Annotated in this window: 39 protein-coding genes (2 of these 39 cut by a window edge); 22 read left to right on the top strand and 17 right to left on the bottom strand. The window is 39.5% G+C overall.

Going from position 1 to position 57,671, the window contains the following annotated elements; all coding sequences use genetic code 11:
- From AC0VZ4_RS24685 to AC0VZ4_RS24670, 4 genes are all read right to left on the bottom strand, one after another.
- A protein-coding gene (locus AC0VZ4_RS24685) for an AAA family ATPase (protein WP_475441929.1) crosses the window boundary here: on the bottom strand, positions 1-2,557 show its 5' portion. It extends 1,094 nt beyond the left edge of the window; 2,557 of the gene's 3,651 nt are visible here — the first part of the coding sequence; its start codon is at positions 2,555-2,557; the stop codon falls past the left edge of the window.
- Positions 2,554-3,801, bottom strand: coding sequence for an exonuclease SbcCD subunit D C-terminal domain-containing protein (locus AC0VZ4_RS24680; RefSeq protein WP_475441928.1), 1,248 nt, complete (start codon positions 3,799-3,801; stop codon positions 2,554-2,556). Before AC0VZ4_RS24680 ends, AC0VZ4_RS24685 begins: the two co-directional genes overlap by 4 nt.
- Before the next feature lie 79 nt (positions 3,802-3,880).
- A complete protein-coding gene (locus AC0VZ4_RS24675) occupies positions 3,881-4,117 on the bottom strand; it encodes a hypothetical protein (protein ID WP_007376681.1) in 237 nt (78 codons plus the stop codon).
- Positions 4,118-4,538: 421 nt separating this feature from the next.
- Entirely contained in the window at positions 4,539-6,158 is a 1,620-nt protein-coding gene (locus tag AC0VZ4_RS24670) for an IS1634 family transposase (RefSeq protein WP_475439728.1), read from the bottom strand.
- Between the two features lie 792 nt (positions 6,159-6,950).
- Between AC0VZ4_RS24670 and AC0VZ4_RS24665 the strand changes: the two genes are divergently transcribed.
- From AC0VZ4_RS24665 to AC0VZ4_RS24650, 4 genes are all read left to right on the top strand, one after another.
- A complete protein-coding gene (locus AC0VZ4_RS24665) occupies positions 6,951-9,398 on the top strand; it encodes a M1 family metallopeptidase (protein WP_475441927.1) in 2,448 nt (815 codons plus the stop codon).
- Entirely contained in the window at positions 9,398-9,892 is a 495-nt protein-coding gene (locus tag AC0VZ4_RS24660; protein WP_475441926.1) for a DUF6702 family protein, read from the top strand. Before AC0VZ4_RS24665 ends, AC0VZ4_RS24660 begins: the two co-directional genes overlap by 1 nt.
- 336 nt (positions 9,893-10,228) lie before the next feature.
- Complete coding sequence (locus tag AC0VZ4_RS24655; RefSeq protein ID WP_475441925.1) at positions 10,229-10,834, top strand: HAD family hydrolase; 606 nt, start codon at positions 10,229-10,231, stop codon at positions 10,832-10,834.
- 132 nt (positions 10,835-10,966) lie between these two features.
- Positions 10,967-11,692, top strand: a complete 726-nt coding sequence (locus tag AC0VZ4_RS24650; RefSeq protein WP_475441924.1) for a YebC/PmpR family DNA-binding transcriptional regulator — start codon at positions 10,967-10,969, stop codon at positions 11,690-11,692.
- A gap of 90 nt (positions 11,693-11,782) precedes the next feature.
- On the opposite strand, the gene AC0VZ4_RS24645 is transcribed toward AC0VZ4_RS24650, so the two are convergent.
- The gene (locus tag AC0VZ4_RS24645) at positions 11,783-12,751 is read right to left on the bottom strand and encodes an IS30 family transposase (protein WP_475439697.1); all 969 of its coding nucleotides are present in this window, start codon (positions 12,749-12,751) and stop codon (positions 11,783-11,785) included.
- A 251-nt stretch (positions 12,752-13,002) separates the two neighbouring features.
- Positions 13,003-15,183: a malate synthase G gene (locus AC0VZ4_RS24640; RefSeq protein ID WP_475441923.1), complete on the bottom strand. Its 2,181-nt coding sequence runs from the start codon at positions 15,181-15,183 to the stop codon at positions 13,003-13,005.
- 242 nt (positions 15,184-15,425) lie between these two features.
- Between AC0VZ4_RS24640 and AC0VZ4_RS24635 the strand changes: the two genes are divergently transcribed.
- Positions 15,426-17,027 carry an isocitrate lyase gene (locus AC0VZ4_RS24635; RefSeq protein ID WP_475441922.1) on the top strand — a complete coding sequence of 534 codons (1,602 nt, stop codon included), beginning with the start codon at positions 15,426-15,428 and terminating at the stop codon, positions 17,025-17,027.
- A gap of 519 nt (positions 17,028-17,546) precedes the next feature.
- Here AC0VZ4_RS24635 and AC0VZ4_RS24630 read toward each other — a convergent pair.
- The 3 genes from AC0VZ4_RS24630 to AC0VZ4_RS24620 form a co-directional block, all read right to left on the bottom strand.
- A complete protein-coding gene (locus tag AC0VZ4_RS24630; protein WP_475441921.1) occupies positions 17,547-19,571 on the bottom strand; it encodes a S9 family peptidase in 2,025 nt (674 codons plus the stop codon).
- Positions 19,572-19,698: 127 nt separating this feature from the next.
- Positions 19,699-21,009 (bottom strand): lysine N(6)-hydroxylase/L-ornithine N(5)-oxygenase family protein, encoded by a 1,311-nt coding sequence (locus AC0VZ4_RS24625; RefSeq protein ID WP_475441920.1) that lies wholly within the window; start codon positions 21,007-21,009, stop codon positions 19,699-19,701.
- Positions 21,010-21,139: 130 nt separating this feature from the next.
- Positions 21,140-22,477, bottom strand: coding sequence for a salicylate synthase (locus AC0VZ4_RS24620; protein WP_475441919.1), 1,338 nt, complete (start codon positions 22,475-22,477; stop codon positions 21,140-21,142).
- Between the two features lie 130 nt (positions 22,478-22,607).
- Between AC0VZ4_RS24620 and AC0VZ4_RS24615 the strand changes: the two genes are divergently transcribed.
- The 9 genes from AC0VZ4_RS24615 to AC0VZ4_RS24575 all read left to right on the top strand — a co-directional run bounded on the left by AC0VZ4_RS24615 (position 22,608) and on the right by AC0VZ4_RS24575 (position 38,830).
- On the top strand, positions 22,608-28,814 hold the full coding sequence (locus AC0VZ4_RS24615) for an amino acid adenylation domain-containing protein (RefSeq protein ID WP_475441918.1): 6,207 nt from the start codon (positions 22,608-22,610) through the stop codon (positions 28,812-28,814).
- On the top strand, positions 28,807-29,019 hold the full coding sequence (locus tag AC0VZ4_RS24610; RefSeq protein ID WP_008139329.1) for an MbtH family protein: 213 nt from the start codon (positions 28,807-28,809) through the stop codon (positions 29,017-29,019). Before AC0VZ4_RS24615 ends, AC0VZ4_RS24610 begins: the two co-directional genes overlap by 8 nt.
- A 1-nt stretch (position 29,020) precedes the next feature.
- On the top strand, positions 29,021-30,691 hold the full coding sequence (locus AC0VZ4_RS24605) for an amino acid adenylation domain-containing protein (RefSeq protein WP_475441917.1): 1,671 nt from the start codon (positions 29,021-29,023) through the stop codon (positions 30,689-30,691).
- A 38-nt stretch (positions 30,692-30,729) separates the two neighbouring features.
- The gene (locus AC0VZ4_RS24600) at positions 30,730-32,766 is read left to right on the top strand and encodes a condensation domain-containing protein (RefSeq protein WP_475441916.1); all 2,037 of its coding nucleotides are present in this window, start codon (positions 30,730-30,732) and stop codon (positions 32,764-32,766) included.
- Positions 32,763-34,475, top strand: coding sequence for a (2,3-dihydroxybenzoyl)adenylate synthase (locus AC0VZ4_RS24595; RefSeq protein WP_007376665.1), 1,713 nt, complete (start codon positions 32,763-32,765; stop codon positions 34,473-34,475). The genes AC0VZ4_RS24600 and AC0VZ4_RS24595 overlap by 4 nt, the downstream gene beginning before the upstream one ends.
- A gap of 195 nt (positions 34,476-34,670) precedes the next feature.
- Positions 34,671-35,885 carry a succinyl-diaminopimelate desuccinylase gene (dapE, locus tag AC0VZ4_RS24590; RefSeq protein ID WP_475441915.1) on the top strand — a complete coding sequence of 405 codons (1,215 nt, stop codon included), beginning with the start codon at positions 34,671-34,673 and terminating at the stop codon, positions 35,883-35,885.
- A gap of 117 nt (positions 35,886-36,002) precedes the next feature.
- Positions 36,003-36,968, top strand: coding sequence for a heme/hemin ABC transporter substrate-binding protein (locus tag AC0VZ4_RS24585; RefSeq protein WP_475441914.1), 966 nt, complete (start codon positions 36,003-36,005; stop codon positions 36,966-36,968).
- A 2-nt stretch (positions 36,969-36,970) separates the two neighbouring features.
- Positions 36,971-38,023, top strand: a complete 1,053-nt coding sequence (locus tag AC0VZ4_RS24580) for a FecCD family ABC transporter permease (RefSeq protein WP_033023434.1) — start codon at positions 36,971-36,973, stop codon at positions 38,021-38,023.
- A 3-nt stretch (positions 38,024-38,026) separates the two neighbouring features.
- Positions 38,027-38,830 (top strand): heme ABC transporter ATP-binding protein, encoded by an 804-nt coding sequence (locus AC0VZ4_RS24575; protein WP_475441913.1) that lies wholly within the window; start codon positions 38,027-38,029, stop codon positions 38,828-38,830.
- Between the two features lie 536 nt (positions 38,831-39,366).
- On the opposite strand, the gene AC0VZ4_RS24570 is transcribed toward AC0VZ4_RS24575, so the two are convergent.
- From AC0VZ4_RS24570 to AC0VZ4_RS24550, 5 genes are all read right to left on the bottom strand, one after another.
- Positions 39,367-39,828 (bottom strand): hypothetical protein, encoded by a 462-nt coding sequence (locus tag AC0VZ4_RS24570; protein ID WP_475441912.1) that lies wholly within the window; start codon positions 39,826-39,828, stop codon positions 39,367-39,369.
- 80 nt (positions 39,829-39,908) lie between these two features.
- Positions 39,909-41,975, bottom strand: coding sequence for a TonB-dependent receptor (locus tag AC0VZ4_RS24565; RefSeq protein ID WP_475441911.1), 2,067 nt, complete (start codon positions 41,973-41,975; stop codon positions 39,909-39,911).
- 440 nt (positions 41,976-42,415) lie between these two features.
- Entirely contained in the window at positions 42,416-43,102 is a 687-nt protein-coding gene (locus tag AC0VZ4_RS24560) for a 4'-phosphopantetheinyl transferase family protein (protein WP_475441910.1), read from the bottom strand.
- A gap of 299 nt (positions 43,103-43,401) precedes the next feature.
- Complete coding sequence (locus tag AC0VZ4_RS24555) at positions 43,402-44,133, bottom strand: 5-oxoprolinase subunit PxpA (protein WP_475441909.1); 732 nt, start codon at positions 44,131-44,133, stop codon at positions 43,402-43,404.
- 1 nt (position 44,134) lies between these two features.
- Positions 44,135-45,946 (bottom strand): glycoside hydrolase family 3 protein, encoded by a 1,812-nt coding sequence (locus tag AC0VZ4_RS24550; protein ID WP_475441908.1) that lies wholly within the window; start codon positions 45,944-45,946, stop codon positions 44,135-44,137.
- A gap of 312 nt (positions 45,947-46,258) precedes the next feature.
- Here AC0VZ4_RS24550 and AC0VZ4_RS24545 point away from each other — a divergent pair, with 312 nt between their 5' ends.
- On the top strand, positions 46,259-46,888 hold the full coding sequence (locus AC0VZ4_RS24545; protein ID WP_475441907.1) for a PDC sensor domain-containing protein: 630 nt from the start codon (positions 46,259-46,261) through the stop codon (positions 46,886-46,888).
- On the opposite strand, the gene AC0VZ4_RS24540 is transcribed toward AC0VZ4_RS24545, so the two are convergent.
- Entirely contained in the window at positions 46,843-47,811 is a 969-nt protein-coding gene (locus tag AC0VZ4_RS24540; RefSeq protein WP_475441477.1) for an IS30 family transposase, read from the bottom strand. The genes AC0VZ4_RS24545 and AC0VZ4_RS24540 overlap by 46 nt on opposite strands.
- A gap of 107 nt (positions 47,812-47,918) precedes the next feature.
- On the opposite strand from AC0VZ4_RS24540, the gene AC0VZ4_RS24535 reads away from it, so the two are divergent.
- Entirely contained in the window at positions 47,919-48,368 is a 450-nt protein-coding gene (locus tag AC0VZ4_RS24535) for a hypothetical protein (protein ID WP_475441906.1), read from the top strand.
- A 30-nt stretch (positions 48,369-48,398) separates the two neighbouring features.
- Positions 48,399-48,929: a GGDEF domain-containing protein gene (locus AC0VZ4_RS24530; RefSeq protein ID WP_475441905.1), complete on the top strand. Its 531-nt coding sequence runs from the start codon at positions 48,399-48,401 to the stop codon at positions 48,927-48,929.
- A 22-nt stretch (positions 48,930-48,951) separates the two neighbouring features.
- Here AC0VZ4_RS24530 and AC0VZ4_RS24525 read toward each other — a convergent pair whose 3' ends face one another.
- Positions 48,952-49,452: a hypothetical protein gene (locus AC0VZ4_RS24525; RefSeq protein WP_475441904.1), complete on the bottom strand. Its 501-nt coding sequence runs from the start codon at positions 49,450-49,452 to the stop codon at positions 48,952-48,954.
- A gap of 160 nt (positions 49,453-49,612) precedes the next feature.
- Here AC0VZ4_RS24525 and AC0VZ4_RS24520 point away from each other — a divergent pair, with 160 nt between their 5' ends.
- Entirely contained in the window at positions 49,613-50,449 is an 837-nt protein-coding gene (locus AC0VZ4_RS24520; protein WP_475441903.1) for a hypothetical protein, read from the top strand.
- Here the strand turns inward: AC0VZ4_RS24520 and tnpC are convergent, their stop codons facing one another.
- A complete protein-coding gene (gene tnpC / locus AC0VZ4_RS24515) occupies positions 50,450-51,889 on the bottom strand; it encodes an IS66 family transposase (RefSeq protein WP_475439674.1) in 1,440 nt (479 codons plus the stop codon).
- A gap of 90 nt (positions 51,890-51,979) precedes the next feature.
- On the opposite strand from tnpC, the gene AC0VZ4_RS24510 reads away from it, so the two are divergent.
- The 4 genes from AC0VZ4_RS24510 to AC0VZ4_RS24495 form a co-directional block, all read left to right on the top strand.
- Entirely contained in the window at positions 51,980-55,159 is a 3,180-nt protein-coding gene (locus AC0VZ4_RS24510) for a M36 family metallopeptidase (protein WP_475441902.1), read from the top strand.
- A gap of 197 nt (positions 55,160-55,356) precedes the next feature.
- A complete protein-coding gene (locus AC0VZ4_RS24505) occupies positions 55,357-56,454 on the top strand; it encodes an ISAs1-like element ISPsesp1 family transposase (RefSeq protein WP_475439755.1) in 1,098 nt (365 codons plus the stop codon).
- Between the two features lie 251 nt (positions 56,455-56,705).
- Positions 56,706-57,359, top strand: a complete 654-nt coding sequence (locus AC0VZ4_RS24500) for a thermostable hemolysin (RefSeq protein ID WP_475441901.1) — start codon at positions 56,706-56,708, stop codon at positions 57,357-57,359.
- Positions 57,356-57,671 carry the 5' portion of an AMP-binding protein gene (locus tag AC0VZ4_RS24495; protein ID WP_475441900.1) on the top strand. 1,154 nt of this gene lie beyond the right edge of the window, so the window shows 316 of its 1,470 coding nt (coding positions 1-316); it begins with the start codon at positions 57,356-57,358; its stop codon lies off the right edge, out of view. Before AC0VZ4_RS24500 ends, AC0VZ4_RS24495 begins: the two co-directional genes overlap by 4 nt.

Below are 57,671 nucleotides of genomic sequence, written 5' to 3'. Positions count from 1 at the left end.
CCGCGTTTAATAGCGCTTTAGCTTTTACAAGCTCTTCATTAAGTGCTTTTAACGATTGCTCGCTTTTACTAATAAGGGGGGTAAGCTGCTTTATTTGCTCATTAGCTGTGTCTTGGCGCTTTTGGCTTTGCTCAAGTTGCGTTTGAGTTTGCTGATACTGCGTAACTTGCTCGTGCAGCTCGCTAAGTTCAAGTGTATTGGCTTGTAGTTGCTGCCAAAAATCACTGTTTTCAAATTGGCTATTGAGCGTTGTACCAAGCTCGTTAATTTGTGCACTTAGCTCGCTACGCTTACTCGTTATTTGGTTTTGCTGGTGTGTAAGCTCAAGGTGTTTATTACTCAGTTGCTGCTGTATTTTCTGCTCTGCTTTAAGTGCTGCTTGTAGCTCATTTACTTTAGTTTGCAGTGTGCGTTGGCGTTTTTGCTGCTCAAAGTATTGCGCTTTTTGCTGCGTTAATTGCTTATAAGTTACTTCAAGCTGATCAGGCGTTAAGTCGTTAAGCTCACTACGTGCGCCTTGCATAGTATTTTTAATGTCGAGCTGTTTGGTTTTTGCCGTTTGAATTACTTGCTCAAGTTGTCCGTGTTCAGCAGTTAATACGGCATGTTGAGTTTGATGCTTATGCAGCTCGCTTTGTGCATGGTCAAATTGCTTTTTAGCGGCATTAAAAGCATTTTCAAAATCAGTAATTAAGTTGTTTAATTGCTGATTTTGATTTGCCGCGTACGGGTGCTCAGTGGCGCCGCACACTAAACAAGGCTCATTAGGGCGTAGCTCAGTCCGTAAATGCTCTACGTTTTCGCTGGCTCTTAAACGCGCTTGGTTAAGTGCGTACTCGCTACCTTTAAGCGCTTGTTCGCTGGTTATTAAATGCTGATTAAGTAAAGCATGGGCTTGCTGGCTTTTATTTAACTGCTGATTAAGTACTTGTTGGCGTTGAGTGCTTTGTTTTAGTTCTGCGTTAAATTGCTTATAGCGCTCTCGCTGCTCTTTTAAGTAATCAATACTTTTTAGCTGCGCGTCGCAGTGCTCTGCATTAAATTCATTAAGCTGAGTATTTAATGAATTTAATGCAGACTGCTCGCTCGTAAGTAACGCCTCGCACTGCTGTACTTTATTATTTTGCGTATTTAAAAGCTCGCTCTGACTTGCAAGCTCGCTATTAAGGGTTTGGCTTTGTGCAAGGTTTGCAGTTAATTGCTGTTGTGCATTTAAGTAGGTATTAAAGCTTTGCTGATAGTAGCTCCAGTCTTTTGCTAAAACGTGCAGCTGTGCATGCTCATTAAGCCATTGTTGGCTTTTAGTTGAGTTGGTATTAGCGAGTTCTAGCTCGTTATTGCTTTGTTTAAGCTGCTGTGTGATCTCATCAAACTGAGATTGTTCTTTGGTTATTTGCGACTCAGTACCTTTTACTGCTTGAGTTTGCAAGGCAATGTTGCTGTCGAGTTCTCGCGCTTTAGCTATAATAGGCGCTGCATTTTGTTTTTGCTTATTGGCGTTATTAAGTAGCTCGGTATGCTTAGCAAGCGCGGTGTTACGCTCGTTAATTACCGCTAAATGATCAACAATTTTAAGTGATGTTATTTGCTGATCCAACGCCGTATTTTGATCGGTTAATTGAGTGAAACGGCTGCGGTTATCTTTTATTTCAAGCGCCTGCTTGGCTTGTTTTGCCTGCTCGCTTTGTGAGGTAATACTTTCAAGCGCTGAGCTTGCTTGTTGCTGGGTTTGCTGTGCTTGAAGTAAATTTTTCTCAAGCACTGTAGCTTGCTGATACCAGTTAAGTGCTTTTTCGGTTTTGGTTAGCTCTTTTTTAGTATGTTCGGTTTGCGCTTTTAAATCGGTTAACTTGGTTTGTTGTAGCTCAAGTTCTTCTGGTGTTAGCAAAGTATAGCTTTTAAGGCCTGCTTTAAGCGCTTCAAGCTTTGCTACTTGCTCTTTATGGCGCTCAAAAATACGCACGCCAATACGGCTAAATTTATCGGTGCCTGTTAAACACTCTAAAAGCTGCGCTCGCTCATCGCCAGTGGCTTTTAAAAATGCAGCAAACTCATGTTGCGCTAAAAGTACGGCACGGGAGAACTGCTCAAAGTTAAGCCCTATTTTGCTCTCAACTTCTTTTATTGTGTGGCTTTTGTCAGCTATTAAGGTTTCGTCTGGCAGGGTTACTAAGGTGTGCTCTGCTACTTTAAGTTTGCCTGTTACTTTTTTATGGGTGCGTGAAACTGTATAACGCGCTCGGTAAAGCTGTTTATCTTGCCCTAAAAAGTCAACCTCGGCGTAGCCTTCCCATGTACCTCTGCGTAGTAGGTTCCGCGCATCATTAAGCTTAATGCTGTCGCCATTAAACTCAATTAAGTTACCTTTATCGCCGCGTAGCCTCGCTGTTTTTGTATAAAGGGCTAAACATATCGCATCTAAAAAAGTACTTTTACCTGCACCGGTATCGCCTGTGATGGCAAATAAGCCTGCATCTTTTAATGGGGCCTGAGTAAAGTCTATTTCAGCATCAACTATTGAAGCTAAATTATGAATACGAACTGCGGTTATTTTCATAGTTGTTCTTGCTCCGTAAGCTCGTTTATGACATCACTTAAAAGTGCTTTTAGCTCATCGGGTACGCTTTGCCCTGCCATGTCTTTATCGTTTGCGAATGCTTGTTCTAATAGGTTTAGTGGGTTGAGCATTTCAACTTCGCTTAAATCTTCAAATACGGTGTCGTTGTCATTTTGCGCTGATTGTTCACGTACACGTTCAATACCACAAAATTTAATATGCTTACCTTCAAGTGCTTGTTCTATTTGTTCTCTGAAGGTGGTGTCGGTATCGCTTGATTTAAGCTTTACCCGTAAATAAGGCGCTATTGTATTTTGTGCGATGTCGAGCGCTTTAATTTGCTCGCATAGTTCGCTCAATGGTACACACTCCCCTTTTGGTAATATAATTACATCGGCAGAGCGCGGAATGTAAAGGGGGTTTACAGTTGTACTAATGTTTTGTTTTTCATCAGTAATAAACTCAACAACATTTACTTGGTGCGTGTAGTTACGCTCTGAAAACGACATAGGGATAGGTGTACCGCTGTAGCGAATAATATCGCTTTTAGCGACTTGTTGCGCTTTGTGTAAATGCCCAAGGGCAACGTAGTTGGCTTGTTTACCAAATACATTGGCTGAAATAGACTCCTCCCCACCGATTACTAAGTTACGCTCAGAATCACTTGAGATATCACCGCCTTTTGCGTGTAAATGGCCCATTACTATTAATGGTGAGTTTTGCTCGTTTATATTAGTAGCTTGTTCTAGTGCAAGCTCGTAAGCTTTTGTAACGCCTTGAGCATAACTAGGGCCGCTTTCAGTTTGGCTAAGTAAACTTACATCGCTTGCCCGTAAAAATGGCATAGCGACGATTACAGCGCGTTTGCCATTGGTATTTATGGTAATAACAGTTTCATCGGGTGTTGCGACATCAAAGCGCCCTACTACGTGAGTATCAAACTGTGCAAGTAATGGCTGAGCTGCCAAAATACGATTTGCAGAGTCGTGGTTACCCGCAATAATTACTACATGTAACTGTGGGCATGCCTTTTTGGCGTCTTTAATAAATTGGTAAAGCTGATTTTCGGCGCTAGCGCTTGGAGTCGCGGTATGATAAATATCGCCAGCAACTAAAAGTAAGTCTATTTGTTGTTCAACAAGAGAGGCTAATAACCATGTAAAAAAGGCTTGATGTTCAACACGGCGGTCGTGTTCATAAAATTGTTGGCCAAGGTGCCAATCTGAGGTGTGGAGGACTTTCATGTCGCGCTCTTAAAAAACCAGTAAGAGCGCTAATATACCCAAGGTAATTAAAGATGCAAGCCTAAGGACCATTTTAAGGTTAGGTTAAACTATACCAGCCTACAAAAATAATCGGTAATGCTAGCAATGCCATAATTAGTGGGTACTTTAGTGTTTTAGTTTGTTTAGTTTGTAGCACTTTTAAAGCATTAACTTCGTTACATGCTGCTACTTTATCAATGTAAAAATAACCAGAATCGAGATACTGTTTACAGTTGTTCTCATTTGCCGGGATAGCAATTAGTTCTTGTTGTTTTTTTAGGATATAAAAATCCATGAGTCCACCGCATTTATTGCTACTAATCTATATTTATTTGAGGATAAATGTGACGAATTTATTTGCCTCAAATAAAAGGGTGGGCGATTTTAAATACAAACAGCATTAAAGATCAATAAAAATATTAACTATTTTTAATTTATCGTATAAATAGCCAATATTATTGAGATTGCAGCAATATTTACGCCAATAATAATGCGTTTCTTATTACTTTTTTGTATGGATGGGAACCTTTTTAGCGCATCTTGTTTATCGCACGCATATATCACATTTACAAATTTGTAGTTATACCAATTGCATTAAATTAGTGATCTATTATAGCGATAAGAAAATAGCTCAATAACAAGGCTAAAATTATGATACATAGTTGTTCTATATAAATAATTTTTAACGTAGTTAGTGACAGGCATTGATCAGACCCCTAGGCAACTTTTTGGATTTTATATAAATGCAACGCATGTCCACCAATGAGCCTTATTATCTTTTCCCTGAACTCATCAAAACCATCCAAGCTGATTTTGTCGCCTTGCTGGAGTAGATTAATTCCCTCAAAACACTGAAAGACCCAACGTAATGTTGGGTTAGATATTTCTTTATTGATTTGATTCGCTATCGTGGCTTTTTCTTTTTTCATATTCGCTCTCATTCGTCTTTGCGCGATTGAATAAACTAACAATGAAAGTGTCATCACCATCAACAGAGCATCTATTCTACTTGGCTTTTTGATAAATAATGATGAAACAAAAAACAAGGGGTCTTTTAAAAACCTAAACCCTTTTTCTACTTCAGATTGTGCTTTGTAATGCTTAAGTAAACCTACTGGTGAAAGGGCTTCTTTATCAATATTCGTTGCTAATACGAAGCATGACTTTTGTTCTACAATCTGTTTTATTGCGCTTTCGTTTTCTTCAATTTCTGCCGTGATTTGCCATTCAATATTTTTTACTGGCGCATCTTTTTTAGGTCGCCCTTTACCTTCATAGACTTTATGCTTAATAAATTGCTGAGTCGCTATTTGATGATGCTTCATCTTTTTCGCTAATTTATCTAATGCGCGTTGTGCGTCAGTTTGACAAGCGAAACGTTGAGCTTGTAAATGGAAGAGGTCTTTTTTGATGCCTGTGTGTGCTCGCTCAACTTGTCGAACAATGCTTTTTTGTGCTCGGCTATTAGCTGCTTTTGAATAAATAATCATCCATCTTTGCTTTATCCCCATATGCTCAATCTCTTCAACAACATATTGATAGTTATCATCAATATTAACCCATTGGTTGGCTGCTATGGCTGTACTTATAGAGGATTTTTCAAGAGAAATTGTTGAAGGTACTAGCGTGAGAAATTGAATTTTGGTTAAAAACTCAGCATTACTTTTATGATAAAGTTTACAGTCTGCCACAAGGTATTTAGGAGCTTGGCTTTTTTTGAACTCGTCAACAAGCGCCTTACTTCGCGCTTTAAAAATAGCGGTGTCTGCGCTGTTACCATCCCAGTTTTTACATGCAAGCGGGATCCCACCATCTTGGCTAACAATGATTTCTTGTACGACTTGTTTTAAATCAGGACGGTGAGCCTTGCTATAGCCATGAGTAATTTTAATGACGTTTTCATCACTATCTCCATCATCAAAAGCATATTCACCTGTCAGTGAGTGACTCGTTGTATCAAGTGATTCAAAGGTTTTATCAACTTGTTCTATTTCACATGCTTGTCCGGAGACTAATGAAAATAAGCTTTCACAGCCAAACTCGAAGCATTGATCGAGAGTTCTACCAAGTTTGTGACGATTAAAATGTGATGCTTGAACCCCTTCACGAAATAAATGTTCAAGAGGCAAGTTAGTAAAAAATTGAGGGCTGAGTGATAAAGGTCGATTGGCAAAACCGAGTCCATTCATGATCATGCCTTTTACAGCTTCACCGGGGGTGATTTCTTGTTTATCGTCTTGAGGTAAGTATTGATCTAAAAGGCTGACAATTTTTAAGTCTTCTATAACACCTGAAACAATACCGTGATGGTCTAACCGTTTGATTTTTAGATTCATATACACCTCAAAGTTGAGATGTTATTTTATCAAATTAAAGAGAATTAAGCGTTTAAATTAAATCGAAATTTTTGAAATTGGTCTGATCAATGTCTGTTAGTGAGTTATTTAATACGTTAGGGCCTGTTGACCTTTCAGAATTAAAATTTGTTCAATCTAGGGGGGATTTAATCGCGGCGCGAGGTTTGTAACCTAGTGGGCTAAGTAAAAACCGAGCAACAAAGAGTAAATTGCCCCTAGAAAGAACCCAAAGGGCAGCGCATGTTTGGCATTTATGCTGCGTTATCGCCTATTTATGTGGAATAACCACACTACACAGGCTCTGCCTTGCCTAAATACCAAACAGTCTGCTGCAAATTCAACCTCGAAAGATAAACAGACCCTAGAGTGATCATGTTTTAATAAAATTGGTATTATAAGCTTGGTAAATTTCAAGGATTAACTTCTGTGCAGGAATTGCTTCGAGTTGCTGCTCTTTTTTATAATATAAAATTTCATAGCAATCTCCACTTTTCAAGTTAGACATTCTCACTGTAGCTATTAGCGATGAATTAGGCCTGAACCTCATAGATTCAAGTGCTTATCCCTATTTTGTTTGGCGCGGTGTTGGTGTTTTGTAAACCCCCTTTACAGTTTTAATCTTGCGTATATTGGTTATGGTTGAACTTATATAAAAGTGCTGTAAATTTTTGGTGAATATCACCTTATAAAAGCGACACTTTATCGCTAATTTATTGAAGCTAAGCTGTTATTTTGTCAAAGTACCCTTACTAAAATTTATCAGGACTAACAATGAAAAAAATAGGTCTTACGCTGAGCGCTTTTGTATTGCCACTGGCAATGTCGAGTGTTGTTATGGCGTCTTCAGTTGAGCAAACAAAAGGTTCTTACGTTGATAAGTTTCGTCAATTAGACGAAGCGCTTCCTACACCAAATGTATATCGTAGTGCTGCAGGTGAACCAGGTGAAAAATACTGGCAGCAACGTGTTAACTACGATATTGATGTAAAGCTAGATGAAAAAAAGCACCGTATTACGGGTAGCCAAAGTATTGAATACAAAAATAACTCACCACATACGCTTAAATATTTATGGTTACAGCTAGATCAAAATATTTTTAAAAGTGACTCTATTGCCGAAACAACTAAAACGTTTAAAAGTACGTTAAAAAGCCTACCAGCTCAAAAGCCTGCTAAATTAAGTTTAGGTGAGCTACGTCGTCAGCAATTTATGAGCGACAACGAACTGGGTTATACAATTAGTGGCGTAAAAGATGACGATGGTAAAGAACTGCGCGTAACTGTAGTTGATACCTTAATGCGTATTGATTTAAATGAGCCATTAAAACCAGGTAAAGAAGTCGAATTTAGCATGAACTTTGCCTTCAACATTGTTGAAGAAGATGCAGTCGGTGCGCGCTCTGGTTATGAGCATTTTGAAGAAGATGGCAACGACATATTCTTAATTGCTCAGTGGTTCCCTCGTTTAGCAGCTTATACCGATTACGAAGCATGGACAAACAAGCCATTTTTAGGTTCTGGTGAATTTACACTTGAGTTTGGTGATTACGATGTTGAGATTACCGTTCCTGCGGATCACATTGTATCGGCAACAGGTAAGCTTGATAACGCGAGCAAAGTACTAACAAGTACGCAGCGCAAACGTTTAAAGCAAGCTGAAACATCTAAGCGTCCTGTATTTATTGTTAACGCAGAAGAAGCGCTAGAAAACGAAAAAGAAGGCACAGACAAAACTAAAACGTGGCACTTTAAAGCACAGAATGTTCGTGACTTTGCTTGGGCGTCGTCTCGTAAGTTTATGTGGGATGCAAAAGGTTATCAGCAAGGTGGTGACGTTCAGCCTTTAGTTATGGCAATGTCGTTCTTCCCTAAAGAAGGTGGTGACTTATGGGAGAAGTACTCAACTGAAGCGGTAGTACACACAATGGAAGTGTACTCTAAGTATTCTTTTGACTACCCATACCCAACTGCACAGTCGGTTAATGGCCCCGTTGGTGGTATGGAATACCCAATGATTACCTTTAACGGTCCGCGTACTAAGTTACAAGATGATGGTACTCGTACTTATTCACAAGCTGAAAAGCGCTTTTTACTTGGTGTAGTTATTCATGAAGTTGGGCATTTTTACTTCCCGATGATTGTGAACTCAGATGAGCGTCAATGGACGTGGATGGATGAAGGCTTAAACAGCTTTTTAGATGGTGTTGCTGGTCGTGAATGGGATCCTACTATTCCTTGGGGTGTTGAGCCTCGCGATATCGTAAGCTACATGAAGTCAGAAGTCCAAGTACCAATTATGACTCAGTCAGACAGCGTATTACGTTTAGGCCCTAATGCTTATACTAAGCCTGCCGCAGCCCTTAATATTTTACGTGAAGTAATTTTAGGCCGTGACTTATTCGACTTTGCATTTAAAGAGTATGCTCAGCGCTGGAAATACAAGCGCCCTACTCCAGCTGATTTTTTCCGTACAATGGAAGAAGCCTCCGGTGTTGATTTAGATTGGTTTTGGCGTGGCTGGTTTTACACCACAGACCATGTTGATATCTCTTTAGATAAAGTGTATCAACTACGTTTAGACACTAAAAACCCTGATATTGATTACAGCCGTTTACGTGATATTGAAGCAGATAAGCCTACGTCATTATTTGTTGAGCGTAACCGCGCAGAAGGTAAAAAAACATGGGTTGAGAAAAATCCGGATGTTACCGACTTTTATGACGAAAACGACCGCTTTACTGTAACCAATAAAGAACGTAACTCGTACAACAAGTTTTTAAAAGGCTTAGAGCCGTGGGAGCGTAAAACGCTTGAACGTGCTTTAGAAGAAGATAAAAACTATTATGTAATGGAATTTTCAAACCTAGGTGGTTTGGTAATGCCTATATTACTTGAGCTAACATATGAAGATGGCACTAAAGAAGAGCGTTATATTCCTGCTGAAATTTGGCGTCGTAATTATAAAAACGTCCAAAAGCTGATTGTTACCGACAAAAACAAGCCGCTTGTATCAGTGACTGTCGATCCAGGTTGGGAAACAGCTGATGTAGATGTTGAAAACAACAATTACCCTCGTCGCATTATTCCTTCACGTATTGAAGTGTTTAAAAAGGAAAAGAGTAAAGCTAAAGTGAGTCGCGATATCATGCAAGATATTAAAACTGAGCTTAAAAACGATGAGAAAAAAGACGAAAAGGATGACGGTGAGGAGCAGCAATAATGCGCTTTTTGCTTATTATTGTTTGCCTTTTAGTTGCTGTGCCAAGTATAGCGCATCAACTAAAATCGTCAGTTACAACGGTGCTTTTTAACAAACGAACGCATAATGTTGAGTTAATGCATCGCTTTTATTTACACGATACCGAACATGCCGTAGGAACATTATTTGAAGGCAAAATCGATATTATTAGTAATAAAGCCGATCAACAACGTTTTGCTAAGTATGTTGAATCGCACGTTGCGCTACAAACACTAAGTGGTGAACCTCTACCGCTTAGCTTTGTAGGCGCACAAGTTGATGGAAAGTTTTTTTGGGTTTACCAAGAAGCACCTATCCCAAAAGGGATTGAAGGGATTAAAATGAGTAATGGTGCACTGCGTGATTTATGGCCAACTCAGGTGAATATGGTTAATGTTGAGGGGAAAGGTAGGATTAAAACCTTAAACTTTGCCCAAGATGATACGTGGCTTGAAGCCCGCTTCGAGCAAAATTAATTATTATTTGAATAAACCTTTCCCAATCTACGCGCACTGTAATTAATGTGCGCGTATTCTCTTCTTTTGTTTAAGATACATTCATAATTGATCTGTACTATGTAAAGTAAAGTAACGTAAAATCAATCAACTTGTATTGTATATTTATCTTGTTTCGCGCAATCTAAAGGTAACTACTAAGTTTTTATTTTTCTTTATTATCAGTTGATTGATGTGTTTTACGCATTATTAATTTAAATGTAGTTGATGTTATTTCCCCATAATTTGGGCATAAGTAGTAGAGCATTTTATGTTTAAAGTACGTTTAGTAAATTATTATTACACCCAAGGAATGATATGACGACTCAGATAGAGGCTATTCATGGTGTTATTTTTGATTTAGATGGCACATTGGTATCGTCTGAATTAGATTTTTCGCTTATAAAAGCACAAATAGGCTGTCCTTGTGAGCAGGACTTACTCGATTTTATAGCGCAACTCCCATCACCTTACATGCGTGAAGAAGCTATGAATATTGTGCATCAGCATGAGTTACTCGATGCTCAACATGCCACGTTATTACCAGGTGTTAGCGAGGCTATTGCACAGTTAAAAGCTAAAAAAATTCCAATGGCTATAGTTACTCGAAACTTTGATAAAGCAGCATCAATAAAACTTCAGAATAATCCATTACCTATCAGCACGGTTTTAACGCGAAGTGACGCACCCGCAAAACCAGATCCAAGTGCATTAAATGCAATTGCTACGCTTTGGGATATTAGTTCTGCTAATTTGCTCTACGTTGGTGATTACTTATATGACATACAAGCTGCACACAACGCAGATATGCGTGCTTGTTTATATGCTCCTGATGTAACTCCTGGTTATGCAGATCAAGCTGACTACGTTTTACATGACTTTTATGAGCTAGTTGGATTAATTGATAGTTACTCAGAAAATTAGAGTTATGTTAAATAGCGTGTTACTTAATTTAATTAGTAATAAGTAGTACACTATTTAAATTACAGAACTAGCCCAATACGTTTTGAATTGGTAAAATACTGCAAAACGTAACGTATTCATTAGAGGCACAAAATGGGCAGAGCATTTGTAGTTCGTCAAAGTTCTATGATCAAAACGGCTAATGCTAAAACGAAAATAAACTCAAGGTATGGTAAAGAGATTTACGTTGCAGCAAAAAGTGGTGAACCCGATCCCGAAGTAAATCAAACATTACGCCGCCTAATCGAAAAAGCTAAAAAAGACCAAGTTCCCGCACACGTTATTGAAAAAGCAATTGAGAAAGCAGCCGGTGGAGCAGGGGAAGACTATTCAGTTGCCCGTTACGAAGGCTATGGCCCTGGTAATTGCATGGTTATTGTTGACTGTTTGACCGATAATCCGAACCGTACTATCAAAGATGTACGTTTGCCATTTACTAAAACAGACTCAAAAATTGGTACTCCTGGCTGTGTAGCGCATATGTTTGATCATTATGCGGTACTTGGCTTTGCAGGCGATGACGATGAAGTCGTATTAGAAGCATTAATGATGGCTGATGTTGATGTAACCGACGTTGAAGCCGAGGACGGTAAAATATCGGTATTTGCACCGCCAACAGAATACTTCAAAGCTAAAATAGCCCTTGAAGACGCATTTGAAGGCATTAACTTTGAAGTAGATGAAATTACGTTTATTCCTCAAGTTAATATTGAAATTGAAGACGAAGAAGTTATCGCTAACTTCGATAAGTTTATAAATATGCTTGAAGATTGTGACGATGTACAAAATATTTATCACAATGCCATTGTAAAAAATTAAACGTGAACGGTTATAAACTTTAAAAAGCGTGTTTTGTGTATGCAAAACACGTTTTTTACGTTTCTTGAATTCAAGTATTAAGTGCAATCATTATGCAGCCACCAGAACTTCTGATTGCCCCGTAAATAACTCATGAGGGGTTTTATACCCTCTTGTTTTTCTTGGCCGATGGTTGAGCTTATCAACTGCCGCCTGTATTTCTGCTTCACTTAGCGACATAAAGTCAGTTCCCTTGGGGAAGAAGCGTCTAAGTAAGCCGTTGGTATTCTCATTTATGCCCCGCTCCCATGATGAATATGGGTGAGCGAAATACACATCCGCTTCTAATTTTTGTGCAACATGCTCATGGTGAGCAAACTCTTTTCCATTATCTAAAGTCACGGTAATAACCTTACCTTTATAGGGTGTCATACACTTGATCAGCGCATCGGCTGTTATTTTCGCATGCTTGCTTTCAATTCTGTGAACGACTGTATATAACGTTTTACGTTCAACCATTGTAACAAGGGCATTTTTACGCCCTTTGCCTATCACTGTATCGCCCTCCCAATCACCAATCCTAGACTTTGAATCCACAATACTTGGGCGTTCATCAATACTGACTCGATTAACTATCTGTCCACGTTTATCGTAGCTTCCATAGCGTTTTTTATACTTTTTACATGCACGAGTGAGTGTCTTATGTAGTTCACCACCACGAGCCTTGTCTCTGTAAATATATTGATAAATCGTTTCATGATGCAAAACGACCTTTTTCTCTAAAGCTAAGCGGCCTGCCACCTGCTCTGGCGAAAGTCCGTCAACCAACAATTTATTAATCCAGTCAGTAACATCATCTGTTAACTTACTTGCTTTGAAAGATGACTTGCGTCTTTGCTCTGCAAAATTATTGGCTTGGTTAGGTCGATAGCCTTTAAGCCCTTTATTGCGTTTTAACTCTCTAGAGATAGATGACGGTGAACGAGTGAGTTCATCAGCTATCTGTTTTTGGTTATTTCCTGCTTTTATTAACGCGTAAATCTGGTATCTTTCTGCTTGTGTCAGCTGTTTATATTTCATTAAAGCAATTTCCTTTGGCGAGAGAATGGCCGAATTATAACAGCTGGCCATCTAATCTGAGAAATTGCACTTATTATCCGAATTTAGGTTTGAATAAATGTTAGATATTCATGTGTATTATGCTTATTTGAATATATATTTTTAAAATGCCATAAAAGCGCTGCTATTTTAATTCTAGGCGATAAAAAACCAGCCCGAAGGCTGGTTTGACTCAAAAAACAATTCAAGCACGTGTTAAAAATTTGGAGTGATTAACAATGTTGTGCTTTGTATTTAATACGGTAGCTATGCAGTAATGGTTCAGTGTAACCACTAGGCTGTGTTACGCCTTCTAAAACTAATGCAGTAGCGGCTTGAAACGCAATGCTGTTATTAAGGGTTTCTTCGCTTGTTGCCATGGGTGTATAGGCAGTGTCATGCTCGTTTTGTCCATCAACCACTTTGGCCATTTTAGCCATGGTTGATTTTATTTGCGCCTGTGAGCACACGCCATTTAGCAACCAATTAGCCATATGCTGGCTTGAAATACGCAGTGTTGCTCTGTCTTCCATTAGCCCAATATGGTTAATGTCAGGTACTTTTGAACAGCCTACGCCTTGATCAATCCAACGTACAACGTAACCTAAAATACCTTGTGCGTTGTTTTCAAGCTCACTTTGAATATCTTCTTTTGAAAGCGTTTTAGGGTCTGCCATTAGCGGCGGTGTAAGCAGGTCATTAAGGCTAGCAATAGTACGTTTAGCTATACTTTGCTGCTCATTAAATACGTTTATATCGTGATAATGCATTGCATGCAGAGTAGCGGCTGTAGGGGAGGGCACCCATGCTGTATTAGCGCCTGATTTAGGATGCGCTAGTTTTTGCTCCATCATCAATGCCATTTTATCTGGCATTGGCCACATGCCTTTACCTATTTGTGCTTTATGACTCAAGCCACAAGCAAGGCCAATATCGACATTGCGATCCTCGTAAGCCTGTATCCATGGTTGCTGTTTAATCTGTGCTTTTGGAAGTACAACGCCCGCTTGCATAGAGGTATGAATTTCATCGCCTGTGCGGTCTAAAAATCCAGTATTTATAAATACAACACGCTCTTTGGCTGCACAAATACAGGCTTTTAGGTTTACAGAAGTGCGGCGTTCTTCATCCATAATACCCATTTTAAGCGTGTTTTTAGGTAAGCTTAGCGCTTCCTCTACTAAGCTAAATAAAGTGTTAGTAAATGCTACCTCTTCAGGGCCATGCATTTTTGGTTTAACTATATTAATACTTTGCGCGCTTGAATTTTTTATACCTGTTTTTTTATTTAGGTCGTGCAGGGCAGCAGTAGCAGTAAACATCGCATCCATAATGCCTTCAAATACCGGTTGATTGTACACATCGGTAATAGCAGGGTTCGTCATTAAATGGCCAACGTTTCTTACAAACATCATGCTACGGCCTTTTAAAGTAACTGTGCCACCATCAAGTGCGGTGTATGTTTTATCACTTTGCAGAGTGCGCTCTACAGTTTTATCGCCTTTTTTAAACGATTCAACTAAGTTACCTTGCATCAACCCAAGCCAATTTTTATAAATTTGTACTTTATCTTCTGCATCTACCGCAGCTACTGAATCTTCACAATCCATAATGGTGGTAAGAGCGGCCTCTAGCACTACATCTTTTAAGCCTGCTTTATCAGCTTGGCCAATAATGTGGTGGTGATCGATATGTAGCTCTATATGTAAGCCATTGTTTTTTAATAACACTACAGTTGGATTTTGCGCTTCTCCTTGATAGCCAATAAGCTGAGATGGATTAGCTAATGTGGTTTGAGAGCTATCACGCAAGGTAATTAAAAGTGCGCCATCTACTACCGAGTAATTCGTGCTTTCTATATGCGAGCCATTAGTCAACGGCAATGCTTTATCTAAAAACTGGCGAGCGTAGGCCATTACTTTAAAACCACGAACAGGATTGTAGGTATTGCCTTTTTCAGCTCCATCGTCTTCGCTTAACACATCTGTACCGTATAAAGCGTCGTATAACGAGCCCCAACGTGCGTTAGCGGCATTAAGTGCAAAGCGTGCGTTACTTACAGGCACAACCAATTGAGGGCCTGCAGTAAGGGCTACTTCGGGCTCTACATTTTGGGTTTCAATTGTAAAGTTGGCAGGCTCTTTTACCAAGTAGCCAATATCTTGTAAAAAGGCATGGTACTTGGCGCTATTCCACGTTTTATTAGCTAGATGATAGTCATCTATTTGCTGTTGAAGCAGCTCTCGCTTTTCAAGCAGTGCCTTATTTATAGGGGTAAGCGTTTGAACTATATGTGCAAAGCTTTGCCAAAATTGCAGCTCACTTAAGTGAGTGCCAGGGAGTAATTGGCTTTTAACAAAATCAGCGAGTTGTGTGTCTACGCTGAGTCCTGAGTGTGTGAGAGTGTGGGACATAATTGCCCTCCTTAAACGGTCGCGATGTTGTTGTGCGCTTATGCGTTAAGGCAACAATAACGCAAAAAAGCAATGTTGAGTGCTTTTTAGCCATTCATAAAATATATAGCCGTAATAACAACTATAAATTTACTAAATCTAAAAAATGAGCCTAATGTTGATTTAAGCGCTACGGAGCATGAGTAACGTAGCCACTCTCACAACACTAAAATTATTTACACACCCGTTCGAAGGATTTTATTATGACAACATATCAACGCGAAGCAGACACACTCTCAACTCTTTGCCAATCTCAAGGTAGCGCATGGCACGCAATCAACCCTGAATATGCAAGCCGCATGCGCTTGCAAAACCGTTTCCGTACTGGGATTGAAATTGCACAATACACAGCAGACGTAATGCGTGATGATATGGCAGCATATGACGCAGATACAAGCCAGTACACACAATCTTTAGGCTGTTGGCATGGTTTTACTGCACAACAAATGATGATGGCTATTAAGCGCCATCAAAAAACAACTAAGCGCAGTTATGTATACTTAAGTGGTTGGATGGTTGCAGCGCTTCGCTCTGCATTTGGTCCGCTGCCAGATCAAAGCATGCACGAAAAAACATCGGTACCTGCGCTAATTGAAGAAATTTACACATTTTTAAAGCAAGCAGATGCACGTGAACTAGACCACTTGTTTAACGACCTAGATGCAGCAAAAGCGAACGGCGGCGATGTTCAAGCTGTTATTGATAAAATAGACAACTTTGAAACCCATGTTGTGCCAATTATTGCTGATATTGATGCAGGTTTTGGTAACGAAGAAGCAACTTATTTACTGGCTAAAAAAATGATTGAAGCCGGTGCGTGTGCCATTCAAATAGAAAACCAAGTATCTGACGCCAAACAATGTGGTCACCAAGCGGGTAAAGTGACCGTTCCACACGAAGACTTTTTAGCAAAAATTAACGCAGTACGTTACGCCTTTTTAGAGTTAGGTATTGATAACGGCATTATTGTGGCACGTACAGATTCATTAGGCGCCAGCCTTACTCAAAAAGTACCTGTGTCGCAAACACCAGGTGACTTAGCAAGCCAATACAATGCATTTTTAGAAACGACTCCAATTAATGGTGTTGATGACTTAAATGAAGGCGATACGGCAATGAAAATTAATGGCCAGTTATGTAAACCAACTCGTCTAGATAACGGTTTATTCCAATTCCGTGAAGGCACGGAAAAAGATCGTGTAGTACTCGATTGTATTACTAGCTTGCAGTCGGGCGCTGATTTACTGTGGATTGAAACAGAAAAACCACATGTTAAACAAATTGCAGAACTGGTAAATCGTGTAAAAGAACACGTGCCAAATGCAAAACTGGTATACAACAACTCGCCTTCGTTTAACTGGACGCTTAAGTTTCGTGAGCAAGTGTATCAAGAGTGGGAAGAGGCAGGCCGTGACCTTAGCGCTTACCCAAGTCTTGGCGATAATAAAGGCCTTATGGCACCAGAAATGGATGCAACAGAGCTTGCGCAAGCAGCCGATTTACTAGTGCAAAACTTCCAACGCGATGGCGCACGTGAAGCCGGTATTTTCCATCACTTAATAACCTTGCCGACATACCATACAGCTGCGCTAAGCACTGATATTTTATCAGAAGGTTACTTTGGCGATATGGGTATGCTGGCTTATGTACGTGACGTACAACGCCAAGAAATTCGCCGTGAGCAAGCATCGGTTAAGCACCAAGATTTAGCAGGGTCTAACATGGGCGATACGCACAAAGAATACTTCTCTGGTGATAATGCGCTAAAAGCCGGTGGTGAAGACAACACCATGAACCAGTTTTAATTCCTAACTAGATAGTGTTACTCAAGGGCCGATAGGCCCTTTTTTATTGCTTTAATTTTTATTTAGATCAGACTTTAACTAACCAAATCATGTTGGATCACTATTTAACTACCTGTCTCAATTTACAGATCAGAGTTTAACTAACCTTTCATAAAACGGCATATTTGGGGTGATTTTGCTGTAAAAAGCGTTTACGGCAACTTTAAAAGGCGGGTAAGTGACTGATTTTTGATTTAATAGGCAAACTAAACGAATTTATAAACCGATTTTTTACTAACTTCTTTGTGCTATAAAACAAAATTTTACTAACTGAAAGGCTATAAACAGTGACTCAAACCGATTTTTTACCAACTCAAGTTACAAAAAATGTTATAAACCGAAATTTTACTAACTGAAGTTTTAGCTAAGTCCGATATTTAACTGTCACAGAAGTGTAAAGGGGGTTTACAGTTTGAATACTATAGTGGTAAATATAAAAGCCACTTATTTGAAGTGGCTTTTATTTGAGCTATAAATTTATTATTTAGTGTGTTTATCAAACCACCATTGAATATAAGCAACTTTTGTCATTAAGTTTGATGGCCGAGCTGTAATGCCATGTGAAGCATTAGGAATTCGCACCATTGCAGTATCAACACCTTGTAATTTTAATGCCTGATAAAACTGCTCAGTTTCTGAAATTGGTGTACGGTAGTCAGATTCACCAGTGAGCAACATAGTAGGAGTTTTAACGTTTCCAACATAGCTAATAGGCGAGCGTTTCATGTAGTGCTCAATGTGATCCCATGGTTTACCTGGGAACCAATAATCAGCAAAAAACGGGTAAAAATCTGCTGTTAGTACAAAACTGATCCAATTAATAACAGGCTTAGCAACTACAGCTGCAGCAAAGCGATCTGTATGACCCACAATCCATGCAGTTAATACACCGCCACCAGAGCCACCGGTTACAAACAATTTAGACTCGTCAATAAAGCCTTTCGCTATTAGCGCATCAACACCTGTCATTAAGTCATCAAAATCGTTACTTGGGTAATTATGATGAATAGTTTGTGCAAACTCTTTACCATAGGAATCACTACCACGTGGGTTCATGTATAAAACGACATTACCTTTGGCTGCAAACAGTTGAATTTCAGCGCTAAAGTGCGGGCCATAATTAGCGACAGGGCCGCCGTGAATTTCTAGTATTAGCGGGTATTTTTTGCTGCTATCAAATTCTGGCGGGTAGGCAACCCAACCTTGGATTGGTAGCTCATCGTGACTTGATTTAATCCAAATTTCTTCCACTTTAGCCAAAGCTTTGTCACCCAATGCATCTGCATTAAGGGTAGTTAAACGCTGCGCTTTACCGCGTTTAATTGTTGCTATATCAGCAGGGCGCTGGGTATCTGCAAGGGTAAAGGCTACCTCACCATTTTCACTTACATCAAAGTCGCCACCAGAATAAGGGCGACCAAAGGCAACGCTGCCAATTTGGGTTGTTATTATTTTACGCTTGCCACTGCGTGGTTGATAGGCAAGGGCCGTTTGACCTTTATCAGCGTAACTAAAGTACACACCTTTTGAATTTGCACTCCATTTTATTTGCCCAACGCTACGATCAAAATTTGGCGTTAAACTAGTTGTGTTACCTGTTTTTAAATCACGAATATAAAGTTGAGCATTTTCGTAATTAGTGCGTTTATCGTCATAACCTGTGTACGCTAAGTAACGGCCATCGGGCGATACTTTAGGTTGTTCATCAGGGCCATCTCGGTTAGTAATTTCGGTTATAGTTTGCGAGGCCAAATCAAGTTTATAAATTTCATTATTTGTGAATTTTAGCTGGTTGTTTTTATGTCGGTTTGCAGAAAAATAAAGTGATTTACCATCGTTACTAAAGCTTACATCGCCGGCGTTATCAAACTCATCATGAGTGAGTCGCTTGGCATTACCACCGTTAGCATCTATGGAAAATAATTGGCTAAAACCTTTTTGTGTGTAACCGCCACCATCTGAACGGTAATAAACATCATCAATAAATTTAGCGGGTTCTGCCCACGTTGCCCCTTTTGGTTTACCGGGCAGGTTTACGGGGGCTGAAGTTGCACTTGGTACAAACATGCTAAATATTAATTGGCTAGAATCAGGGCTCCATGTAATTGCACGTGGGCTACTCGTTAAGTTACTAATTTTTGCCATAGCACCTGTTTTAAGCCATTTTATATATATTTGGCTGCTGCCATCACGTGTTGATATAAACGCAAGGCGTTGACCATCAGGAGAGAGTGCTGGCGAATAATCCATATGCACGCCAGAGGTTAATGGTTGCATTTGTTTGGTTTTGTAATCAACAGACCAAATATTGCCCACTTTGCGATCTGTTTTTATATCCATACGATTACGCACAAAGTAAACGGTTTTACCGTCTTCGGTTATATCTATCTGATTCGCATATTCAAGGTCGAATACGTTTTCAAGTTGTAGCGTTTGCTCTGTTTGACTCGTAAAACCTGAAAAACTGACTGTTGCCAAAAGCGCAAAAGGGGCAATAAACTTCATTTTTATTCCTTGTTATTAAACAGTATCACATCTGTTATAAGGCAATAATGATTGAAAATAAACCCGATTGCGATGAATGCACATTACTTAGATAATGACTTATTTGAGTAATATGCATTTCAAGGGATTAAGCTAAAGCAACTGCTTGCTGAGCTTGTTCTTGCAACTCTGCCTGTAATGAGTGTGCTATTTCTGCTGACCTTACTGAAAGTATTGAGAGTAAGGTGTCGCTTAAACCATGGGATGATTCTGAACGCCCTTGCAAAAATAACGATGGAAGAAAACGTTCGTCCGTTTTAACTTGATAATTTCGATCAATATCAATGTTTCCTAAATAGGCTTTAATAGGTTCTAACATAGGCGCCATTTTAGGTCGTTGATACCCTGTTGCTAAAATTACTAAATCGTAATTATTCGTGGCATGCTGATTTGATTTTCTATCAAGTACAGACAGCGTTATTTTTCCATTTTTTTCAGATGTTTCAGTAACTTCACTGTTAGGGCAATATGTATGTTGCTCCATCATGGCAACTTTTTGTTGATAAAAAATATTATATATTTGCTCAATCATCGATGAGTCAACAGCTGAATAATTAGCGTATTTATATTCTTTTAATAGCTCTTCTCTTTCTTGCTGCGTTTTACTGAATATAGAGTCTGTTGATGATGGGTTAAAAATTTCATTCACATAGGGACTTGAATCTGCTGGCTTCATCGAATTACCACGCATAATTAAATCAACTTTTGCGTGTGGATAATTATCATCAATATCAATAAAAGCTTCCGCAGCACTTTGCCCACCACCGATTATAGCAATGCGTAAATCTTTTGTTTTTACTGGAATAAGTTTAGCCATTTTTGATAGGTAGTGAGTATGATGAAATACAAGCGAGGTTTGTTTTAGCGGTTTAAAAACTTCCGGTATTAAAGGGGTTCCGCCAGTGCCCATAACAAGTGATTTAGTAAAACGGACCTTACTTGTACCACCTGTATCTGCTGTTGTCACTTTGAGTAATTTTACTTTTTGATTATCCATAACCGGCTCAATAGAGGTAACCTCTTCGCCGTATTGACATTGAGAAGAAAAATGACCCGCAACCCAGCGAAGGTAGTCATTAAATTCTAACCTGCTTGGGTAGAAAGTACTTAAATTTATGAAGTCCACTAAACGATTATGTGAATGTAAATAATTTAAGAAAGAGTAAGGGCTGGTTGGATTTCTCAATGTAACAAGATCTTTCAAAAATGAGACTTGTAGCCCACTTTGGTTAGTAATAGTATCACCATGCCATTGATATTCTGGCTGTTTATCAATAAATAAGGCATTTAGTGTGGTGGAATTGCTTTTAATTTCTTCTAAGGCAATCGCCAAAGCTATATTTGATGGGCCAAATCCGACACCAATGATATCGTATGTAGGTATTAGTGGCTGTGCCATGCTTAAACTCCTCGTTTAAAACAACTTTTATCTGCTACATAAATTTACTTTTGTTTATAAAAATGTGTAGCAGAGGGTATTAGCTGAATAAGGATTCATTAAGTATCCTTATTTAATGAATTACGTTAATTTAGCTTGTTTTTTCAACAACCCAAGGTGAAATGCTTGCTAGTTTTTCACTGGTTTCGGTGAGTTCTCTTTCTGGTGTTGAATCAAGTACAATTCCGGCTCCAGCCTGTAACCAGTGCTGATCGCCTTTACTCATAACACTGCGTAAAACTAATGCTGCGTCAATAACGCCTGTGTGATCTAGTTTTAAAATTGCGCCTGCATAAAGCCCTCTGCTACTGCCTTCGTGTCGTCGTATTTCTGAAAAAGCAGCCAGCTTTTGAATACCAGACGCTGTAACAGCAGGAAATAGGCTTTCGAATGCATGCCAAGCGTTATATTCTGTTTTTAGAGTGCCACAGACTCTCGAAGCTAAATGTTGCACAGAACCTCGCTTTTTTTGAACCATGAACTGTGGTACATGTACAGATTCTGGTTCACAAACTTCATTCATTTCGTCAACTGAAAGTCTCACAGATATTGCGTGTTCGTGGGTTTCTTTTGGATCTTTTAGTAACTCATCAAATATTTTTTGATCTGTTTCTGGATTACCTTCTAATCGTCGAGTACCCGCTAACGGCTCTGTTGTAACTTTACGGTTTTCATCAACTGAAAGTACAATTTCAGGACTAAACCCAGTGATTTTCCAACCAGCTAAATTCATTGTAAATGAACGAGCAGGTGTGTTCATCGAACGCCCTTGAAGCCAAGTCGCAGTGTAATCGGGCGAAAAATGTAGGGGAACCTTACGCGAGAGTATGACTTTTTCTAGTAAACCATTTTTAATATTGGCGACAGACTTTTTGACTGCATTTTTATAATTAATATTGTCTGGTATTTCGACATTTTTGTAAGGAACGTGTGCTCGTACAACTGCATTTTCTAGTATTAAGCGTACTTGCTGCTCAAGTTCACTGGATTTAGATTTAATGAGTGTTGGTTTTTTCCCTAGGGATATCGTTATTTTTGGCTCACAAATAAATAATAACGCTTCTTGACCTGCTTTTTCTTCTTCGGTTAATAGTTCTGGTGATTTCAGGGCATACGCGAATTCAAAACTAGACCATCCGCATGCTTGCCACTCACCATCCCAAGTATTTAATTCTTGCTGTAGGACTTGGCAGAGGTTTTCGCTGTTAACTTGGCGCTGAGTTTTTCCTGCAGAGGTATTAGATTCAATGTGAGTTGCAAATACTGTTATAGATCGAACAATACCCCCTGCAAACCAACATTCACCGTTATCTTCGTAAATTAAATATTCTTTAAATATACCACTGTCGGCTAGAGCGGCTGCTCGTGCGAAGATTAAATTTTGCTCATCGCTTTGGGTTGTGCCTTCATTGGAAAAATTAGTTTTCATAATATCTTATGCTCCTTTTCAAAATACATTTTGCATACACACGGGATTAATTTTCAATCAATGTGTTGCAATAATAACTACAGTAAATAATAATGCAAATTATTATTGTTTATATTTTAGGGTCTGTTTTATGGATAATGCACTTAGGCTAAAGCTTGCGAGAAAATTGGCGGCAACTCGAAAAATAATCATGCCGAATAATAATGTGGACTCTTTATCGACATTAAATCAAAGCTTTACAGTTTCAAAAGCAAAAAATGAGACCAGTTATGTACTTTCTAATGCGCAAGAAAGGATGTGGTTACTTAATCAACTGGACCCACTTTCGTCTGCTTACAATGTTTGTGTCTTGTGGCAATTTAAAGGTTGTTTAGATGCGCGTGTTTTACAGCAAAGTTGTTTTGAATTAGTGAACAGGCACAGTATTTTTCGAACTTCCTATTATGCAGACCCTATTGTTGGTGCTCGACAAAAAGTGCTTGATGAATTTCCTTTGCAGTGGTGTGAATATGATTTACAAGATTTAGATCATCAGACGCGAGAAGTACGTCTTAAAGAAATAGCACAACATGCAAGTACAGAACCTTTCGATCTTGCAACTAAGAGTACACTTCGACTTGCTCTCGTAAAAATGACCGACAGTCATCACACTTTAGTTATGGTAGGGCAACATATTGTTTGGGACGGGGCGTCATTTGGTATTTTTTCTAATGAATTATCAACATACTATAGGCTAATTAAGAGCGGCGAATCTAAACAACGGGCTCCTTTACCCATCCAGTATTTAGATTTTGCTCAATGGCATCGTGAAAAATGGCAACAAGATTCCGAACAAAGCAAAGAGCAGGTTGCGTTCTGGCAAAAGCAGCTTACACCGCTACCTGAGCCTATTGATTTTCCAACTGATTTTCCTCGGGGAGTGAAGCAAAATGAAAATGGTGGCTGGCACAGTGATAATCTTGATCAAGCAACAACACAAACCCTACTTACGTTAGCACGAGAAGAACAAGTTACAACTTTTGAAGCCATTATTGCGGTGATTGCTTTATTAATGACTCGGCTTTCTAGGGCCTCAGAAGTGACGATAGGGACAGTGGCTTCGCATCGTAATTTACCTGAGCTGAGTGATCTGATAGGTAATTTTGGGAATGTTATTCCACTGCGGATTAAGGTTGATAATAAACTTTGTTTTCGTGAGCTGATCCGTGATTGTGCGACACAATGTCGTGCTGCTTTTTCACATGCAGACTTACCCTTTGAATTATTACTTGAAAAATTACAAATAAAACGAGGGGAATCGCAAAACCCATTATTAGACACTATGGTTACTTTCTTAAGCCATGGGATGTCTCCACCCATAATAGATGGCTTAGATGTACATTGGGAAAAGTATTTTAATGGTACAACGCAAACAGATCTCTCTTTTGACGCATTATTAAAAGATAACTGCCTTCAGTTTCAAGCCACTTGGCGTGCTTCATTATATCGACCAAAAACCATACCAAATCATTTAAAACGGTTGCTACAGTTACTTAAACATTGTGTCCAAGAACCAGATATAGCACTAGCTAACATTACCACTGTATTACCCGATGAAAATCAATTAATAAAATGGGGTCAACGCGATGCTTTTGTAAGCCCAATAACAACGCTCGTTGCTTGGTTTGAGAGTACCGTGAGTAAATACCCAAATCGAACTGCCGTTGAGTTAGTTGGCAGTGAAACGATAAAGAGTGTTTTGCAAAAACAAAACGTGCTGCATGACCTCAGTTTTTTAACGCTCAATGCAAGATCAAATAGAGTCGCTAGGTGGCTAGTATCGCAAGGGATTGGGCCAGAAGATCGGGTTGCCATAATAATGCCTCGCCAGTTGGAATGGTTCGTTGTGATGCTTGGTACACTCAAGGCAGGTGCCGCTATTGTGCCTATAGATCCAAATTATCCAGAGGATTACATTAACCGAGTACTTACATTGGCGGCGCCAAATATAGTAATTAATAACGGTGATGCACATTCATTTGAATCAGCTAAAGCGACTGAACTACAAACTAAAACAGTGAGTTTGTTAGTTATTGAGAATGAAGCATTAAGTATAAAAAATAGTGATCTTAATCTTACAAACGAAGAGAGATGCTGGCCATTGCGCTCATCTCATCCAGCCTGTATTACGTTTACATCAGGCTCAACAGGGCAGCCAAAAGGTGTGGTTGTAAAACATGCTTCGCTGGTTAACCTTATTGCTAGTCATAAACACGATCTCTATAGCGAAGCTTCTGCGCTTGTAGAACATAATCAGCTAAAAGTTGGCCATGCTTGGTCTTTGGCTTTTGATGCCTCATGGCAACCTACACTGTGGATGTTTGAAGGCCATAAAGTCTATTTATTTGATGCAAATACGATGCAAGACGCGGTCACTCTTGCCAAAGAGATAATGCTTAAAAAAATGGATTTTATTGAGTTAACTCCCAGTATGCTAGATGAAGTATTACCGTGGTTACAGTCAGGACTTACAGATACAAATGGGCAATTTATTGAACCTCACACACCTGCAATATTGGGTTTTGGTGGTGAATCGGTAAAACAAGAGCTTTGGCAACGTATAAAGAGCCTTCCTGGTACGTTGGGCTTTAATTTATATGGCCCGACAGAGGCAACAGTGGATGCGATGATTGCTAAAACCAATGCCGCTGAAAAGCCGGTAATAGGTGGGCCGGTTGCAGGAGGGCAAGTTTATGTTTTAGATAGTTGCTTGCAATTAGCGCCTTTAGGGGTGCCTGGTGAGCTTGCAATTGCTGGTGCTGGATTAGCAAGAGGATACCTTGATCGTAGTGATTTAACAGCAAGCAAGTTTATTGCTAATCCTTTTGCTGAACAAGGTGAAAGACTTTATCTAAGTGGTGATAGAGTAAAATGGACAACTCAAGGAAATATTGAATACATTGGCCGTATAGACGAGCAAGTGAAAATTAGAGGTTTTCGTGTTGAGCCGCTCGAAGTTGAGTCAACCATTGAGCTGTTAATTAAATGTCCTTGCGCTGTCATTGCCAGAGCAGTTACTCAAAGTGCGATGGAGTTAATTTGTTATATTGAAAATGAAATAGAGCAACTAAGCGATAATCAAGAGGCTAATTTAAACTTAATAGCTCGCTTTCGCTATGTATGTGAGCAAGCTCTACCCCCTCACTTAGTCCCCAAGTATTTTGTAATTAATAAAAAACTACCTAAGTTACCTAATGGAAAAATTAATCGTAAAGCGCTGTCGATACCTGAAGATTTAGGTGTTATTGCCAAAAGAGCCCCTCGCAATGAACTGGAGAAAAAGCTATGTAATTTAGTGTGTGACGTTTTAGGGATTGAGACAATAGGCATTGACGATGGATTTTTTGCAGTGGGTGGCGATAGTATTTCAGTTGTAAAATTAGTCAGCCGCGCTCGTCGAGAAGGGATCCACCTTACTCCTCGTCAAGTATTTAATGCAAAATGCATTGCGAATTTGGTTAAAGAATTACACGAAGTTGATCCCCTCGGAGACAGTCAAAATAGTAAAACGGTTAACCACGATAGTAATGATAAAGGTCAGCTTACTTCAACTTTATTAATGCAGCGCTACCTTAATGCAGCGACACCGCTTGATCGATTTGCACAACTAGCAAGTGTAGTAGTGCCTGAAAGTATGACGGCTGGTGAACTAAAAGAGCTTGTGTATGCTTTACTTAATCGCCATGGGTTGTTGCGAGCTCAATTGGTGCAATCGGGTACGGGAGAGTTATCCCTAAATGTTCCGGTTGAAAATACCCAAACTATTTATTGTGAGCAAACTTATCAACAGTGTGATGATGATAAGTATAGAGTGTATTCTGAAAATGCTGATTTACCCACTTTAGAAAACTCAGGTGTATTATCAGCAGCTGAGTTGGCAAAACAACTATGCAGTAATTTAAGTCCTGAAAATGGTGTTATGGTTGCCGTATTGTTAGTTAAAGAAAATGAAAATAATAACCAAAGGGCTTGGTTTGCCATAAACCATTTAGTCATAGATGCCTCATCATGGCATATTTTGGCTGAAGACCTTGCGATTGTCCGAAATCAGCAAGTGAGTAATGAAAAACTTGAATTACCTCCTGTACCAACATCATGGCGTAGTTGGTCCAATCATATAAATAAATTAAGCCAGCAGTATATACCTGCGCCAAATTCAACCAATTTGGGAACGTTGGCAAGTGCTCACACATTAACTTGGAGCTTGGAACCTTATAATAAAACATGTCCTGCATTAACTGTCGCTCGTAGGTTAGGGCTTCCACTGGCTAGTTTATTACCTGCTATAAGTTGCTTAGCTGCTATTACATCAAAATTAAAACCAGCGCTAGATAATCGCTGCCCTACCTTGGTACTAGAGCGGCATGGTCGAGAAGTACAGGAACCAACACAAGATTTAAGCAGGACCATTGGCTGGTTTGCCCGTGAAGTTTATGTGGCTCTCAATAGTGATGTTTTAAAGACTAAATCGGACGAAATGTCGAGCCAGTTGATAGAAACAGTGTTGCGTAAATGGTGTGGTCAAATTATTCAGCAAGACTCTCCTTTTGTATCATCAAGTGGTGTCGCGCCTGCTCAACAAGGTGTAAATGGATGGTTAGTCGGTTTTAATTTTCTTGGTGATTTAAATTTATCCTCCAATTCAGATTTATGGTCAGTAACTCCGCTTCTTGAGCAGCTCACTGAAGCTTGCTCCGATCATTGGCCGTTACTAAATTCTTTAGATTTAACAGCCTATTACAGCCAACAAAAAGGGATAAAAACACTTCACTTTAATGCGATAGCACCTAGTAGCGAATTGCACCATAGTGATCTACTACGATTTAAAGCTGAGTTAAATAAGCTTTTTCATCAACTACACGACTGTTTTATTGAAGAACAACAACAGCTACAAGCGCAAGGTCTTGTTGATAGTAATAATTTGACAATTAAGCCAGCTACGCCACTGCAAGTTGAAATGCTTCGCCACTGTCATGGACTAGCAGATCCATGGACAACACAAATGGAAATAACTCTTTCTAATCAACACACCCCAGAAATATCTGAAAGTGCTTTAAAAGCAGGGGCCGCGGATCTTCTGCGCCGTCATGACGCGCTAAGATCAGGCTTTTTTGTGAAAACATTTTCTACCTTTACTGCCGATATACTCGAGCCTGTATGGGAAACTTTAGATCTACGTGGTGAACCAAGTGAGCAATATGAAGCATTGTTAGCGCAGCATCGCACAGCATGGTACCAATATCGCTTTGAATTTGATGCTCCGCCACTCATGCGATTTTTATCTATACGTATAAGTGATAGTCAGTGGCTAATTTTGATTCATTGTCATCACTTACTGCTTGATGGTTGGTCAGCCCCTCGAATTTTGCAAGAGTGGCTTGGAGGGGTGAGTGCTGAAGCCACTTTAGCTTATCCAAATTTACATTGGGGTCAATATCTTGATTGGTTACAAAAACAAGACCCGACAATAGCTTGTCAATATTGGAATAAAGCGCTGAATGGTTTCAAAGCCCCTTCATTATTGTGCCCGACAAGACAGCAACGATTTCCTTCACAAGAATTATCTAGTGTGCTTTGTGCTGCTGTAAACACAGATGTTAAAGCATTAGCTGCAAAGATTAATGTATCTACGGCCATGCTATTTCAATTGGCATGGGCTAAAACAGTGGGTAATGCACTTAATCAGGACGATGTCGTATTTGGTTTATTTGATTCTGGTCGTGCAGCGTCGTTAGCAGGTATTGAAACGCTTGTTGGATTGGTTACTCAGTTAGTACCAATACGGATTAAGACCGATCCTTTGAGTAGTCCAATTGCGTTGTTGCAGCAGTTGCAAACTGAACAATTTGAATGGCAAGCGTTAGCTCCGGTTAGGTTGGATAATTTGGAGGCGACTCATCGTTTTGGTGAATTTTTTGATACTTTATTAGTTATTGAAAATGCCCTTGATGCGGATACACAAACCGCAGATCCAATTAAACAAGTCGATTCATATCAAGGATTTACATTACCAGTTGCATTGGCAGGATTGAAGGATGTTAAGTGGCAAGATTCGGTTGGCCAAGCCGCTGCTTTATTTATCTACCCTGGTGCAACAACCAAGATCCGTTTGAGCTTTGACCCGCATGCAGTGGGCAAAAAACGTAGCGTTCAGCTATTAACTGATTTTGAGTTCTATTTGCAAGAAGTTGTCGATAGTTGTAACAAATTCAGTCATGAAGCCGCAAATTCTGCGCAACTTAATAACAGCGAATTAAACCCCCTATCAACAATCTCTTTGGAGTTAAATCATGAGTGAAAATATTTTCGATGATGAATCAATGGCATTTGTAGTTCTTATCAATCATGAAAAACAGTATTCGTTATGGCCTGAAGTATTAACTATTCCTTCTGGTTGGGAGCAGGTTTTTGGCCCTCAAACACGTGATACTTGTTTGAGTTGGCTAAATGATAATTGGACAGATTTACGTCCTAAATCACTCATAGAGATGGATGGGAATTAATATGGATCAGATTAACAAAGGGATGCCAGCAGGTACAGCATGCCTGTATCAATCCTTTGCTGAACAAGCCGTTATGCACCCTAATCGCATCGCCGTTAGTGATGAACATAGCTCCTTGACATATAAAGCGCTTAAACAAAAAGCTGATTTGGCATCACATCGACTTTATGCAAGTGGTGTTCGTACAGGAAACTGCGTGGCTTTAATACTGCCTAGAAACTGTGAGCAAATTATTCACGTGTTAGCAATATTGCAACTTGGAGCGTGCTATGTGCCGATTGATCCCGACTACCCTAAAGAAAGGATCGATTGGATAATTGCTTGTAGTCAGCCTAGCGCAATTGTTACTCAGCGAGAGTTGAGCAAGACACTTTGGGGTAACGATTCACTTACTAAAGCTATGAGTCATTTGTTGTTTGTCGAGGACCAATTTAACTTTGTTCCAGATGAGCACGAGAAACCTGTTTACAGAGCCGCAGGTGCTTTCGCTTATATTATTTTTACTTCAGGGTTGACGGGAAACCCTAAGGGAGTTGTTGTAGGGCATCAGCAAGTTCTGGCCTTAATTAATGCGGCAATGCCTTTATTAGATGCAACACATACTGATGTTTGGGCTTTGTTTCATTCACTGGCTTTTGATTTTTCAGTGTGGGAAGTGTGGGGAGCTTTGACCACAGGAGCCAAGCTAACGATTATTCCAAAAAGTGTAATTTGGTCACCAGACGCCTTAGTGCAATATTTGAGAGCAGAAAAGGTCACTATTCTGAATCAAACGCCTTCAGCATTTTATGCCTTAATTGACGCAGAAAGTAAGGCTCTAAAAATGAGTGAGCAACCACTATGCTTGCGCAAAGTAGTCTTTGGTGGTGAAGCACTTAATTTGGATAAAGTAAAAAAATGGTGGCAGCTTTACCCTTGCGAAACATTGCAATTGATAAACATGTACGGGATCACAGAGACAACGGTGCACGTAACATGGCTAACACTAAGTGATTCACTTTGTGGCACTGAAAATAGTCCAATAGGTGAAGGACTATCTAGTTTGGAGGTGCTTTTACTTGATGAGAATTTAGAAAAAGTGGCTGATGGTGAAATTGGTGAAATTTATGTAGCAGGAGATCAAGTGGCATTCGGTTACATCAATCGCCCTGATCTAACCGCGATGCGATTTGTTGCCAGTCCTTTTCACACTGGGAAGCGGATGTATCGTTCGGGTGACTTAGCGAAGCAAATTGATGGTCAACTCTTTTATTTTGGTCGCGCAGACAGGCAATTGAAAGTAAGGGGATTTCGTATTGAGCCGAGTGAAATAGAAGTTGTTTTAGAATCTCATGCAAAGATACAAAGAGCAGCCGTGATAGCAAAACCATGCCTCGACAGTGGTTTATCAGATGGCTTAATTGCTATTTTAATCGCGACAGAGGAATCATTTACCGCACAGCCAATAGCAACATTGAGAAATTATCTATCTCAGCTTCTCCCTGTTCACTATTTACCTTCAGACTTTCTATTTGTTAAAAAATTCCCGCTAACAGTAAATGGAAAACTGGATGAGAAAGCGTTACTTATGCAGTGGCAAGCAAATCAAAAAAGTACTTCTTCTTTGCATCAACAGCGGCTAGAGCTGCTGCGTTTGAAGCAACAAGACATCCTCGCCAAGTCAACAACATGATTTGGTAAAGACAAACATTAAGAATGGAAACTACCCAAATGAATAAAAATAGTAATTCAGCCTCGCTATTAGAAGATGTACTTGCTGTCGTTAGTAATACGTTAAATTTACAGCCTGGCGCTGTATCAGCAGAATGTAACCTAATTGAAGCAGGACTTGATTCGATCACATTAATGAACTTAGTGTCAACTTGGCGAGCGGCTGGTTATGATATTAACTTTGCAGATTTAGCTAAAAAACCATTTGTGGGGGCATGGGTTGAGTATCTTAGGGTATCGGCTGCCAGCCTCGCTGATAATACACAAGACACTATCTTTGGGGTCCCAAAAATAAAAATCGGGAAACTTCCTCATGCGCCTTTTTCACTTGCGCCTATGCAGTATGCCTATTGGTTAGGACGTGATGTTAATCAACCGCTTGGGGGGGTATCAGCGCATCTGTATTGTGAATTTGAGTTGTCGGCAATCAATGATAAGTCACAGCCATTAGATTTAGCCCGTTTGACGCTAGCAATAGAGAAACTTGTTCAACGTCATAGCTCGTTGCGTTTACAAGTATGTTCCAGCGGACAGCAAATACATAATCCAAGTAATAATACAGTACATGTCATCTTTAATGATTTACGAGATAAACCTACTGATGTTGCGCAGCAGTTACTAGAGCAGTATCGCTCGACCTATTCATCACAAATGTTAGATATTGAGTCAGGAGAAGTATTCGCGGTCGCTTTAAGCTTATTAGAAAATGGTAACAGTCGCCTGCATTTAGACATTGATATGATAGCTGCAGACGCCGTTAGTTATCGCACGCTACTGCGTGATCTTGCACTGTTATACGATGACCCCAATGTAGAACTTGCTGATTTAGCAATGAGTTATAAAGATTGCCGAATGGCCATTGAGCATAATTGGGAGTCAATAAAAGAAAGCTCAGGAATGTGGTGGCAAACACAGCTAGCTTCTTTACCCAATGGCCCATTACTGCCTTTAAAAGCAGCTTCATCGCAGCATCCTATTACAACACGACGCCATTTTAATATTGATCCGCAGCGTAAAGCACAATTATATGCGCAATGTCGTCAGTATGGATTAACCCCATCAGTGGTGTTAGCAACCGTGCTGGCAGAAACTCTGGCTGGATGGAGCAAAGATCCGCGTTTTATTCTTAATGTTCCTTTATTTCAACGTCCACTCGCAGGCCCTAATATTAAAGAGGTGGTAGGCGACTTTAGTAGTTCAATACTCCTCGATGTTGATACTGGCCCGACTGCAACTTTTGTGACACGAGCGCGTGATGTTCAATCTAGTATGCACGATGGAGCAGCGCGCGCAGACTACGGTGGAGTTCATGTTTTAAGAGATTTAGGGCGTGCACGTGGGCAGCAAGTAACAGCGCCTGTTGTATTTACAAGCGCATTAAATTTAGGTGAGTTATTTGATGCAAATGTGCGCCGAGTATTTGGGGATCCTATTTGGATTATTTCTCAAGGGCCACAGGTATTACTTGATGCGCAAGTAACTGAACTTGATGGTGGTATTTTAATTAACTGGGATTGTCGAGAGGATGCTTTTGTTGATGGTGTGCTCGATGCAATGTTTAATTTTTTCAGTAATACCGTGGTGAACCTCGTCACTGAGCCGGATTATTGGGATACGCATATTGGTGATACGTTACCCAAAAATAGAGCCGTTGCTGAGACTCAAGAGCCAGTAATTACTAAAAATGTGGAACATGATGAAACCTTGTTAAGTATGCCAATAGTTCGTGTGGTAGCTTCTATTTGGCATGAAGTGATCGGGGGGGATGGTAGTAATATTCATCAAAACTTATTTGCTGCGGGTGGGGATTCTGTTTTAGCAAGTTCGTTAATCGCGCAAATTAGGGAAATCTTCGGATCCAATTCGATAGACATGAAAAGCTTATTTAGTTCACCTTCTATTGCAGGCATTGCCGCTTCAATTACTGACTCGAGCGATGCTGAAGAAGTATTACAAATTGCTCAAGTGTATTGTGAAATCTTAGATTTAGATGATGACGCACTCAGTGCTGAATTGGAAATGGAGGGGTCACTGTGACTGAGTTTGTGCCTACCGAAGCCGGGTTATATGCTTGGCCAGAAGAAATAAGCAGAAAGTACAAAGAGCAGGGGGTGTGGAAAAATGAAAACTTTGCAAATTGGTTAACTGCAAAACTTAAGCAATATGCTGATGTTATCTTGCTCAGCGGCCCCGACCTTCAATCTGGTGAATGGCAACAGATGACAGGCCAAGAAATAAGCGCTGTCGTGAATAATATAGTAGAGCATTGCCACAGTATTGGTCTTGGACGGGGTGATAAAGTGGTGATGCAAATGGGTAATAATAATGCATTTGTATTAACCTTTTTCGCTTTACTCCAGCTTGGCGTTATTCCTGTCATGGCGTTACCTGGACATGGACAACGTGAAATTTTGCATTTTGTGAAATTAACACAAGCACGTGCTTGGTTTGTTAGTGAACAATCGATTAGCTTTGATTGTCATGCATTTGCCAATGAGCTACTTAATACAGTCCCAACACTTAAACATGTTGTTGTGGATGGCCTAGATTTAAAACCGCATTCGTCAATATTATCTTTACTAGGGTTTACTAAAGCAACTGAAGCTCAAATGACAGCACTTGAGTTTCCTGGTCTCGCAGCGGAACCTGCTGAAATGGCTTTATTATTATGCTCAGGCGGTACAACAGGAATACCGAAGTTAATTCCAAGAACACATAGAGATTACCTCTACAATATAAAAGCCAGTGCTAAGCTGTGTGAATTGAGTTCACAAGACCGCTATCTTGTAGCATTACCAGCGGCGCATAATTTTCCATTAGCTTGCCCAGGTATTTTAGGTGCGATTGAAGTGGGAGCTGGTGTCGTTATGTGTCCAGTGCCGAGTCCTGAAATTGCATTTGAGTATATTGAAAAAGCAGGGGTTACGGTGACAGCGTTAGTGCCGACTTTAGTGAAAACTTGGCTTAATTATGCTGCATTAGTAACACCTCCAGCGGCATGTCTTGATTTATTACAAGTTGGCGGTGCTAAACTTGATGAAGCTACAGCTCGCAGAATCGGTAATGAACTTAATTGTAATTTACAACAAGTGTTTGGCATGGCTGAAGGACTTCTTAATTTCACTCGTAATTCAGATCCTAGTGTTTTAAAACTCAAGACTCAAGGACGTCCATTATCTGATTTGGATGAAGTTAGGGTGGTGGACGAACAAGGCCAGGATGTTGCCAAGGGAAAGTGTGGCGAGCTGTTGACCAGAGGTCCATATACAATCCGTGGTTATTATAAAGACGAGCAGGCCAATCAAAAATCATTTACTACTGAAGGTTATTACCGTACTGGGGATCAGGTAAGGCGGCTAAGCAGTGGTCACCTTATTGTTGAAGGCCGAATCCAAGAGGTTCTTCGCCGAGGTGGAGAGACTATTTCTGTTGAAACATTAGAAGCTCATTTAGCTTGTCATCATGGCATAAAAGATGTTGCTGTTGTGGGACTACCTTGCGAACAACTCGGTGAGCGAACATGCGCAGTTATTGTTTCGCAAGACCCAAATTCGCCTAACTTAGCACTCAAAGACGTAAGGCAATACTTAGCGGCACAAGGTGTTGCACGCTATATGTTGCCAGATACAGTGGCGTACGTTGAACATATCCCATTAACCGTTATAGGTAAAATTGCTCGTAAAAAATTATCTGCACAAATTCACCTTGAGCTTAATAAGCAACATCAAGCAATACAAACAGTGTGAATTAAATTAATGATGCGCAATCACCACCAGAGGATGTACCGCAATGGCTGGCTGCTGAATATAAGCAAGCTAATGATGTTGATTGTGGCTAATAGTGGATTGGTAGTGCGTTTAAAGTATTAGTTATTACTGGGAGTTTGTTGTTTAACTTGTTGATGAAACAAACTCCCTCAATACCCTTTATTTAATTATGAGGTGAGCCTTATCATCGATGAACAATTTACTTTAACGGCTGAGTTAAAGAGCGAATACCAAAGTCGAGTAATTGAGTATGCACGTGAATTACTGCAATTTGAATCGGTAACACCTGATGACGCAGGTTGCCAAGCATGGATTGCAAAAAAATTATCAATGCTGGGAGCAAAAATCGATACATTTGAAAGTCATGGGGTGAGTAACCTAATTGCTGTTATATCTAATGGTGATGGACCCGATTTAGGTTTTTGTGGGCACACGGATGTTGTGCCCGCAGGTAATCTTAATAAATGGCAAGCCCCACCTTTTGCAGGTAAAATTAAAAATGATTACCTGATCGGTCGAGGTATCGCAGATATGAAAGGCGGTATTGCCGCAGCCTTAGTTGCAGCTGAGATGCTAGTACTCGAAGGGAGCTTTGTTGGGCGACTATGGTTTTTAATTACCAGCGATGAAGAGGGCGATGCTTTATTCGGCTCATGTGAAATTGTAAAACACTTTAAAGATGCAAAACAGGACTTGGATTATTGTATTGTTGGAGAACCGACATCAATAAAGCAGTGCGGTGACATGCTAAAAATTGGACGCAGAGGGGCGTTGAGTTTTGCCATTCAAGTTAATGGAAAAAGTGCGCACGTTGCTTATCCGACTCAAGGCATTAATGCTATCCATCATGCCTGTAGCATTGTAAAAGATTTAATGAAATTTGATTGGGATAATAGAGATAGCAATCAGCTTGGTACAACAATGCAAGTCACTCATATCGACTCAGGCCTGTGCAGCGATAATGTCATACCTGACGCTGTAATAATTAATTTAAATATTCGTTATACCACGGCTTGCAGTGAAGATGATCTAATTCATTTAGTCACTCATATTGTAACGCGAACTACTAATGATTTCTCACTAACAACATCGCATGCTTGCAACCCTTATTACTCTGCAGAGAATAGTAAAAATAAACTTTCGCTAATAAAAGAGTGTAAAACAGCCATTAATCAATGTACTGGTTTGCTTCCTCAAACCTCAACTGCAGGAGGAACTTCTGATGGCCGTTTTTTTAGCGATATTTGTCCGCAAGTAGTTGAACTTGGTTTAACTAACGGCACTATCCATCAAGAAAATGAACGAGTTCATATTAGTGAGCTTGGAAAGTTAACAAATATCTATTTTACGGTGTTTAAAAAGTTACTAAGTAACCAGAGCTCAGGTTAAATAGCCTTTAAATTGAAATAATTTAACTCTGAAAAGCTAACATACCTTATTACCTAAGAGGCTAAACTAAATTTTATAGGTCATTAAAACAATCATAATAAAAACTACAAGTTGCAAATGAAAACTGTTAGTATTTTTGTTTTCAAATTAAATTTAACATCAATGAAACCCTTATCTATTTTATTTATTATGTTTGTTACTTTACTTGCTAATAGCTATGTACATGCAAGTCCGCAGCCTGTTAATCCAAAGCGAATAGTGGTTGCAGGGGGCTCAATAACAGAAGTTATTTACGCCCTTGGTGAACAACAACGCATTGTTGGCGTTGATAGCACCAGTGTTTATCCAGCCGCTGCAACTCAGAAGCCACAAATTGGCTATGTTCGCAAAATAAGCGTTGAAGGTGTGTTGTCATTAAATCCAGATCTTATCCTCGCTGAATCAGATATTGGTCCTAAAAAAATGGTTGAGCAATTAAAGCTCACTGGCGCTAACTTGGTTATCTTGCATGAAAACGACAACTTTTGGCGTATTGAAAATAAAGTAGAGCAAATAGCCAAACAATTAAATGTTGTGAGTAAGGGCAATATGCTCGCAGACTCTTTGCAAGCGGACCGCAATGCCTTGTCATATATTTTAGAGCAAACAAGTACTAAACCTAAGGTTTTGGTTATCCGCAGTAGTAAACTTATGGTTGCAGGGGCAGAGACGACTGCTGATGAGTTGGTAACTATTGCCGGTGGAGTGAATATGATGGCTCAAACAATGGTTAACTGGCAGACGATTTCAAGCGAGGCTGCATTGGCACTAAATCCTGATGTGATTATTAGTATGGGAATTGGCGCCAATGACCAGCAACCAAGCGCTGAAATATTATCTGTTTTTAAATATTCAAATGCGATAAAAAATGGACGTATTTACAATTTTGATGCGCTCTATTTGTTAAGTATGGGGCCTAGAACGCCTCAAGCCGCGGTAGAACTAGCGCATGCATTTTATCCTAAAACACGCTTGCCGGATGGCTATCAATATAGATTTTTAAAATTAGCTGAAAACAGCACAAAACAACAGGACGAGCGATAGTTATGCTGGCGTTAGGAAATAGGTTATTAGCGCAACAACGGATACGGGTTTTATCTATTCCTGTTTTGTTTATTATTTGTATATTGGTATTTTTTATTGCCCTAAGTCAGGGAGGGGTCGTGATAACGCTGCGCGAGACGATGCTTATGCTAACCCAGCCGGTAGATGATCAGCTTAAGCACGCTATAATTTGGCAGATCCGCCTTCCTCGTATTCTACTTTCGATGGTTGTTGGAGCTGGTTTAGCAACCTGCGGTGCTGCAATGCAAGCTTTATTTAGAAATCCATTAGCAGATCCTGGCTTGATTGGCATTGCCAGTGGTGCAGCGTTAGGTGCAGTAGCAACTATTGTATTAGGAACAAGCTTGTTTGCTAATTTTAGCGACAACTTAGGCTACTATGCGGTGCCTGTAGGGGCATTTTTGAGTTGTATTGCGGTATGCATGTTTATCTATCGGTTGGGCGCGCAAAATGGGCGTTTTACTATCGTTAGCCTACTACTGGCAGGGATTGCCGTAAATGCGATTGTAAACGCTATTATCGGTATCTTAACACTGGTAAGTAATGAGCAACAATTGCGTGATTTAACATTTTGGAGTATGGGCTCTTTGGCGGGGAATCACCTTGCGATGATAATGCCAACACTCGGTATTATTATTGGTTGTTGTATTGGTTTATTACGTTTATCTAAACCTCTTAACGTGTATTTATTAGGAGAGGCTCAAGCGAAGCATGTCGGCATTAATGTGACTAAATTGAAAAAGCAGGTTTTTATATATACGGCACTTTGCACTGCAGCAGCCGTAGCAATTACGGGCGTTATTGGTTTTGTTGGCTTAATAGTGCCGCATATTATGCGCTTAATATTAGGCCCAGATCACCGTTATTTATTACCAGCTTGTATGTTAGGGGGAGCATTAATGCTTAGCCTTGCTGATTTATTTGCCCGTACCATAATGTTACCAGCAGAAGTCCCCATTGGTCTAATAACCAGTGCTATTGGCGGTCCATTCTTTTTGATTATGCTGTTAAAAACTTACCAAGGAGCAAAGTGAACTATGTTAATTGGCAACCAACTTAGCGTAAAAATTAAACATAAAACGTTGCTGGATAATATTGATTTTTATGTAAAACCAAATGAAATTGTAGTTATCATTGGTCCCAATGGTGCAGGTAAATCATCATTAATGAAAGCATTATCAGGAGATTTGCCGTTAAGTGGCGGAACGGTAAATATTAATCAACGAGAGTTAAATGAGTATAGTTTGCTAGAGCTTGCTAAATTAAGGGCGGTATTAACCCAGAGCTACGAGTTAGATTTTCCTTTCACCGTTAATGAAGTTGTTGATATGGCGCATTTTAGTCATCAAGAACAGTGCACGCAGGCTACTTTGAAACAGTTCTCTAATGATGCAATGAAAGCCGTAGGGATTACTCACCTAGCACAGCAATGCTTTACTCAGCTTTCTGGTGGTGAAAAGCAACGTACTCAATTAGCGCGTGTATTGTGCCAATTACAGCCAAGTTTAACTCAGCAAAAAAATGCTTATTTATTAATTGATGAGCCAACTGCTAGCTTAGATTTATATCATCAATATGAAGTTATGAACCAAGCCGTTACAACGGCAAAACAAGGCGCGGGAGTTGTTGCTGTTCTTCATGATTTATCACTTGCTGCGAGCTTTGCAGATCGAATTTACATGCTTAATAAAGGAAAAGTTGTTGCTCATGGCTCGCCTGAAGAGGTACTAACACAGCGCCATTTAAGTAATGTTTATAATATTAATGCAAAGCTGCAAACAGACATTGAAGATATACTTCCCCACATTATGGTGGCGAAAAAAACACTCACAAAGATATGAATTTAAGTTGTATCGATTACATATTATTGAGTGTTTTTATAAAGGGGTAACTAGGGCCTGTTTATCTTTCGAGGTTAAATTTGCAGCAGTATGTTTGGTATTTAGGCAAGGCAGAGCCTATGTAGTGTGTTTATTCCCCATAAATAGGCGATAACGCAGCATAAATGCCAAACATGCGCTGCCCTTTGGGTTCTTTCTAGGGACGATTAACTCTTTGTTGCTCGGTTTTTACTTAGCCCACTAGGTCACAAACCTCGCGCCGCGATTAAATAGCCCCTAGATTGAACAAATTTTAATCCTGAAAGGTCAACAGGCCCTAGGGCGTGTTGAATTTTGGTGGTTGAATTTACAGCGGCCTGTTTGGTTTTTAGGTAAGGCAGAGCCTATGTAGTGTGGTTACTGCCCATAAATAGGCGATAATGCAGCATAAAGACCAAATATGCGCTTCCCTTTGAGTTTTTTCTAGGGACGATTAACTCTTTGTTGCCTTGTTATCGACACGATTTTCTTACCTCAAAATAGATCACTTAATTAAGCTAATTGGTATTACCGCAATGAGAGTGGACAAGTGTAGCTACATCTTGTAATTCAATGTTTTCAGGTATCGCTATCTCTTTGGCTGATGCCTGTAGCCATGTTGCAGCATCATCAAGTGATTTAAATACGGCTCCAGGTATACCAAAGGCTTTTTGAACGCTCATATTCTGCAATTTTTGATATTGCTCCTCAGGAACAACGATAAGCATCGCTTGAACAAGTTGTTGCATTTTATCTGCCGCACCATCTTTAAGCCATTCTTGTGTTGCAGGACCTGCCCCTTTAGGGTGTTGTAAGGATGCTTCATCTGTATAAACACGCACTACAATAAATGCTTCAGCTCTATCAAACCAACGATCCCATGATATTAAAGAGTCTAAGTGCATTGCTAGCGTGCACTCCCCCTTTGCAACTGTTACAGCTAATGGCCAGAGGCTGCTATCGTATTTAATTGTTGTCATACTTAATAACCTTTATTATTGCTTTTATAGATTTTCCCCACGGCAAATGATTTAGCTTTGCCGTGGGAAAATCTGATTGATTAGAATGTATACTGTATGCCCGCACTAATCGTTCTTGGTTGGGTCAATACTGCTGTATCAAAGTTAGTATCAGGTTCATTGCTATCAGCAGGTGCTGTACCTGGATACAATGCAACAGGAGCATCTTCATCAAAAATATTACGTACTGAAAGATACACTTTAGCTTGCTCAGAGATAACGTAGTTCAAACTTGTATCAAAGGTCGCAAAAGCGTCTGTTTTACCGCCTTCATCGTTTGAAATACTGGTATACCAACCATCAGTGTACTGGCCGCTAACGTTAACAACCCAATTATTTGATTGCCATGTGGTACCTAATTTCATAGAAGCAGAAGGAACCGTAAATAATGAGTTCCCTTCTAGGCCTGAGTTTGGATAATCAGTGATCTCAGAATCTAACAGTGCAAAACCACCATAAAGATTGAACTGATCATTAATCTGCCAATCGGCATTAAATTCAAAACCAATAGTAGTTACTTCGTTTGCATTTCTAACTACATAAGCTTCATCACGTGAGTTTTCAGGTGTTAAATCAAAAGGTAGTTGCATGTCTGTATATTGCGAATAAAACAGGTTTTGAGATGTGCTTATACTGTTATTAGCCCATTGCTGACGACCATAGATTTCTAAAGAGTTTACGTACTCTTCATCATATTCATAGTTAACAATTGGTGTGCCAAAGGAAATGCCGCCGCCTCCTGCATTATACCCGCGAGATAATTGTAAACCGACAATATGCGTATCACTTACTTGGTAGCTGAGCCCAAGCTTAGGTAATAATGCACTGTAGTCGTTATCGGATTCTATTTTTGCAATCGCTCTATCAGGATCCCCGCCTTCACGTTTGCGGTTTTCTTTTTCGTAGCGTAAACCTGCCGTTAGCTCAAACTTGTCACTAAATGGGAAGGCACCTTCAGAGTAGATTGCAAAATTATCTGAATCATCAGTAAAGCTTTGTTTTACAATGAATTGGATCCAATCATCTTGTTTTGAAGTATAGTAGCGACTACCAATAACCCATTGTTCGCCGTTATCACCTTGATAGCGTAAACGAGGTTCTATCACAAACTCTTTGTTATCAACATTCGCTTTTGACCCATCTGGCGTAGATTTACGTTCAAAATTAAAGTCTGTTGCTGAAGCCGTTACTTCTAGCTGTAGTTGTTGAGTTAATGATGCGCTGTATTCAATGCCTAAGCTTTTAGTATGCGTAACATGAACGGGTTGTTGCGGAAAGTTAGAACGACGCTGATCAAATGGATAATCAATGATTTCACCATTTGGACCACTGTATTTGTTATCGGTTAGTGTGACAACAACGCGTGTACCGTATTTGTCATCGCCCTCATAAAGTAATTTCCCTCTAATTGCACGGCCTTCCATGTCAGCTGGGTCTTTAACACCAGGGTAAGGTTCATAATCAACAGATGAACGACGCTCAAATTGATCTGCTGCAATTCGTAAGGAAAACTGCTCCGAAAGAGGTTGATTATAAATAGCTGAAAGTCGTTTTTGGTCTAAATTCCCGCCTTCAGCACGAATTGTGAACTCTTGTTCAAACGTCGGATCTTGTGTTTCTACGCGTATTGTACCTGCTATTGCATTACGCCCAGCTAAAGTACTTTGTGGCCCTCTGAGAACTTCAATTTGTTCAAGGTCCCAAATACCTAAATCGCCAAAAACTATTTCGTTATAAGTAGCTGAACGACCATCAATTTGCCAGTTTAAGCGTGCTCTGCTGCCTGCAAAAAATGCATTCGCGTTTTCTGCGGCTCCAGTACCATCAATACCCCTTACTGTTGGAGCTTTACCAGTACCAGTGACCATTGTGATGTTTGGAATTTCGCTTAATACGTCTCTTACTGTTCTTAATTCAGGGCGACTTTCAAGTTCTTTACTATCGAAAACAACAACGCTATTACCACTTTGTAGTAGACTTCTTGATAATAACTCTCCAGTAACTTCAATAACGGTCATTTGATCCACTGCGTCATTGCTATCAGAATTAGCTAAAGCTGTAGCAGATGTAAGTGCTGCGAGTGGGATTAAAACATCCTTAAATTTCACAGGTATTCCCTTTTGTAAATGTAAATGATAATTGTTATTAATACTACATTTGGTTGTATTAAAATACAACACTAAAGTTAATTAATGTTGTATTTTTAACTTAATTGTTAATCAGTAGAGAGGTGGTTTGGCTGTTATTTCAATGTAGTGGCTATTTAATCGCGGCGTGAGGTTTGTAGGCTCGGTAACGGCTCCTGCGTTACCCTACTGGCAGCGCATGTTTGGCATTTATTCAACGTTATCGCCTATTTATGGGGAATAACCACACTACATAGGCTCTGCCTTGCCTAAATACCAAGCATACAGCTGCAAATTTAACCTCAAAAGATAAACAGGTCCTAGACAAATTTTTTATCTAGTTGTTTCAAATAAAAATTTTAACGACGTATAGTGCAATTTAATTCGTTAAATTGCTCAAAGATTTATGCAGGTTGGTATAGCTAGGAACTTTTGAATTCGCACTCTGTGAGCACTATATTTTTGTCACATTGGTAAAATACGGTTAAGTAAGTGTCTTTAGGCACTTGTGGTGAAAGTGCTTGGGTTATTTTAAATTGCAGTTGTTGTTCATTAAAGGCAATGAGCGTAGCCGCTTCAAAGCCAAAAAATTGTTTCACACTTGCGTACAAAGCTTTAAAAATACTTTCTTTTGCTGAGAAGATAATGGTTAACGGGTGTGATACCTGCTCTGCGAACAATCTAAACTGAGGATAGTCATTAGGGTGTAAAATTTGTTCTTGTAGCTCTCGCTCTTGTTTTGCGCTCATTAGCTGTTCGATATCAATACCAATGCCAGCGATATCTGTGCGCTGAGAGGCCATTGCCATTGCAATCCCTTGAGTATGAGTAATACTACCGATAACTTTATCAGGCCATATCGGCGCGCGATCATTGCCAGAAAGAATATCAAAAGAGGAAATACCGAGTGCGTTTAGTACTTTTTTCGCACAAAATCGGCCAGCCAAATACTCGGCCTTTCGTTTTGTGACTGCTTTTTGAAGTTGCAGCGGTGAAAAAATATGATAACTCGAAAAGTTACTATCAATAAAGTGGTTACTATCAAATTTACAACAAAAAGTGCTGTGGCTAAGGTAGGGTGTAAACTGAGTATAAGGGGAAAGTTCCATATGCTATTTGCATTTTTCCTAAAATTAAGAGTAGCGCTTTAATAGTACGTTAAAAATATAATAAATAAAGTAAAGTTTATGACCAGTGCTGAGCTTAAGCTCATTGCGTAATGTACAATATGCATGATTAATTAACCTGAACTCTGGATAATAAATCTATATCGAGTAGCTATTGACGCGTAAATTCGCCTTGTTTTCACTGAGAACCTCTGGCTAGAGAAAATAAAGTTAAATATCACCGTGATTCAATACGTAGTAAATCCCTTAACCACAGTTCAGGTTACTTAGTTTTTGAGTGTTTAACAAGTTTGGCATAGAGCTTTGATCTCCTGAATAAGGGCAATGCTTGCTTCGTTATCGCTATGCACACATAAACTATCAGCATGTAAAGGTAATACCTCTCCCGATTGAGTTGTTACACAGCCTGTAGTTAACAGTTGTTTTACTTGCGCAATCAGTGCCGATTTATTATGCACGCTACCAAGAATATTCCGCGACACTAACAGTCCTGCATCGGTATATTGACGGTCCGCGAAGGCTTCTAAAATTAATGTTAATTGGTATGTTTTGGCAAGTTGCTGATGGCTTTGTGCTTTAGCCGTTGCAAGTAGCATGAGCTTTAATGGGGTTGGGTAGATGGCAATGGTATGCATGACAGTGTTTAATATTGTTTCATCAGCCATCATGTCGTTATAAAGCGCACCATGTGGCTTTACGTAGCTAAGTGTTAACCCCTGCACTTTTGCCATACCTTCAACCGCTGCAATTTGATAATGCAGGCAGTTTATTAGCTCGTTTGCACTAAGATTCATTGAGCGCCTACCAAAACCTTGCAGATCTGGGTAGCTCGGGTGAGCGCCAACTTGTACGTTATGTTGTTTGGCAAGTGTGAGCGTACTTGCCATTACATCGGCATCGCCGGCATGAAAACCACAGGCAATGTTAGCCATATCAATATGTGGCATTACGCTGCTATCAAGGCCCATTTTCCATGCGCCAAAGCTTTCGCCTAAATCACAGTTAATTTTCATATTAGTGCGCCTTTTGCTGCTTTATAGTGACAGGTAATACACCATTGGCGGGTGACTGCCCAAGTAGTACTTTTGCAAGCGCGGTAAAAGCAGGGCCAGACACAACATCGTTTTTATCGACATCAATATTATATGCGTAGGATGCAAGTACAGCTTGTGCATAGTTGCCAAATTTAGCAATATCGTAAGGGGCTCTTAAGCTTATAAATACGGTATTTTTATTATTGGCTTTAGCAAAACGGAGTAATGATTTAAGTGCTTTTGGCTGCTGTGCATTATTGAGTGCAAAATTAGCGTCGTCTTTTAAATCATCCATGCCGCCAATTTCTACCGCACTTTGGTTTGGTGTCGCGTTACCTGCAATTATTATATCGGCAGTGGTTATATCGATATGTGCTTGCTGCGGATTAAAACCTTGCAGGCTGCTACAAGTATAGTTAAGAACTTGAGTGCTTATAGCTTCAATGGCTTGTTGCATTGCCATACACTTACGTGTGTCAGGCATAATAATATGAATATGCTGATCTGTTTTAAGGCTAAGCGGTAAAGTGTTTTGATTATTTTTAACTAGCGTTATAGCCTCCAAAGCTAGTTGCGCTTCTATTTCACGATGTGCTGCACTGCCAATTGTTTGTTTTGCATTTATAAGTGCGCTGATAGGGTCCAAATAAGTGTTTAATCTAAACTTATTTTTAAGTGATATTATACGCTGTGCTGATTTAGCTATTTCTTGCTCATCAAGTTGCCCTGATTTAACAGCTGCGGCAAGTGATTTTATAAGTTCATCCAACGTTATTAAATCGTCTGGCGTTCTAATTTCAATTGGCATTAGTGCAATATCAACACCAGCTAAAAATGTATTAATTACCGCTTGAGTGGGTGTAAAAAAATGGCTAATACCAGCCATGTCAAGCGCATCAGTTATTACAACACCTTGGTAATTTAGTTCTCCTCGTAAAATGTCGGTTACTATTTTACGAGACATCGTTGCAGGTTTTATCATTGTTTTTCCATCAACACTTACAAACGTTGTACTATCGAGCGCAGGATACTGAATATGCGCCGTCATGACCATACCGGGATTTTGCTTTGCAATAATGTATTTAAATGGTGCTAAATCTTGAGCGTAAATAACTTCTTTTTCATGACTTACCATAGGTAAACCAGTGTGACTATCGACGCTGGTATCGCCGTGCCCAGGATAATGCTTTAACGACGTAATAACCCCATTGCTTTCAAATCCTGCAACTTGTTCAGCACCAAGCTTGGCAACTAAAACAGGGTCTTCTCCAAAAGAGCGTACGTTTATTACCGGATTATCTGGGTTCATATTTACATCGATAGTGGGCGCGTAATTTACATTAATACCCAGAGAACTTAGCTCTTTAGCAATAACCGTTGCCGTTTTTGTAGCGAAGCTTGTTCCGTGTTTTTTATATGTTGCACCAATCGACATGTTGCCAGTAAATGAAGTAGCTAGATCACGCGGTAACCTGGCTACTCGTCCACCTTCTTGATCTAAGGATATAAATAACGGTAGTTTACTACTCGATTTACTTGCTGCATTTTGCAGTTGAGCATTCAGTGTAATAGTTTGCTCTATTGATTGGGTATTTTCAGAAAACAAGATAACTCCCCCAATGTTATGCTTTGCAATTACGTGTGCAAGCTTGTCTGGTAATTGAGTTAATGGTGTTCTGCATTGTTTACTCGTACCTTGTTCGCAAAAATAGCGAAAATCAAGCATGAGCTTTTGGCCAAGCTGTTGTTCAAGAGAAAGTACAGGTTGTGCGAACGAGGATTGTATTGGCATGAAGCACCCAGATAAAAAAACGATAGACGACACAATATACTTATTTAGCAAAATACACTCCAAAGCTAAATAAAATAGATAAGTGTATGTAGCTTATCTACTTTTTAGTGCAACTGCAAAACATGGTTTTTCTTTACTAAAGCCATTAACGTATTGTAACGAATAGATAAAATTTATATCGTTAAATTTAATGAAAATCAGTAGTTACATATATTTTTCTGTCTTTTTAAACATTAGATTATAAGCTTTCAAGAGGGTATAATTGTAGGCTTTATATACAATAATAAGTGCAAGCTTTAACAGCCTTGTACTGTGGACGATATACATTTGCTGTACAAATTACTACCTGCACTTAATCTAAGGTTACTCATTCTGCTTTTAGCATTTTCTGCTTCGTTGAGCACTCTAGTAAGTAGTTTTCATTCTACTTATCAAGTGCAAAAAGAACAGTTAATGAATTACACACTAAAAAGTAACTATGCTTATGCAAATAAGTTGGCTTCGGCAACCGATAATTTTTTAGAATCTGCAATGCAGCAACTTACTTATTCAGCAAAAATAATAGAGCAAGAAATAAATAATGAAAAATTATTGAAAGAAGAAGTAACCAGATTAAATTTACAAACAAATAGTTTTAATTCTGTTGTGATAAATAAGAACGGTATTATTGCAGCAACGTCTCCTGTTTTACCGCAAATAATGGAGCAAACAATTTCCTCTCCAGGCGCAATACAAGCATTGAAAGAAAAGCGCCCGCTCATTAGTAAACCTTACATGTCAGCCGCAGGTAATTTGATAATTTTTATTTCCCATCCGTTATTTGACAATGCAGGGAATTATTTAGGCTATCTTGGTGGATCTCTTTATTTCTTGAATTCAAGTATTAAGTGCAATCATTATGCAGCCACCAGAACTTCTGATTGCCCCGTAAATAACTCATGAGGGGTTTTATACCCTCTTGTTTTTCTTGGCCGATGGTTGAGCTTATCAACTGCCGCCTGTATTTCTGCTTCACTTAGCGACATAAAGTCAGTTCCCTTGGGGAAGAAGCGTCTAAGTAAGCCGTTGGTATTCTCATTTATGCCCCGCTCCCATGATGAATATGGGTGAGCGAAATACACATCCGCTTCTAATTTTTGTGCAATATGCTCATGGTGAGCAAACTCTTTTCCATTATCTAAAGTCACGGTAATAACCTTACCTTTATAGGGTGTCATACACTTGATCAGCGCATCGGCTGTTATTTTCGCATGCTTGCTTTCAATTCTGTGAACGACTGTATATAACGTTTTACGTTCAACCATTGTAACAAGGGCATTTTTACGCCCTTTGCCTATCACTGTATCGCCCTCCCAATCACCAATCCTAGACTTTGAATCCACAATACTTGGGCGTTCATCAATACTGACTCGATTAACTATCTGTCCACGTTTATCGTAGCTTCCATAGCGTTTTTTATACTTTTTACATGCACGAGTGAGTGTCTTATGTAGTTCACCACCACGAGCCTTGTCTCTGTAAATATATTGATAAATCGTTTCATGATGCAAAACGACCTTTTTCTCTAAAGCTAAGCGGCCTGCCACCTGCTCTGGCGAAAGTCCGTCAACCAACAATTTATTAATCCAGTCAGTAACATCATCTGTTAACTTACTTGCTTTGAAAGATGACTTGCGTCTTTGCTCTGCAAAATTATTGGCTTGGTTAGGTCGATAGCCTTTAAGCCCTTTATTGCGTTTTAACTCTCTAGAGATAGATGACGGTGAACGAGTGAGTTCATCAGCTATCTGTTTTTGGTTATTTCCTGCTTTTATTAACGCGTAAATCTGGTATCTTTCTGCTTGTGTCAGCTGTTTATATTTCATTAAAGCAATTTCCTTTGGCGAGAGAATGGCCGAATTATAACAGCTGGCCATCTAATCTGAGAAATTGCACTTATTATCCGAATTTAGGTTTAAAAGAACGCAGCATTTTGAATGATTTACTGGATCATCATTATTACGATGAAGGGACACATATATATGTGGTTGATTCTTATAAACGCATACTCTATCATCCGGATCATATTCGTATCGGCACTTATGTAAATAATAACGCAATTATAGATGATGTTATTAATGGAAAAGGGGGGATTGCGAATGTTAAAAGCAGCCAAAATATAGAGATGCTAGCAGGCTACGCCCCAGTAAAAAAAGCACATTGGGGAGTTATTGCGCAACGTCCAGTTGAAAATACCTTAGCCTCACTTGATACATTGATTATAGAAGTTATCAAACGTACGTTACCAATGGCGGTTATTACTTTTATACTTATAGGCTTTTTTGCTCATTTTATTTCTAGGCCGCTTAAACAACTCGCAAACAATGTAAATACACTTGATAACCCTGCTAGTTTTGAAAACTTTGAGAATATAAAAGCATGATATTTCGAAAGCCAGAGGTTAAAGCTTGCCATGTTAAAAGGTGTGAGTATTTTACACACTCAAATAGGCCAATTACGCCATGATGCACAAACAGACCCACTTACAGGGGCGCATAACCGCAGAAGTTTAAATGGATTACTTAAGCAACTTATGCTTAAGCAAATTCCATTAGCAATATTGGAAATTGATATCGATTTTTTCAAGCGTGTAAATGATACCTTTGGCCACGATAAAGGTGATGAAGCACTAAAAACACTCACCGATATTATAAAAAAACTATCCAGAAAGGATGATGTTGTAGCGCGTATTGGTGGTGAAGAGTTTGTAATTATATTACCAAATGAAGACAGCGAAAGTGCTTTTAAAATAGCGGAACGACTACGAACAACCGTTGCCTCAACAAACATGGATATTATTGGATTTATTACTATTTCTATAGGTATTGCAACCTGGCCTGAGCACAGTAACGATATAGACCAGGTGTACAAATATGCGGATAAAGCACTTTATTACGCTAAAAAGCACGGCCGAAACTGCTGTGTGATAGCTGACAAAAATTAACTACTTATAGAACCATCAGCATTTAAAATTGGGTTTCTATAGGTGAGTAATTTACGGATACTTCGACATTTTTTACATCAGAATAAGCACTTAATGATTTAGCAACGGCTTTTATATTATCGTCTTGAGTGACTAGTAACATATAGTTATGCGCAGTCGAGCGTATTAAATTAAAGTTGTTGGCTAAATCCTCTGGTACAAAATCAGATGCAAGCGTAAGAACAAGTGTTCCTGTAACGACCCCTTTTTGTTGCATCGTTTGGTTAAAAACAATATCCCCCTTTTTCAATACCTCTGAGTTAAAAATCAATTTATCGCCTGATGACATAATGCTATTTTTTTGCAGATGAATTTTTTGGCTAACATCTTCTACTGTCGTTTTATTTTTTATGCTGACCTGTGTTGGAGTTTGAGACCGAGACTGTTGTACTGCTGGAGAAGCTGGTTCGTTACTTTTATTACAGGCAGTCAAAGTGCCTGAAGCAGTTAATATCAATGCAATTATTAAATACGGCGGTTTCATATTTTTACCTTTTTATTATACAAGATAGAGTTTTTAGCTTTTTATTATACAAGATAGAGTTTTTAGCTTTTTTTTACACGACTTATTGTTACTGTCATTTGGTACTACATTTAAAATACATTTATTAAACAAAAATTACAAAATATAAACAGGGTGTTTTATGTCTAATTTCAAACTAACCGCAGTAGCAACAATTGTTGCAGCTACTTTATCTGCAGGACAACTAACCGCAGCTGAATCAGCGCAATACTTTGATGTAACTGCAAACTCTCAAACTCAAGCAATAGCACCAGCGGCAATGCAGCAACGCGCACTAGCTGAGCGAACGACAGTATCTGGTCATCGTTCTATTTATGACAAACAATTGGGTAAAGCCACATTTTTATGGCAAGCGGTGGGGCAAAAGGCGCCAAATATGTCGCTTATTGAGCCTGCAAAACGAAACCAATATGCAGCGGATCTTTATTTAGAATCTCTAACCGGTATTAGCAGTCAGAAAAGCACAATATCATCAGCAGTAATGACTGATTTGCATGAGCAAAAGCGAGGTTCAATAGTCGCAAAGTATAAACAGCAGGTTCATGGTATTGATGTTTTTAATCGTGAATTCAACTTAATAATGGATAAAGAGTTTAACCTTGTGGCTGGCTCTGGCTATTTTGCGGATACGTCGTCAGCTGAAAAATCATTTGCGGCTCTGAGTGGCTTTGTAAATGCTGAGCAAAGCATTAAATCTGCACTTTTGGAATTGGCTGGTATTAATGCATCGCTTCGTAAGATTGGCGAAGAAGGTGGATATGCTAAATATCAGGCCACATCAGTTGATAATTCTAAAATTATATTAGGTGAACCCCGCGCGAAGAAAGTATTTTTTGAAGTCGCAGGACAATTAGAGTCAGCATATTATGTTGAAGTCGAAGTTGCGGATAAAAATGCGCTTGAAAGCGATTATTATAGCTATGTAATTGGCACTCAAAATAACAAAGTTTATTTGTAACTATTCAGCCACATTTTCAATAAATATATCAGGTAACTGATTTTTGAAGAGTAATTCAAGGGCTAGGCTTGCTGATACATGCTGTTTTCTGCAAGTCGAGAGGTAGCTTCTGATTAAACAAAACATCTCTGCACCTTGCATGCTTCTGAAGCACCCAGATATCTTTTGATGAACCTTGGTCATCCTAATATCATTCTCACCTTGGTTGTTGCTAAAAGGCACCGCTGTTTCCGTCATGAACCGTAAGACATCATCTTGATAATCTCTTAACCGCTCTAACAACGCTCTAGACTTTGTTCGTTTCAATCTGCCTCGCTGGCCTTTTACTCGGCTGTTTCTATCCGGTGGAGGGCATTTAATGTCACCTTGAGCCAATATTTGTTGATATTTCTCTATATAGTGAGCTTTTGTGTCTGCATCTAGCTCGGGGTTATCTATTTGATGTTTATTGATTTCAGTCAGTAGGGTTTGCAAATCCTTTGCCCATTGCATACCGTCTTGCTCCCATGCCCTTTCTAACTCTCGGATATGATGTGCATTACACAAGGCATGTTGGCACTGTGTATATTGATAATACGGTTTCCAGTGGTCGTGGCATAGTACCCCAGTAAAGTGAGGTAAAATATCGGCGTCATCCATCGCTATTTTCCCTCTTTTCTCATGCGGGTAAAAATACGTCCACCACGTCGTTGATGCACCATGAAGCCATCGTCGTTTACCACCTATATTAATCCCCGTTTCATCAACGTGTAAGGCTTGATAAGTCGTTTTCAGGGCTTTCTTGAGCGCGGCTTCTGCGCCGGAGGACTTTACCAAGGCCGCTGCTTGTTCATTAAAGTTAAATAAACTACCCGCACTGATTGGAATACCGAGTTGATCACAAAAATATTCTTCAATGCGGTTGTAAGGGAGTAATTGATATTGGGATAGGTAAACTGCATGGGCTTTTACACCAACCCCATATTGAATAGGACTGTTAACGTCTTCTGGAAATTCACCAATAAAACGCTTACCTTGCTCATTTTCCAGAATTTGTGCTTGGTATTCAGTGACCACTTTCCTGATATCTATATCGACAACCTGTCGTTTTTGAAAGCCAATTTCACGGTAGTGACCTTTCGGTAAAAAATCACGTTCAACTAGGATGATTTTGATCTCATCAGGCGTCTGTGTTTGGGTTAGTGTTTTACCTGCACGGCCTTTTTGACCACCCGCTGACTTGGCTGATTTCTCTTTGTTTTGTTTTTTTCGGTTGATGTCTTTTGATGGCGGGATACTGCTATTGTTACTGTTAAGTCCTAATTTACTTGCTAACATAACAACGACAACCAGAATGAGTTCAATAGACATCTTCAGCGCAGGCGTGAGAGTTTTACCTTCTTGTAATTGAGCTTTGGTTTTCTCAACGATTTCGTCGATGTTGATGCTGTTTAAATTCATTGAAGCTAGGGCTATTAGGTCATAGCCCTAGCTTGGCATACTGGCGGGATCGGTCAATAGTTAAAAAAGATCCTTTGAAAATAATTTACCATGGTGAATAGTTACGTTTATTTTAAGAAAGACTTAAAATCACATGCAGCCGACTTTAATTATCGCGTGTATGCCAATCAAGATGGCTACCCAATGGAAAGCCCCCATGGTGATGTAATTCCAGCTGATGGGCCTGATCAAGTTGATGAAACTGAAATTTTAGACGCGCCAATGGTTGCGTTATCTTATTACAGTAAATTAAGCACAATGGATCCATGGTTAACTGATGATGCTACGACTACATCGGGCAACAATGTATTTGCCTATGCTGATGTTGTTGCCCCACAAGATTTTAGTGAAGGCGACTTTACAGCTGACACCACAGCCGATCTGACATTTGATTATCCGTACCAAGTAGATCAAGTTGCCAATAGTTTCGCTAATCGAAAAGCCGCAATTGTTAATTTATTTTATATGAATAACTTTTTACATGATTTTTTCTACGATCACGGCTTTGACGAAACATCAAATGTTGCGCAGCTATCTAATTTTGAACGTGGAGGCATAGAAGGCGATCCAATTGAAGCACAAGCGCAGGATAATTCAGAACGTAACAATGCCAATATGTTGACACCTGCAGATGGTGCAAGCCCTCGTATGCAAATGTATTTATACAATAGTAAAGATGCACAAGTCGGTGTTGATTTTGGTATTACAGTTACTTCGCATGCGACTTTAGGTTTATTAGATTCAACACAAGAGTCAGGCTTTGGTCAATATCAATTTAGTGATATTAAAGGGGATGTTGTTCGCTTAGACGATGGTAATACAGCCGATTCAACAAGTATTAATGATGGGTGTGAGCCCGCTATAAATGCCGCAGATCTTGCAGGTAAAATAGCGTTAGTCGATCGCGGCTCATGTTCTTTCACAATTAAAGTAAAAAATGCACAAAATGCGGGCGCAATAGCAGCAATTGTTGTGAATAATGACCCTGACACAGATGAGCCAGCGCCAATGGGCGGTGAAGATGATGCCGTTACTATTCCAAATATGGGATTAAATTACGCTGATGGTCATGCTATGTATGACTTAATGGCTGCGGGCGATACTGTTTCTGTAGATATGTTTACTAAAGCAACATTAAAAGATGGTACGTTTGATAATGGTATTATTGCTCATGAGTGGGGACACTATATCAGTAACCGTTTAGTGGGTAACTCATCTGGTTTAATTAACTTCCAAGGTCGCGCAATGGGCGAGGGTTGGGGGGACTTCCATTCACTAATGTTTATTGCTAAAGCTGATGATATTAACATTACAGGCAATGATAAATTCCAAAAGGCATATGGTAGCGGTACATTTGTAGAGGACTTTTATTACGGTATTCGTCGCGTACCTTACTCAACTGATACCGAGGTAAATGCATTATCATTCCGCCATATTACAGAAAATGCAGGCGCTGATATTGGTATTACACCAACAAGTGTAGCTTCGCCACATGCCGCAGGCGAAATATGGGCAACGATGTTATGGGAAAGTTATGTAGCATTAATTAACGAACATGGTTTTGATGAAGCTCAAAACCGCATGGCTGACTACCTTGTTGCTGGTTATAAATTAACGCCAGTAGCTCCGCTTTACACTGAAGCGCGTGATGCCATTTTAGCCGCTGCTTATGCTGTTGAACCTGCTGATTATAAATTAATTTTAGGAGCATTTGCTAAGCGTGGCATGGGATTAGGAGCTGAAGCGCCAGAGCGTTTCAGTAATGATTTAACGGGAGTTGTTGAGTCTGATAAATCAGAGCTTGCTACATTCGCGTTAAGCGACGTGATCGTTAATAACGCATATAACGGTGCTGAGCTTGGTTATTGTACTAACGATAATATTCTAGATAAAGGTGAAACAGGCTCTATTAGTGTAAGCATTGTTAACCGTGGTAGTGAAACCTTAACTGGGACTAAAGCGCAGTTAACGGTAATCAGCGATCATGATGTAACACTTGAAAATGATGGGTTAGTTACCTTTGCTGAAACAGCACCATTTGCAATATCAACAAGTGACGCTATCACTATTACTTTAAATGATGCAGGCACCGCTGAAACACTAGAAATAGCAGTAACTTTCCCTGAGCTTGAAACGGATGATGATATTGTTGAAGCACTAGAAGATTCAATTTCATTCACTGTAAATATAGATTTTGAAGATGAAGCACCTGTCAGTGCTACTGTTTCAGATGATATGGAAGTGTCGGCTGCCTCATTATCTGATTTAAACGAAAATGTAATGTTTGGTGGGGATGCTGCTATCGGTACGCAGAGTATGGATAACAGTGGCAATATAACCACTTTTGATGCTGCGGGCTTTGGGTTAGGCGCTCAGGCAATGTTTTTAAATAACAATAGCTTCCAAACTGATGTGGCGGTTGAGTCTAAATCGTTTGAAATAGGTTACTCAGGTGATTTTGTAATATCATTTTGGCACCTTTACCTCATTGAAGAGAATTGGGATGGTGGTGTTGTAGAAATTAGTGTTAATGATGGCGAGTGGACGGATGTAACGCAAGTGGGTGGGGAATTTAGTGTTGGTTATAACGGCCCACTAATTGAAAATACCTCTCAAGCACTCCAAGAGCGAAATACATTTACAGGACGTAATATTCAAGACGATGGGGCTTTTGGCAACTACGAAACAATTAATTTTGGCAATGCTTTAAATGGTAACCAAGCTAAAATTCGTTTCCGTATTTCATCTGATTCGGCTGTTGCTGATTTTGGTTGGTGGATTGATAATCTAACAATGTCTAACGTGTTATCGCCTGTATTCTCCAAAGTAGTCGCAGGAGACGCTGCAACATCATGTGATAACGCGATGCCATTGCTACTTGTTGAGAGTGATTCAGCAGAAATAACTGAGTCTGGCACTGGCACTATTACAGCGACTGCCACAGATAGAAATGGTGATGTATTAACTTATGCTTGGACGCAAGTTAGTGGTACAGCGGCAACACTGTCGGGTATAGATACAGCAATATTGACTTTCACACCTGGCTCTATAAATGCAGATGAAGAACTTGTATTTGAGGTTGCGGTAAGTGATGGGACGACAACTGTAGCTCAGCAAAGTACAGTAATGGTAAAAAATGAAGCTGTTCCTGTAGTACCTGTAACCGAGAAGAAATCTAGCGGTGGTAGTGTTGGCTTTATTGCTTTATTGCTTTATTACTTACCCCATTAGTGTGGTTTAACAGACGTCGTAAAAACGTTAGTAAATAAGTTTAAATAAACGTTATTTAAAAGCCCCTGAATTTATTCAGGGGCTTTTTTATTTGATTAATACCAATCTACTTATATATGGGGCAGGGCGGGATCACACTTTGTAAATAAACAAATTTTATGATCTAATACCATAAATTTCATCACCTTAAACTTATTATGTCACTCTTCTCACATTTAGAACTCGTCAAAGATAATCGTTCACATATAAATCAGCACCATAACTTAGTTGATGTGCTTTTTCTTATTATTACTGCCGTTACATCAGGGTGTGAAAACTGGCAAGACATTGAAGTCTATGGCGAAAGTAAGCTTAATTGGTTAAGAGGATTTCGTTCTTTCAAAAATGGCATACCCACTCGACATAGTATTGCTCGGATTTTTAGAACCGTTGATACTGACTCATTACTACTCGCGATGTATAGCTGGGTCAATCAAAACCGCGTTAAGTCAGCGCATCCTGTCATTGCCTTCGATGGCAAAACTATTCGCGGAGCAAGTAAACACATTGCTGATAAATTACATCTCGTCTCAGCATTTGATTGTGAAGCAGGTCTCACATTATTCCACCAAACAGTTGGCAGTAAGACGAATGAAATACCGGCAGTTCGGGATTTATTGAAAATACTCGATATCAATAACACCGTCATTACACTTGATGCTTTGCACTGCCAAAAAGAAACGCTAAAACAGCTAATTAGCAGACATGCAGATTATCTAGTGCAAGCAAAGGGTAATCAAAAGAAACTTTATAGCGCGATTCAAGATGCATTTACACACCAGTATGAATCTGAAAACTCAGAGATACTTAGTCATGTAACACAAGATGAAGGGCATGGGCGAAAAGAAGTACGCACGATAGATTGTCTTGATGCGCGTTTATTACCGAGTGAAATTAAAGAGAGCTGGCCATCAGTTAGAACAATCGTTGCGGTGCAGCGAGAGCGAACGAAGGGTAATAGAACGAGTATTGACACACATTACTACCTAACATCGTTGACAGACAATATATTGATAAGTAAAGCAATAAGACAACATTGGCTGATAGAAAATCAGCAACACTGGATACTGGATGTCGTATTTAAAGAAGATGCCTGTCAAATACATGAGCCATTAAGTGCGCAACATATGGCACTATTTAGACGCGTCGTTAGGAACATGATAAAGCAGCATACGAAAAGCAAGGGGTCAATAAGAAGTAAGTGTGTAAGAGCTTGTTATGATGATGCTTTTAGAGAAGAACTTCTTTTTGGTTAACATTTTTAACAAAGTATGCTCGCGCCCTGATATGTGGGGTCTATTTAACGTTAAGAAAATTACGCTAGAACTAGGCAAAAGTTTTTGTATCTAGTTGTTCTAAATAAAAAATTTTTAACGACGCTATAGTGCAATTTAATTCGTTAAATTGATCAAAGATTTATGTAGGTTGGTATAATATTTATTTTCTTAAGTTTTCTTTAAGTTTCGCTCGCTAAGTTACAAACATACACTTTATATGAGCGATGTTTATGCAATTAGCACACCTACCTTCATCACCCGTTTATATTGAAAATAACTCACGCTTTGTTAGTGCTCGCATTAATGATGAGCATAGAAGTGCGTTAGAAAACACAGTTAAAGAAGGGTTTTTAGTTGCTTATAACGCCACGCTTACCTCTTTTATGCCATTACTTTGCCAATACACGACAAACGAAGGGCAGTGCACATTGGGTTTAAGGCAAGCAACAGCTCCTATATTTATAGAGCAATACTTAGCACAGCCCATTGAGTATTTTTTACCTGAGCCTACACAGCGTAATAAAGTATTTGAGCTTGGTAATCTATGCTCTACACATCGCAAAGCAACGCTTGGGCATTTTATTGTTGTTAATGAAGCCCTGCAAAGTGTAGGAGCAAAACATTTAGTATTTTGCGCCACTAAAAAAGTACGTGCACTGCTGCGCTTACTAGGCGTTAACTGCACTGAAATTGCTGTGGCAAACAGTTTTGTTGTTGAGCATCCGCTAAGTTGGGGAAGTTACTACGCTAATCAGCCTACCGTATGCGTTGTGAGTTTAGAGCAAGCTCACCAACAAGTATTAAATACCCCAATGCTTTATAGTTTGATGCAGCAAAACCACTCAAATATCAATTCTTTGGTAAATGCGTTGGTGAATGTATGAATTACTATAATACCCATGCAATATCGCCATTAATTATTGCCCATAATAAAGATCAAACACTTGAAATTAACGGTGGTGGGTTTAACCAGCAAATACAACAAGTAGTAAAAATACTACATAGCTTTAACGGCAAATGTGTCGCTTATAAGCTCGATAATACGCCAGCTTGGCTTGTTATTGATGCCGCTACTGCGGTTTCTAATAAAGTGGCTGTGCCAATTGCTCACTTTTTTAGTGAACAACAAACTCAATATGTACTAGCGCAATGTGGCGCTAATATATTTATGAGCGATACGGTAAACCCTTTACTCG

It is taken from the genome of Pseudoalteromonas sp. QJM3NY_22, assembly GCF_056173065.1.
The sequence above is the reverse complement of the archived record's forward strand: the minus strand, read 5'-3'. Positions and strand labels throughout refer to the sequence as shown.

Bases quoted from the DNA above. Each gene is read 5' to 3' on its own strand.
- AC0VZ4_RS24680 (WP_475441928.1), bottom strand. From the start codon at position 3,801: ATGAAAGTCCTCCACACCTCAGATTGGCACCTTGGCCAACAATTTTAT.
- AC0VZ4_RS24675 (WP_007376681.1), bottom strand. From the start codon at position 4,117: ATGGATTTTTATATCCTAAAAAAACAACAAGAACTAATTGCTATCCCG.
- AC0VZ4_RS24670 (WP_475439728.1), bottom strand. From the start codon at position 6,158: ATGAATCTAAAAATCAAACGGTTAGACCATCACGGTATTGTTTCAGGT.
- AC0VZ4_RS24665 (WP_475441927.1), top strand. From the start codon at position 6,951: ATGAAAAAAATAGGTCTTACGCTGAGCGCTTTTGTATTGCCACTGGCA.
- AC0VZ4_RS24660 (WP_475441926.1), top strand. From the start codon at position 9,398: ATGCGCTTTTTGCTTATTATTGTTTGCCTTTTAGTTGCTGTGCCAAGT.
- AC0VZ4_RS24655 (WP_475441925.1), top strand. From the start codon at position 10,229: ATGACGACTCAGATAGAGGCTATTCATGGTGTTATTTTTGATTTAGAT.
- AC0VZ4_RS24650 (WP_475441924.1), top strand. From the start codon at position 10,967: ATGGGCAGAGCATTTGTAGTTCGTCAAAGTTCTATGATCAAAACGGCT.
- AC0VZ4_RS24645 (WP_475439697.1), bottom strand. From the start codon at position 12,751: ATGAAATATAAACAGCTGACACAAGCAGAAAGATACCAGATTTACGCG.
- AC0VZ4_RS24640 (WP_475441923.1), bottom strand. From the start codon at position 15,183: ATGTCCCACACTCTCACACACTCAGGACTCAGCGTAGACACACAACTC.
- AC0VZ4_RS24635 (WP_475441922.1), top strand. From the start codon at position 15,426: ATGACAACATATCAACGCGAAGCAGACACACTCTCAACTCTTTGCCAA.
- AC0VZ4_RS24630 (WP_475441921.1), bottom strand. From the start codon at position 19,571: ATGAAGTTTATTGCCCCTTTTGCGCTTTTGGCAACAGTCAGTTTTTCA.
- AC0VZ4_RS24625 (WP_475441920.1), bottom strand. From the start codon at position 21,009: ATGGCACAGCCACTAATACCTACATACGATATCATTGGTGTCGGATTT.
- AC0VZ4_RS24620 (WP_475441919.1), bottom strand. From the start codon at position 22,477: ATGAAAACTAATTTTTCCAATGAAGGCACAACCCAAAGCGATGAGCAA.
- AC0VZ4_RS24615 (WP_475441918.1), top strand. From the start codon at position 22,608: ATGGATAATGCACTTAGGCTAAAGCTTGCGAGAAAATTGGCGGCAACT.
- AC0VZ4_RS24610 (WP_008139329.1), top strand. From the start codon at position 28,807: ATGAGTGAAAATATTTTCGATGATGAATCAATGGCATTTGTAGTTCTT.
- AC0VZ4_RS24605 (WP_475441917.1), top strand. From the start codon at position 29,021: ATGGATCAGATTAACAAAGGGATGCCAGCAGGTACAGCATGCCTGTAT.
- AC0VZ4_RS24600 (WP_475441916.1), top strand. From the start codon at position 30,730: ATGAATAAAAATAGTAATTCAGCCTCGCTATTAGAAGATGTACTTGCT.
- AC0VZ4_RS24585 (WP_475441914.1), top strand. From the start codon at position 36,003: ATGAAAACTGTTAGTATTTTTGTTTTCAAATTAAATTTAACATCAATG.
- AC0VZ4_RS24580 (WP_033023434.1), top strand. From the start codon at position 36,971: ATGCTGGCGTTAGGAAATAGGTTATTAGCGCAACAACGGATACGGGTT.
- AC0VZ4_RS24575 (WP_475441913.1), top strand. From the start codon at position 38,027: ATGTTAATTGGCAACCAACTTAGCGTAAAAATTAAACATAAAACGTTG.
- AC0VZ4_RS24570 (WP_475441912.1), bottom strand. From the start codon at position 39,828: ATGACAACAATTAAATACGATAGCAGCCTCTGGCCATTAGCTGTAACA.
- AC0VZ4_RS24560 (WP_475441910.1), bottom strand. From the start codon at position 43,102: ATGGAACTTTCCCCTTATACTCAGTTTACACCCTACCTTAGCCACAGC.
- AC0VZ4_RS24555 (WP_475441909.1), bottom strand. From the start codon at position 44,133: ATGAAAATTAACTGTGATTTAGGCGAAAGCTTTGGCGCATGGAAAATG.
- AC0VZ4_RS24550 (WP_475441908.1), bottom strand. From the start codon at position 45,946: ATGCCAATACAATCCTCGTTCGCACAACCTGTACTTTCTCTTGAACAA.
- AC0VZ4_RS24540 (WP_475441477.1), bottom strand. From the start codon at position 47,811: ATGAAATATAAACAGCTGACACAAGCAGAAAGATACCAGATTTACGCG.
- AC0VZ4_RS24530 (WP_475441905.1), top strand. From the start codon at position 48,399: ATGTTAAAAGGTGTGAGTATTTTACACACTCAAATAGGCCAATTACGC.
- AC0VZ4_RS24525 (WP_475441904.1), bottom strand. From the start codon at position 49,452: ATGAAACCGCCGTATTTAATAATTGCATTGATATTAACTGCTTCAGGC.
- AC0VZ4_RS24520 (WP_475441903.1), top strand. From the start codon at position 49,613: ATGTCTAATTTCAAACTAACCGCAGTAGCAACAATTGTTGCAGCTACT.
- tnpC (WP_475439674.1), bottom strand. From the start codon at position 51,889: ATGAATTTAAACAGCATCAACATCGACGAAATCGTTGAGAAAACCAAA.
- AC0VZ4_RS24510 (WP_475441902.1), top strand. From the start codon at position 51,980: ATGGTGAATAGTTACGTTTATTTTAAGAAAGACTTAAAATCACATGCA.
- AC0VZ4_RS24505 (WP_475439755.1), top strand. From the start codon at position 55,357: ATGTCACTCTTCTCACATTTAGAACTCGTCAAAGATAATCGTTCACAT.
- AC0VZ4_RS24500 (WP_475441901.1), top strand. From the start codon at position 56,706: ATGCAATTAGCACACCTACCTTCATCACCCGTTTATATTGAAAATAAC.